The sequence below is a fragment of the Nocardia sp. NPDC058519 genome (assembly GCF_042719755.1).
Lineage (GTDB): Bacteria > Actinomycetota > Actinomycetes > Mycobacteriales > Mycobacteriaceae > Nocardia.
In genome coordinates, this window is the sequence record NZ_JBHXNK010000012.1 from 1 (window position 1) to 54,616 (window position 54,616).

At 67.3% G+C, this 54,616-nt stretch carries 47 protein-coding genes and 1 pseudogene; 27 read left to right on the forward strand and 21 right to left on the reverse strand.

Annotation, left to right across the window (positions count from 1 at the left end; genetic code table 11):
* Window positions 1-91: 91 nt before the first annotated feature.
* The 5 genes from ACFWPK_RS15525 to ACFWPK_RS15545 form a co-directional block, all read right to left on the reverse strand.
* On the reverse strand, window positions 92-565 hold the full coding sequence (locus tag ACFWPK_RS15525) for an SRPBCC family protein (protein WP_378915919.1): 474 nt from the start codon (window positions 563-565) through the stop codon (window positions 92-94).
* Between the two features lie 70 nt (window positions 566-635).
* On the reverse strand, window positions 636-1,853 hold the full coding sequence (lhgO, locus tag ACFWPK_RS15530) for an L-2-hydroxyglutarate oxidase (protein WP_378915921.1): 1,218 nt from the start codon (window positions 1,851-1,853) through the stop codon (window positions 636-638).
* Window positions 1,850-2,524: a hypothetical protein gene (locus ACFWPK_RS15535; RefSeq protein WP_378915923.1), complete on the reverse strand. Its 675-nt coding sequence runs from the start codon at window positions 2,522-2,524 to the stop codon at window positions 1,850-1,852. Before ACFWPK_RS15535 ends, lhgO begins: the two co-directional genes overlap by 4 nt.
* A 334-nt stretch (window positions 2,525-2,858) precedes the next feature.
* Window positions 2,859-3,650: a TIGR03084 family metal-binding protein gene (locus ACFWPK_RS15540; protein WP_378915926.1), complete on the reverse strand. Its 792-nt coding sequence runs from the start codon at window positions 3,648-3,650 to the stop codon at window positions 2,859-2,861.
* A gap of 107 nt (window positions 3,651-3,757) precedes the next feature.
* Window positions 3,758-5,113: a hypothetical protein gene (locus tag ACFWPK_RS15545; protein WP_378915928.1), complete on the reverse strand. Its 1,356-nt coding sequence runs from the start codon at window positions 5,111-5,113 to the stop codon at window positions 3,758-3,760.
* A 199-nt stretch (window positions 5,114-5,312) separates the two neighbouring features.
* Between ACFWPK_RS15545 and ACFWPK_RS15550 the strand changes: the two genes are divergently transcribed.
* The 5 genes from ACFWPK_RS15550 (at window position 5,313) to ACFWPK_RS15570 (ending at window position 13,686) form a co-directional block, all read left to right on the forward strand.
* Window positions 5,313-6,188, forward strand: a complete 876-nt coding sequence (locus tag ACFWPK_RS15550) for a 3-hydroxyacyl-CoA dehydrogenase family protein (protein ID WP_378915931.1) — start codon at window positions 5,313-5,315, stop codon at window positions 6,186-6,188.
* A gap of 4 nt (window positions 6,189-6,192) precedes the next feature.
* Window positions 6,193-7,167 (forward strand): hypothetical protein, encoded by a 975-nt coding sequence (locus ACFWPK_RS15555; protein WP_378915933.1) that lies wholly within the window; start codon window positions 6,193-6,195, stop codon window positions 7,165-7,167.
* A gap of 88 nt (window positions 7,168-7,255) precedes the next feature.
* Window positions 7,256-9,052 (forward strand): HSP90 family protein, encoded by a 1,797-nt coding sequence (locus tag ACFWPK_RS15560; protein WP_378915935.1) that lies wholly within the window; start codon window positions 7,256-7,258, stop codon window positions 9,050-9,052.
* Window positions 9,052-11,886, forward strand: a complete 2,835-nt coding sequence (locus ACFWPK_RS15565; protein ID WP_378915937.1) for a hypothetical protein — start codon at window positions 9,052-9,054, stop codon at window positions 11,884-11,886. Before ACFWPK_RS15560 ends, ACFWPK_RS15565 begins: the two co-directional genes overlap by 1 nt.
* A 30-nt stretch (window positions 11,887-11,916) precedes the next feature.
* Window positions 11,917-13,686, forward strand: a complete 1,770-nt coding sequence (locus ACFWPK_RS15570; RefSeq protein ID WP_378915939.1) for a protein kinase — start codon at window positions 11,917-11,919, stop codon at window positions 13,684-13,686.
* Between the two features lie 316 nt (window positions 13,687-14,002).
* Here the strand turns inward: ACFWPK_RS15570 and ACFWPK_RS15575 are convergent, their stop codons facing one another.
* Window positions 14,003-14,620, reverse strand: a complete 618-nt coding sequence (locus ACFWPK_RS15575; protein WP_378915942.1) for a TetR/AcrR family transcriptional regulator — start codon at window positions 14,618-14,620, stop codon at window positions 14,003-14,005.
* Window positions 14,621-14,703: 83 nt separating this feature from the next.
* Here ACFWPK_RS15575 and ACFWPK_RS15580 point away from each other — a divergent pair, with 83 nt between their 5' ends.
* Genes ACFWPK_RS15580 through ACFWPK_RS15590 form a run of 3 tightly spaced genes read left to right on the forward strand, consistent with a single transcriptional unit; the run spans window position 14,704 to window position 16,754 of the window.
* Complete coding sequence (locus ACFWPK_RS15580) at window positions 14,704-15,483, forward strand: hypothetical protein (protein WP_378915943.1); 780 nt, start codon at window positions 14,704-14,706, stop codon at window positions 15,481-15,483.
* 30 nt (window positions 15,484-15,513) lie between these two features.
* Window positions 15,514-15,684 (forward strand): DUF2613 domain-containing protein, encoded by a 171-nt coding sequence (locus ACFWPK_RS15585; RefSeq protein WP_082844323.1) that lies wholly within the window; start codon window positions 15,514-15,516, stop codon window positions 15,682-15,684.
* The gene (locus tag ACFWPK_RS15590) at window positions 15,681-16,754 is read left to right on the forward strand and encodes a DUF3068 domain-containing protein (RefSeq protein ID WP_378915945.1); all 1,074 of its coding nucleotides are present in this window, start codon (window positions 15,681-15,683) and stop codon (window positions 16,752-16,754) included. Before ACFWPK_RS15585 ends, ACFWPK_RS15590 begins: the two co-directional genes overlap by 4 nt.
* A gap of 59 nt (window positions 16,755-16,813) precedes the next feature.
* Here ACFWPK_RS15590 and ACFWPK_RS15595 read toward each other — a convergent pair whose 3' ends face one another.
* Complete coding sequence (locus ACFWPK_RS15595; protein ID WP_378915949.1) at window positions 16,814-17,956, reverse strand: RNA polymerase sigma factor; 1,143 nt, start codon at window positions 17,954-17,956, stop codon at window positions 16,814-16,816.
* Window positions 17,953-18,360, reverse strand: a complete 408-nt coding sequence (locus ACFWPK_RS15600) for a YciI family protein (protein WP_378915951.1) — start codon at window positions 18,358-18,360, stop codon at window positions 17,953-17,955. Before ACFWPK_RS15600 ends, ACFWPK_RS15595 begins: the two co-directional genes overlap by 4 nt.
* Before the next feature lie 186 nt (window positions 18,361-18,546).
* Between ACFWPK_RS15600 and lon the strand changes: the two genes are divergently transcribed.
* Window positions 18,547-21,042: an endopeptidase La gene (gene lon, locus ACFWPK_RS15605; RefSeq protein ID WP_378915953.1), complete on the forward strand. Its 2,496-nt coding sequence runs from the start codon at window positions 18,547-18,549 to the stop codon at window positions 21,040-21,042.
* 296 nt (window positions 21,043-21,338) lie between these two features.
* Here lon and ACFWPK_RS15610 read toward each other — a convergent pair.
* Window positions 21,339-21,746, reverse strand: a pseudogene (locus ACFWPK_RS15610) (PaaI family thioesterase); the annotation flags it as partial.
* Window positions 21,747-21,850: 104 nt separating this feature from the next.
* On the opposite strand from ACFWPK_RS15610, the gene ACFWPK_RS15615 reads away from it, so the two are divergent.
* The 4 genes from ACFWPK_RS15615 to ACFWPK_RS15630 all read left to right on the forward strand — a co-directional run bounded on the left by ACFWPK_RS15615 (window position 21,851) and on the right by ACFWPK_RS15630 (window position 25,448).
* Complete coding sequence (locus tag ACFWPK_RS15615) at window positions 21,851-22,918, forward strand: DNA polymerase IV (protein WP_378915955.1); 1,068 nt, start codon at window positions 21,851-21,853, stop codon at window positions 22,916-22,918.
* Window positions 22,919-23,021: 103 nt separating this feature from the next.
* Window positions 23,022-23,660: a TetR/AcrR family transcriptional regulator gene (locus ACFWPK_RS15620; protein WP_378915957.1), complete on the forward strand. Its 639-nt coding sequence runs from the start codon at window positions 23,022-23,024 to the stop codon at window positions 23,658-23,660.
* A 71-nt stretch (window positions 23,661-23,731) separates the two neighbouring features.
* Entirely contained in the window at window positions 23,732-24,727 is a 996-nt protein-coding gene (locus ACFWPK_RS15625) for an acryloyl-CoA reductase (RefSeq protein ID WP_378915960.1), read from the forward strand.
* Window positions 24,728-24,752: 25 nt separating this feature from the next.
* Window positions 24,753-25,448, forward strand: a complete 696-nt coding sequence (locus tag ACFWPK_RS15630) for a GntR family transcriptional regulator (protein ID WP_378915963.1) — start codon at window positions 24,753-24,755, stop codon at window positions 25,446-25,448.
* On the opposite strand, the gene ACFWPK_RS15635 is transcribed toward ACFWPK_RS15630, so the two are convergent.
* Entirely contained in the window at window positions 25,445-26,470 is a 1,026-nt protein-coding gene (locus tag ACFWPK_RS15635) for an Lrp/AsnC family transcriptional regulator (protein WP_378915966.1), read from the reverse strand. The genes ACFWPK_RS15630 and ACFWPK_RS15635 overlap by 4 nt on opposite strands.
* A gap of 104 nt (window positions 26,471-26,574) precedes the next feature.
* Between ACFWPK_RS15635 and ACFWPK_RS15640 the strand changes: the two genes are divergently transcribed.
* Complete coding sequence (locus ACFWPK_RS15640) at window positions 26,575-28,107, forward strand: MFS transporter (protein ID WP_378915968.1); 1,533 nt, start codon at window positions 26,575-26,577, stop codon at window positions 28,105-28,107.
* A 69-nt stretch (window positions 28,108-28,176) separates the two neighbouring features.
* Here the strand turns inward: ACFWPK_RS15640 and ACFWPK_RS15645 are convergent, their stop codons facing one another.
* Window positions 28,177-30,060, reverse strand: a complete 1,884-nt coding sequence (locus ACFWPK_RS15645; RefSeq protein WP_378915970.1) for an ABC transporter ATP-binding protein — start codon at window positions 30,058-30,060, stop codon at window positions 28,177-28,179.
* Between the two features lie 195 nt (window positions 30,061-30,255).
* Here ACFWPK_RS15645 and ACFWPK_RS15650 point away from each other — a divergent pair, with 195 nt between their 5' ends.
* Together ACFWPK_RS15650 and ACFWPK_RS15655 are read left to right on the forward strand one after the other, a co-directional pair.
* On the forward strand, window positions 30,256-33,066 hold the full coding sequence (locus ACFWPK_RS15650) for an FAD-binding and (Fe-S)-binding domain-containing protein (protein WP_378915973.1): 2,811 nt from the start codon (window positions 30,256-30,258) through the stop codon (window positions 33,064-33,066).
* 27 nt (window positions 33,067-33,093) lie between these two features.
* Window positions 33,094-34,041: a DNA-3-methyladenine glycosylase family protein gene (locus ACFWPK_RS15655; RefSeq protein ID WP_378915976.1), complete on the forward strand. Its 948-nt coding sequence runs from the start codon at window positions 33,094-33,096 to the stop codon at window positions 34,039-34,041.
* Between the two features lie 12 nt (window positions 34,042-34,053).
* Here ACFWPK_RS15655 and ACFWPK_RS15660 read toward each other — a convergent pair whose 3' ends face one another.
* Window positions 34,054-34,260 carry a hypothetical protein gene (locus tag ACFWPK_RS15660; protein ID WP_056824023.1) on the reverse strand — a complete coding sequence of 69 codons (207 nt, stop codon included), beginning with the start codon at window positions 34,258-34,260 and terminating at the stop codon, window positions 34,054-34,056.
* A gap of 183 nt (window positions 34,261-34,443) precedes the next feature.
* Between ACFWPK_RS15660 and ACFWPK_RS15665 the strand changes: the two genes are divergently transcribed.
* The 4 genes from ACFWPK_RS15665 (at window position 34,444) to ACFWPK_RS15680 (ending at window position 36,028) form a co-directional block, all read left to right on the forward strand.
* On the forward strand, window positions 34,444-35,349 hold the full coding sequence (locus tag ACFWPK_RS15665; RefSeq protein WP_378915979.1) for a helix-turn-helix domain-containing protein: 906 nt from the start codon (window positions 34,444-34,446) through the stop codon (window positions 35,347-35,349).
* Window positions 35,346-35,546, forward strand: coding sequence for a DUF397 domain-containing protein (locus tag ACFWPK_RS15670; RefSeq protein WP_056824017.1), 201 nt, complete (start codon window positions 35,346-35,348; stop codon window positions 35,544-35,546). Before ACFWPK_RS15665 ends, ACFWPK_RS15670 begins: the two co-directional genes overlap by 4 nt.
* Window positions 35,543-35,752 carry a DUF397 domain-containing protein gene (locus ACFWPK_RS15675; RefSeq protein WP_378915981.1) on the forward strand — a complete coding sequence of 70 codons (210 nt, stop codon included), beginning with the start codon at window positions 35,543-35,545 and terminating at the stop codon, window positions 35,750-35,752. The genes ACFWPK_RS15670 and ACFWPK_RS15675 overlap by 4 nt, the downstream gene beginning before the upstream one ends.
* A gap of 138 nt (window positions 35,753-35,890) precedes the next feature.
* The gene (locus tag ACFWPK_RS15680; RefSeq protein WP_240505140.1) at window positions 35,891-36,028 is read left to right on the forward strand and encodes a hypothetical protein; all 138 of its coding nucleotides are present in this window, start codon (window positions 35,891-35,893) and stop codon (window positions 36,026-36,028) included.
* A 45-nt stretch (window positions 36,029-36,073) separates the two neighbouring features.
* Here the strand turns inward: ACFWPK_RS15680 and ACFWPK_RS15685 are convergent, their stop codons facing one another.
* From ACFWPK_RS15685 to ACFWPK_RS15695, 3 genes are read right to left on the reverse strand one after another with little or no spacing between them, the layout of a single operon-like run.
* Window positions 36,074-36,820, reverse strand: a complete 747-nt coding sequence (locus tag ACFWPK_RS15685; protein WP_378915983.1) for a succinate dehydrogenase/fumarate reductase iron-sulfur subunit — start codon at window positions 36,818-36,820, stop codon at window positions 36,074-36,076.
* 2 nt (window positions 36,821-36,822) lie between these two features.
* Complete coding sequence (locus ACFWPK_RS15690; protein ID WP_378915986.1) at window positions 36,823-38,745, reverse strand: fumarate reductase/succinate dehydrogenase flavoprotein subunit; 1,923 nt, start codon at window positions 38,743-38,745, stop codon at window positions 36,823-36,825.
* A 30-nt stretch (window positions 38,746-38,775) separates the two neighbouring features.
* Window positions 38,776-39,615, reverse strand: a complete 840-nt coding sequence (locus tag ACFWPK_RS15695) for a hypothetical protein (protein ID WP_378916260.1) — start codon at window positions 39,613-39,615, stop codon at window positions 38,776-38,778.
* A 247-nt stretch (window positions 39,616-39,862) separates the two neighbouring features.
* On the opposite strand from ACFWPK_RS15695, the gene ACFWPK_RS15700 reads away from it, so the two are divergent.
* Window positions 39,863-41,038 carry an acetyl-CoA acetyltransferase gene (locus ACFWPK_RS15700; protein WP_378915989.1) on the forward strand — a complete coding sequence of 392 codons (1,176 nt, stop codon included), beginning with the start codon at window positions 39,863-39,865 and terminating at the stop codon, window positions 41,036-41,038.
* A gap of 276 nt (window positions 41,039-41,314) precedes the next feature.
* Here the strand turns inward: ACFWPK_RS15700 and ACFWPK_RS15705 are convergent, their stop codons facing one another.
* From ACFWPK_RS15705 to ACFWPK_RS15715, 3 genes are all read right to left on the reverse strand, one after another.
* Window positions 41,315-41,605, reverse strand: a complete 291-nt coding sequence (locus ACFWPK_RS15705; protein WP_378915991.1) for a hypothetical protein — start codon at window positions 41,603-41,605, stop codon at window positions 41,315-41,317.
* A gap of 192 nt (window positions 41,606-41,797) precedes the next feature.
* The gene (locus tag ACFWPK_RS15710) at window positions 41,798-42,748 is read right to left on the reverse strand and encodes an alpha/beta fold hydrolase (RefSeq protein ID WP_378915993.1); all 951 of its coding nucleotides are present in this window, start codon (window positions 42,746-42,748) and stop codon (window positions 41,798-41,800) included.
* Between the two features lie 258 nt (window positions 42,749-43,006).
* Window positions 43,007-44,188 carry an AAA family ATPase gene (locus tag ACFWPK_RS15715; protein ID WP_378915994.1) on the reverse strand — a complete coding sequence of 394 codons (1,182 nt, stop codon included), beginning with the start codon at window positions 44,186-44,188 and terminating at the stop codon, window positions 43,007-43,009.
* A gap of 110 nt (window positions 44,189-44,298) precedes the next feature.
* On the opposite strand from ACFWPK_RS15715, the gene ACFWPK_RS15720 reads away from it, so the two are divergent.
* From ACFWPK_RS15720 to ACFWPK_RS15735, 4 genes are all read left to right on the forward strand, one after another.
* On the forward strand, window positions 44,299-44,550 hold the full coding sequence (locus tag ACFWPK_RS15720) for a hypothetical protein (protein WP_378915996.1): 252 nt from the start codon (window positions 44,299-44,301) through the stop codon (window positions 44,548-44,550).
* Between the two features lie 330 nt (window positions 44,551-44,880).
* Entirely contained in the window at window positions 44,881-45,441 is a 561-nt protein-coding gene (locus ACFWPK_RS15725) for a C40 family peptidase (RefSeq protein ID WP_378916263.1), read from the forward strand.
* 3 nt (window positions 45,442-45,444) lie between these two features.
* Complete coding sequence (locus ACFWPK_RS15730; protein ID WP_378915998.1) at window positions 45,445-45,855, forward strand: RNA-binding S4 domain-containing protein; 411 nt, start codon at window positions 45,445-45,447, stop codon at window positions 45,853-45,855.
* A 67-nt stretch (window positions 45,856-45,922) separates the two neighbouring features.
* A complete protein-coding gene (locus ACFWPK_RS15735; protein ID WP_378916000.1) occupies window positions 45,923-46,864 on the forward strand; it encodes an MBL fold metallo-hydrolase in 942 nt (313 codons plus the stop codon).
* A gap of 25 nt (window positions 46,865-46,889) precedes the next feature.
* Here the strand turns inward: ACFWPK_RS15735 and ACFWPK_RS15740 are convergent, their stop codons facing one another.
* Complete coding sequence (locus ACFWPK_RS15740; RefSeq protein WP_378916003.1) at window positions 46,890-47,816, reverse strand: NAD-dependent epimerase/dehydratase family protein; 927 nt, start codon at window positions 47,814-47,816, stop codon at window positions 46,890-46,892.
* 162 nt (window positions 47,817-47,978) lie between these two features.
* On the opposite strand from ACFWPK_RS15740, the gene ACFWPK_RS15745 reads away from it, so the two are divergent.
* Together ACFWPK_RS15745 and ACFWPK_RS15750 are read left to right on the forward strand one after the other, a co-directional pair.
* Window positions 47,979-50,351, forward strand: a complete 2,373-nt coding sequence (locus tag ACFWPK_RS15745; protein ID WP_378916005.1) for a flippase-like domain-containing protein — start codon at window positions 47,979-47,981, stop codon at window positions 50,349-50,351.
* Between the two features lie 392 nt (window positions 50,352-50,743).
* Entirely contained in the window at window positions 50,744-51,517 is a 774-nt protein-coding gene (locus ACFWPK_RS15750; RefSeq protein WP_378916007.1) for a GntR family transcriptional regulator, read from the forward strand.
* 247 nt (window positions 51,518-51,764) lie between these two features.
* Here the strand turns inward: ACFWPK_RS15750 and ACFWPK_RS15755 are convergent, their stop codons facing one another.
* Window positions 51,765-52,883, reverse strand: a complete 1,119-nt coding sequence (locus tag ACFWPK_RS15755) for an NAD(P)H-dependent flavin oxidoreductase (RefSeq protein ID WP_378916009.1) — start codon at window positions 52,881-52,883, stop codon at window positions 51,765-51,767.
* Between the two features lie 44 nt (window positions 52,884-52,927).
* Window positions 52,928-54,280: a wax ester/triacylglycerol synthase family O-acyltransferase gene (locus ACFWPK_RS15760; protein ID WP_378916012.1), complete on the reverse strand. Its 1,353-nt coding sequence runs from the start codon at window positions 54,278-54,280 to the stop codon at window positions 52,928-52,930.
* Between the last annotated feature and the right edge of the window lie 336 nt (window positions 54,281-54,616).

Consider the following 54,616-nt stretch of genomic DNA (forward strand, 5'->3'; position numbering starts at 1 on the left):
AGCAGTCTCACATCGGCGCGATCACTCACGCACCGCTGCGGCAACCAACGCGGCACTGCCATCGGTGCCGCATCCCCTTGGAATCAATCATCTAGGCGATGCGGCCGACAAGATCGGTACCGTGGAATGCCTCTATCTCCCTTCGCAACCGCGATTCCGTTCGGCGCAGTGCCGATTTCGCGGCCGCGTCGACGAGGCCGTGGCACAGGCGGCCGAACATGCCGCGTGGTGGTGGATAGTCGGCTTCGGAGGTCAGGACAGACCGTTCGTAGCCGAGTGGATCGAAGCGCAGGGTAACGGTTCCGTATACCCGCCCACGCAGGGTATACCCGATCACGGCATTGCGCCGGTATTCGGTGATCTCCACCGATGATCGCAGCGGAATCACCCCGAACAACCGGACTTTTACCGCGAACGCGGCGCCCAACCCCTGATCCGGTTCGCCGAGCGACTCGACGCCGGTGACGCCGAACATCCACTGCGGCCCGTGACGGAAATCCTCGGCGTAGGCGAAGGCAGCGTCGACCGGTGCGCCGACGTCACACGCAAATCTGATGTGGCCCATCGGCCCTCCCTGATCCGGATGGGTTCTCACCCAACGCGTACAGGAGCTAAAAGTACTACAAATCTCCTATTTATTTGGCGGAATTGAGTTGTTCGACCAGGTATTTCGCGATCGGCATCGCCGACGTGGCGGCCGGGGAAGGCGCGTTGAGCACGTGGATCGAGCGCGGCGTGCGTTCGATGAGAAAATCGTGCACCAGCGTCCCGTCGCGCAGCACCGCCTGTGCCCTGATCCCCGCGCGGTGCCCGAGCAGATCGCCGGTGGTGAGTTCGGGGCAATATTTGCGGCATTCGGCGAGGTAGCCGCGCTTGAACACCGAATTGCGGAGCTCGCGCACTCCGGTGGCGAGGTGGTCGCGGGCCACCCGGCGCACGCCGGCGAAGCTCAGCACGTCGATGGCGTCGCGCCGGTTCACGCTGCCCTTGCGGTAGCCCTCCCTCGACAGTCCGAGCACCGCGTTCGGGCCAACGGTGAGTTCGCCGTCGATGGTGGGACTGAGGTGAACGCCGAGGAACGGCAGCGCGGGGTCGGGCACCGGATAGATCAGCGTGCGCACCAGATCCGATCGCTCGGCGGGGAGCCGGTAGTACTCGCCACGGAACGGCACGATGCGAAAGTCGGTGTCTATCCCTGCCTTTCGTGCCATCCGGTCGGCTTGCAAACCCGCGCAGACGATCAGCGTGCCCGCGGTGACCGAGCCGCTCTGGCCCGAAACCGTGACAGCTGAGACGTTCTCGGTGATCGCGTCGACGGCGGTGCCGAGCAGGATCTCTCCGCCCATCGCCTCGACCTGAGCCGCGAGCGCGGCGGTGATCTTCGTGTAGTCGATGATGCCGGTGGCGGGCACGAACAGCGCTCCGACGCCGGCGATCCGGGGTTCGCGGCGCCGCAGCTCGGCCGCGTCGATAGCCTCGACCTCCACGCCGTTGGCGATCGAGCGCTCGTAGAGCGCGAGCATCCGCTCGTGTTCGGCGGAATCGGTGGCTACCAGCAACTTTCCGCATTCGCGGAACGGAATGTCATGGGCCGCGGCGAATTCCTTCGTCCACTGCGCACCGGCCCGGCACAGCCGTGCCTTCAGGCTGTCCGGGGGGTAATAGATCCCGGAGTGGATGACGCCGCTGTTGTGCCCGGTCTGATGCGCGCCGAGCGAAGCTTCCTTCTCGATGAGAACCAGGCTCGCCCCGGGATGCTCGGTCAGCAGCCGATGCGCGGTGGCCACGCCGACGATGCCGCCGCCGACCACACAGAAGTCGTACGCACCGCTCGAGGTGCCGCGAGGAGTCACACGTAGACGGTAGTCGCCGGTTCCTCGGTGGACGCCCGCGGTTCCTCGGCTGCACCGTCGCCCTCGACTGGTGTCGCGGCCTCGGTGTCCGACGGTGTTCCCTCGACCCGCAGCGTGTGGCTGCCGAGGCCGGGGTCGGACAGCACGAACACCAATTCGCCACGGCGCGCGTCGAATTCGGTGTGCAGTGCGGTCACCGCGGCCGGATCCACGGTCAGGCCGAGGTATTTCGCCGCCACCGTCACCAGGTTCGTGTCGACGGTGAACGCCAAGCCTTCGTTGCGCGGCGGTGCCACCTGCGCGCCGACATAGGTGCCGCCGATTCCCACCCGCCCGGTCAGCGGCGAATTGTTCGGTCGCGCACCGACTCCGGATTGCAGCGCGGTGACCGGCGTGCGCGTGGCGGCGGGTACCGAGCGCTCGGTGGCCAGCGTCGGCCCGACGGACATGGCCAGCTCGACGCCGTATTCGCGTGGTGCGGAGTCCTCGACCGAGAAGGGCCGGTGGTGGTTGGGGTTCGGCGTCGGGACCGGGGCCGCGTACTCCCGCGCGGGCGGCGGCATGTGATTGACGATGTAGGCGCCCGCGCCCACGGTGAGGCAGAGGCTGGCGGCGCCGGAGAAGACGATCGCGGACAGGCGCACGATCTGAGCAGGTCGATGTGGCGTCACGATGCGGTTCCCTCCTGTGGCTGTGGGTATACCCGAGTTGAACGGGCCCGCATCGTTGAAAGCCACGTGCTGTTTCCACGTTACGTGGTGGGCCGCACAGTAACCGCCCCACTGCTGTGAGATCAGAGCCACATCCGAAACGAAGCCGTATCACTCCTAGTCGGGGCGGGTTTTCGCATGGGCAAGTGTTTCTCACACCGCCCAACGGGTAACTGAAGAGAGCAGGCGAGCGTCATTCACGACTGCCACGGCGGTCAACCCCGGCCAACGAAGTCCGGGGCAGTCGGCACGAATGGCGCTCTGAGACTGACGCTCGCCTGTTCGTATCCCGACTTCAGGCGAACTGGCCTGCGGTGCGGCCTGATCCGGGGGGACCTGCGAAGGCTTGGGCGATGCCGAGCCAGTGGTCGGCGTCGGGGCCCGTGGTTGTCAGGGCGGTGTCTTCGCGGTGGCGGCGTTGGGTGGCTACCAGGCAGAAGTCGATGGCGGGGCCGGTGACGCGCTGGGGGGCGTCTTCGGGGCCCCAGGTCCAGAGGGTGCCGTCGGGGGCGGTCAGTTCGACGCGGAATTCTTCGGCGGGGCCGGATTCGCCGTTGACCAGGTAGGCGTAGTTGCGCGCGCGGACGCTGATGTGGGCGACGGTGCGCAGGCGGGCCGTGGGGACGCGGGTAGCGCCGAGTGCGTCGGCGACGTCCTGGCCGTGGGCCCAGGTTTCCATGATGCGGGCCGAGATCATCGACGCGGCGCTCATCGGCGGGCCGAACCACGGCAGTTTGGTGCCTGCGGGGACGGCGGCCAGTGCGGCGATGAGCTGATCGCGGCCGGTGCGCCAGCGGACCAGCAGGTCGGCGGGCGGGGTCTGCGCGAGTTCCTCGGCGCCTTCGTCGACGAGGGTGAATGCCCGCGACGCGGCCTCGGCGAGGAACGCGGCGAAGGCCTCGCCGTCGGTCGCGGCGATCACCGATACCTCGTCGGTCCAGGTCAGGTGGGCGATCTGGGTGGCGATATCCCAGCGTGGCGCGGGTGTCGGTGTCTTCCACTGCTCGGGGGCCAGCGGTGCGACCAGGTTTTCCAGATCCGCGCATTCGGCGGCGTAATCGTCGAGCAGCGCTGCGAGGTCAGCCATGGAGTTCCCTTGCCGATCATGGCGCGACCCGGTGCCGGTGCGCCGTCGTCACCAAGAGTCGCAGCGACCGTGAAAAAATGCAAGCACGCGTGCTTGTTATTCGAAAACTACCAGCCGAAGGTCAGGAGGTGGAGTGCGCCGACACCGATACCCAGCGCCCCACCGTGCAGATACAGCAGCCACGCGTCCTGTTCGACCGACGCGTAGAACATCTCCATGAACTCGCCGGGCGTCAGCGTCCGCAGCTTGCGCGCGGCGAAGTCGTCGATCTTCTTCGCCTGTTCCAGCACGAACTGCTGGTCTTCGATCATCGTGCGCGCCGAAACCAGCCCGGCGCCTGCGCCCGAGACCGCCAGATTCTCGAACTGCTTCTTGCCCATCGCGGCTCGCACCATGAACGCGGTCGCACCGAGCTGCTTGTGGATCTCCTCCGACACCACCCGTTCGATGAGCTGGCGGGTCTTGTCTCCGTTCGGCCCTTCCAGGAGCTCGTTGGACAGGTTCTCCACGGTCAGCACCTGGTAGGCCAGGATGTGGGCGAGGTCGGTGGCGGCCTGGGGCTGGCGCTTGGCCAGCAGTGCCTGACGCCACAGGTACTTGTAGCGCGGCTGCGGGTCGCCGGGTTCGAACACCATCTTGATCGCGATGACGTTCACCGTCACACCGATCATCGCCGAGGAGAACAGCACGATCACCCACGCCGGAATCGCGCCGAAGTAGGGAATCTGCGAGTGCACGTGCAGGTACAGCGCCAGGATCAGGCCGAACGGCGCACCGAGCAGACCGATCCGCGCCATGAACTTGAGCTCGGGTGCGGCGATGGTGGTGGTCAGGTCCTTGAGGATGGCCGGGTTCTTCTCCAGGTACCTGATCACGAAGTTCTTCACATCGAGCAGCTGGTCGATATTGTCGCCCAGGCTCTCGAACGCGCGCCGGCACAGCGCGGGCAGGTTCCGGTCCACCCGCTGGTAGATGGCCTGTTTCACCTGTCGGGGCAGCGAGCGCCACAGGTCGGGGTTTTCCCGGTACATGATCTCGTCGACGATCGGCTGCACCTGATCGCGCGCCCGTTCGGCGAGGTAGTCGCCGATCCCGTCGAGGTCGAGTTCGTGGATGAAATCGCGCGGGCTGCCGATCCGCATCAGTGCCTTGTCCACGCAGATGCTGGCCATCTTCTCCGCGCGGGCCGGGATGAAGCCCTGGAAGCCGAGCATGCGCCCGTCGCCGGAGAACGTCGGCAGCACCTGGACGCGCCGCGGTAGATAGGGATACAGCACATGCAGCAGCGGGACCCGGAAGCCCTTGAAGTACAGCGGCCAGAACAGCATCAGCACGCCGGTCCAGTTGGTGAGCCAGCCTGCGAGCGCGCTGAAGATCGGAAAACTGACCAGCTCGACGACGAATTTCGACTGCCCCGTCAGATCTTCCCAGTCGATGAACAGTCCGGAGGCCAGTGTGGTCATCGAGGAGCCCCCTAGTGCTGACGCGCGAAAAATGTGCAGAACGTGAGGATAAGGCAACCATATTCTGCCCGGTCGTGATGGGGTGTCAACGCAAGTCGGGGCGTCCGAGGGCCTGGTGATCGGCCGTCGGCGCTACGCTGGCAAGGCTGTCGTATGCGTCACCGAATTCTTCCCCGTCGCCTGTGCAAAGGGAGTCGCTGTGAGCATTGTTCCGAAGAATCATTTCGAGCGTCCGGTCGCTGTGATCGGCGGTGGCACGTTGGGCAGACGGATCGCGCTGATGTTCGCCACCCGTGGTGGCGAGGTCCGCATCATCGATCCCAACGGTGAGGTCGGCAACGCGGCCGTGGCCTTCGTGGAGAATCAGCTACCCGATGTGGCGGCCACGGTGCCGAACGGCAAATCGGGCACCGCCGAGTACGTGCCCGACCAGGCCATCGGCGTGAAGGGCGCGTGGCTGGTGGTCGAGGCGGTACCGGAGGTCCTCGATCTGAAGAAGAAGGTCTTCGCCCAGCTCGACGACGACACCGATGCCGATGCGATCGTCGCCTCGAACTCGTCGTCGTACGCGAGCCGGTTGTTCACCGAGGGCCTGAAAACCAGCGACCGGATGCTCAACACCCACTTCTACATGCCGCCGCAGTCGACGGTGCTCGACGTGATGTCGGACGGCAACACGTCCCAGGAAACCCTCGACTTCGTCCTGAAGACCTTCCCGGAGTACGGCCTGCACCCGTTCCTGGTGCGCAAGGAGTCGACCGGATTCATCTTCAACCGCATCTGGGCCGCCATCAAGCGCGAGTCGCTCGAGGTGGTCTACGAAGGTGTGTCGACACCGTCGGACGTCGATGAGATGTTCTCGCGGAATTTCGGCACCGCGGCGGGTCCGTTCCGGATGATGGACCAGGTGGGTCTGGACGTGGTGCTCGATATCGAGCAGCACTACGACCAGGAGAACCCGAACCTGCCGAAGGGCCCGGTCGAGCTGCTGAAGAAATATGTCGACGCGGGCAAGCTCGGGGTGAAGACCGGCGCGGGATTCTATGACGACTACCCGAAGCCGAATCAGGGCTGAGCCCATGACCGAAATAGTGGCATTGGATCTCGAAGCCGGTGTGATGCACGCTGTTTCGCTCGACGGCAAGCAGGTGCGCACCGTTGTCGGCGGTCTCGATCGGTGTCCCGCCGGTGTCGTCGTCGACAAGCTGCGTGGCCATATCTATTGGACCAATATGGGCACACCCGACGCGCGTCCCCAGCGTGGCGCCGAGCCGGAGTTCTTCTCCCGCAACGGTTCCATCGAACGGGTCGACCTCGACGGCGGCAACCGCACCACGATCGTCCCGATCGGCGCCTTCACCACCGGCAAGCAGCTCACCGCCGATTGCGAAGGGGGAAGGCTGTATTGGTGTGATCGCGAGGGCATGCAGATCCTCACCTGTGACCTGAACGGTGACGACCTGCACGCCCTCGTGGTGACCGGCCACGGCGATATCGATGCCGATGTCGAACGCAACTGGTGCGTCGGCATCTGCCTCGACCTCGACCGCCGCCTGCTCTACTGGACCCAGAAGGGCGCGGCCAAAGCCGGCGACGGCCGGATCTTCCGCGTTCCCATGGATCTGCCACCCGGCGCGGATCCCGCCGCCCGCACCGATATCGAACTGCTCTGGGAGAATCTGCCGGAGCCGATCGATGTCGAACTCCACGGTGTCGGCGTTCTCGTCTGGACCGACCGTGGCGCCGCGCCCCACGGCAACGCGCTGTACGAAGCTCAGGTCCAGCCGGAGGTCGGAACCCCGACGATCATCTCCACCGGCTACCACGAGGCGATCGGGGTCACCGGGTTTCGCTTCCCGCTTCTATGTGAGCGATCTCGGCGGCACGATCCGCCTGGTAGATGTCGGCACCGGTACCGATACCGACCTGGTCCGGATCGGCAGCCCGCTCACCGGCCTCGCGCTGGCCGACCTGTAGCGCCGCGGTTCCGTCATGAACCGCACCGAAATCACCCGCCGCCTCTACTGACTGCGAACCGCTCGTTCGGTCTCTGAGTCAAGCGTCCGAGAACTGCGGCGCCCGCCGCCGGAGATCCAGTTACAGTGACCGAGCAGATGGTCAGCGTTATTGGGAGGGAACCCGGTGGAGCAGGTATTCCAGGTCGACTTACGCGGCATCGTCGATCTGTTGAGCCATCACCTGTACGGCAGTCCACGGGTCTACGTTCGCGAGTTGCTGCAGAACGCGGTCGACGCCATCACCGCGCGCCGCGCCATCGACCCGCAGGCTCGTGCGCAGGTGCGGATCGAGACGCCCGCGAGCACCGGTGACGGCACCATCCGCGTCCACGACAGCGGTGTCGGCCTGACCGAGGCCGAGGTGCACACCTTCCTCGCCACGATCGGCCGCAGCGGCAAGCGCGACGACCTCGGTTTCGCCCGGCACGAGTTCCTCGGCCAGTTCGGTATCGGCCTGCTGTCGTGCTTCCTGGTCGCCGACGAGGCCCAGGTTCTCACCCGATCGGCGCGCGGCGGTCCGACGGTGCGCTGGACCGGTTTCGCCGACGGCCGCTACCGCGTGGAGCCTGCCGCACAGGAACGCGACGAACCAGGCACCACCGTGATCCTCGCGCCCCGCCGCGGCGCCGAGCAGTGGCTCACCCCGACGACCGTGGTCGAGCTGGCCCGGCTGTTCGGCAGCCTGCTGCCTTTCGAGGTCACCGTCGACGGCCAGTCGATCACCGAGCCCGAAGTACCGTGGCGCGCGACCCATCCCACTCCTTCGGACCGCACGAACGCGCTTGCCGCGTACGCGGAGGACACCTTCGGCTTCACCCCGTTCGCGACCTTCGACCTCGCCTGCGCCGAATCCGGCGTCACCGGTGTGGCTTTCGTGCTCCCGCAACCGGTCAACCCCGCGGCCAAGGCCGGGCACCGCGTCTACCTCAAGCGAATGCTGCTGGCGGAGAGCGTCACCGGGCTGCTGCCCGACTGGGCATTCTTCGTCCGCTGCGTGGTCGACACCACCGAGCTGCGCCCCACCGCGAGCCGCGAAGCCCTCTACGAAGACGACCTGCTGGAGAGCACAAGGGAAGCGCTCGGCAACCGGATCAGGGACTGGCTGGTGGAACTTTCCACCTCCGATCCCGCCGCGCTGCACCGCTTCCTGCGCATCCACGACCTCGGCGTGAAGGCACTCGCCCTGCACGACGACGACATGCTGCGCCTGGTCGACCGCTGGCTGCCGGTGGAGACCAACGCGGGCCAGATCCCGCTCGCCGAATTCCGCCGCCGCTTCGGTGCCGTCCGCTACACCCCGTCGGTGGAGGAGTTCCGCCAGCTCGCCGCGGTGGCGAGCGCCGCGGGCATCGGCCTGGTGAACGGCGGCTACTCCTACATCACCGACATTCTCGAGCGCCTGCCCGCGATCGATCCCGAAATCCGCGTGCTCCGTCTGGATCCCGCCGAACTCGCCACCCATTTCGACCTCGTCGATCCGGCCACCGAGCTCGCGCTCCGCCCCTTCCTGACCACCGCCCAGCGCGTGCTCGACCGCCTGGAATGCGAGGTCGTGCTGCGCACTTTCGATCCGCCGTCGCTGGCCGCGCTGTATCTGCTCGACCGCGACGCCCAGCACCGCGCCGAACTGCGCGCCACCCGCGAGGTCGCCGACGAACTGTGGGCTGATGTACTCGGCGCCTTCGACACCGACCAGGCGGGCGACCGTCCGCAGCTGGTGCTCAACTACCGGAATCCGCTGGTACGCCGCATCACCGGGCTCGCCGATGCCCGCTTGGTGACGACGGCGGTCGAGGCTCTCTACAGCCAGGCGCTGCTGCTCGGTCAGCATCCGATGCGGCCGGTCGATACCGCGCTGCTGAACAAATCATTCGTCGGGTTGCTCGACTGGGCGGTTCACGATCCACGGGGAGAGCTCTGATGTCGGAAGCCGCCAACACCCCCGACGACCTACAAAGGCTGCTGTTCCAGGCATACGACATGCCCTACGGCGACGCCAAAGACGCACTGCTGGAACAGGTTCTGCGCCATGCCGAGGCAGGCGCCCACAGCACGCTCGCGTTCCACGTTCGCATGGCGATGGTCGACGCGTACGGCCACGGGATGAGCCCGGCCAAGTTGTTCGTCCCGTTCGCTCGCTGCCTGGCCGAATACGATCGCGACCCCGGCGCTCATGAATCGTGGGTGGCGCCGTCGCTGCGGTGGAAGTTCAAGACCGCGGTGGGCGCGATGACGAAATTCCCCGAGGTGCCGAAGGATCGGGCGCTGGCCGCCCTCGATCAGATGGAACGGCGCTACCGGGTCGAGGGCCAGAGCCTGAACGCGGTCTACGGCCGCAGGCACCGCGTGGCCGAACACGTCGGCGATCTCGCCGCGGCGGCCGAGTGGTACGAAAGATGGTGCACCACACCGCGCGACGAGAATTCCGACTGCGAGGGCTGCGACCCGACCAACCGCGTCTCCTGGCTCGCGAGCCAGGGCCGCGACGCCGAAGCCGTCGAGCTGGCCGCACCGGTCCTCGCCGGTGAACTCGGCTGTTCCGAGCAACCGCAGCTCATCCTGACCGAACTGCTGCTGCCCTACCTGCGCACCGGACAACTCGACCAGGCGCGCACCGCGCATCGCCGCTCCTACCGTCTGCTGCGCACCAAACCCCAGGACCTCGCCGCGATCGGCGATCACCTCGAGTTCTGCGCGCTGTCCGGCAATCAGGTGCGCGGCCTCGAACTGCTCGATCGCCACTTCTCCTGGCTCGATCGCGCGCCGAGCCCGAAAGACGCGCTCACCTTCCTCGCCTCCGCGGCCCTGCTGCTGCGCACCCTCGTCGACACAGGCCACGGCGACACCACGCTGCGCCGCCCGGCCAACGCCGACCGCCCCGCCGTCGAATCGACCGCGCGCGCGATGCAACTCGAACTGACCGACGAAGCACTCGCCATCGCCGCCCGCTTCGACCGTCGCAACGGCACCGATCACCAGACCGCGCTGGTCAACGCGAAGCTGGCGAGCACGCCGATCGTCGACTACCTGCCGTTGTCCGCGGCCACCGCGCACCGGATGCCGGTCGAGCCGAGCCCGGCGGCGGCGACCGTCGAGATCCCCGAGCTCACCACCATCGAACTGATCGAACGCGCCGAGCACGCGAACAAGCACCACGCCCTCGCCGAGCTGCGTGCCCTGGCACAGCGGCTGGCGGCCGAGCCGGAGCCGACCGATCCGAGTCTGGCGGGTCGACGCGCCTCCGTCATGGCAGGCGGCGCCTTACAGACAACCGATCGGGCCCGCGCCGAAGCGCTATTGCGTCAAGCCGCAGAGTATTTCGCCACGGCGGGCGAGGAAGATCGCCGCCAGTCCGATCTGGGTCGTCTCGGCCTGCTGTTCAGCAGGCACGGTGACGCGACGGAAGCTGTTGGACTGCTACGAGATTCCCTGTCGCACCTGGCGAGTTCGCCCGAACCGCACACCAGAGCCGTGGCGACGCTGCGCCTTTCCGGCGGCCTGCTCGCACTGTTCGATCGGGGCGAGTTGTCGGACGAGGACGCCGTCGAACTGCCGACGTTGCTCGACCGGGTAGCGGTCGACGCCGCCGAAGCGGGCGACGACAGCCTGCTCGGGGATGTCGCCCGGCACCGAATGTATCTGCACCAGAACAACGCTGATCTCGCCGAGGCGGCGGCGGCCGGACAGGCGGCGGTCGCGGCGTATCGCCGGGCCGGTCGCGGGTGGCGGGTAGCCGACGCGGCCCAGTACCTCTCCGGAATTCACAGCGACGCGGGCGATTCAGACGCGGCACTGGCGATGATCGACGAGGCGGTGCGACTGGTCGACGCCGACCTTCCCGACAGCTTGCGGCTGGTCGTGCACGCGCGGCGCGGCGCCCTCCTGATCCACCTGTCCAGGCATGAGGAGGCGGTCAGCGAGCTGCTGACCGCGATCGCGATCGGCACCGCGGCGGACAGTGGGCAGGTGCCGTACGTGCAGTGGGATCTGGCGCTCGCCTACCACGCCATCGGACAATTCCTCGACGCCGCCGACCAGGCCGAAGAGGCCATCGCCGGGCTGGAGCGCGCCGGGGCCCACGAGCAGGCCCGCAACTGCCGCTTCCTGCTGGTCGGCCTGCATCGCGAGCTCGACGAGGACGAAGCCGCACTCACCGTCCTCGACGAGATCATCGAAGCCGACCGCGCCACCGGCAATCTCGTCGGCGAGTCCTACGTGCTCGTCGAGACCGCCGATCTGCTCGACACACTCGATCGCGATGCGGAGGCCGCCGAGCGCTACGTGCTGGCCGCCGAGGCCGCCGAGAAACACGGCGACCCGATCCGCGTCGCCTACTGCCGCTACAGCGCCGCGCTGTCGCTGCACTGGACCGGCGACTCCGCCGCCGCGGTCGCGGCCATCTCGGTCTCCGACGAAGCGATCACGCAGCTCGCGACCACGGAACCGGATCCAGAACTGCTCACCTGGCACACCGCCAGGCACAACCACAACGCCGCCCGAATCCTGCGTCGTGCGCAACGCCCCGCCGACGCCCTCCCGCGCGCCGACGCCGCTGCCCGCGGCTTCCGCGCCATCGAGGCCACCGACCAAGCCATCCGCGCCGACTACGAGCGCGCCGTACTCCTGATCGAGCTGAGCCGCCCCACCGAAGCCGAGAAGATCCTCGCCGAGGCCGTCGCCGAACTGGCCGACGATCACGCGGCCAGACCGATGCTGTCGGAACTACTGGCCGAAACCCGAGCTCAGCTCACCTGATGCTCACCTGATCCGAAGGAACCACCCGCGATGCAACCGCTGCACCCGAACGATCCTCGGCGGATCGGCGACTACCGACTGCTGGGTGTCCTCGGTGCCGGGGGCATGGGCAAGGTGTATCTGGGCCGGAATCCGGGTGGGCGCACCGTCGCGGTGAAGGTGATCCGCCCTGATCTGATCGATCCCGAGTTTCGCGCGAGGTTCCGCCGGGAGGTCGCGGCCGCCCAGCGCGTCGGCGGTGCTTTCACCGCACCGGTTCTCGACGCCGATGTCGATGCCGAGGCGCCGTGGCTGGCCACCGGTTACGTCGCCGGGATCTCGTTGACGGACGCGGTGACCCAGTTCGGGCCGTTCGGTGAGCCCGCGCTGTCGGCGTTGGCGCACGGGCTGGCCGAAGCGCTCGTCGCGGTGCACGCGGCAGGCATCGTGCACCGCGACCTGAAACCGTCGAACGTGATGCTCGCGATCGACGGACCCAAGGTGATCGATTTCGGCATCGCCCGGGTGATCGCGGATTCCGCGCTCACCACCACCGGAAAGTTCCTCGGCTCACCGGGTTTCATGTGCCCCGAGCAGGTGAGCGGCGAAACCCTCAGTCCCGCCTGCGATGTCTTCGCCCTCGGCGGCGTCCTCACCTTCGCCGCCGCGGGCCACGGCCCCTTCGGCACCGCCGAGGTCATGCAGATGCTCTGGCGCATCGTCTACGAGGAACCCCGCATCGAGGCCCTCCCCGCGGCCCTGCGACCGCTCGTCTCCTCCTGCCTGGACAAGGACCCCGCCGCCAGACCGACACCACAACAGGTCCTCTCGGAACTGACGAGCATCGGTGCCCCCGAACGCGCCGGTTGGCTACCACCACAAGTAGTTGCACACATCAGTACCGCCGCCGTCCGCCTACTCGATCTGGATTCCGGTCCCGCCGACCCGCCCGGTGCGTCGTATCCAGACGCCGCCGCGACCTCCGCACCAGGCCGGTCGACAGCCATCTCGGCACCGAACCTGCCTACCTCGAGTCCGACGCGTACCTCTCAGACCGGCTCCTCGAGACCGAACTGGCCCACCGCGACCGGTATATCGGCGCCGACTCCCTATAGACAGTCCGGTGGATTCACCTCCGGCCCCACCGAGGCAGCCCGGCAATTCGCCACCAACGCGGGACAGAATTCAGCCGCGGTGGGTAACACATTCACCCCGCCGCCCTTTGTGGTCGCGCACAACGCCACCGACGCGTTCACCGGTCGCCCGCAGCCCGCGCCACCGCATGCCACCGCATCGCGGCGCACCCGCACCCTCCTGATCACCGCATCCGCAACGGTCGCGGTAGCGGTGGCCGGCGGTGCCTACCTCATCGGCACCCAACTGGGTACGGAATCCACTGCGACAAGCACTCTCGTCGGAACCGGCACGACCACCGGCTACGCCGCGACCACGGCCGCGACCACCGTCGCTCCGTCCAGCGCGACCGTCCCGTCGGAGTTCGTCGGCACGTGGAAGGGCCGCGCCAACGACGGCCCCGTCCAGTTCGACATCGAGCTCACCATCTCCCCCGGTGCCGTCGGTCAGGAACTCGCCACCTCCGCCAACACCGGCACGTTCTCCCGCGACCGCTGCGACCGTGCGGAGACCCTCACCGAGGCCACCAGCAACCAGCTCACCTTCCGCGCCAGGCTCACCGCGGGGACCGGATGCATCGACCAAGGCGCCACCTCGACGGTGACCATGCGATCCGACGGCACGCTCGCCTATCGAACTCCCGGCTACCTCGGTGGCACCATCGCCGGCTCCCTGCGCAAAGGCTGACATGCACTTCGATCGAACTGGAACAGGTTGCCGCCGGATTGCCGGCGGTTGCCTCGACGCGCGCGCAGCCGGTCATTTGTCCAGGAGCAATCACCCGCACCGGCCCGTTCGCGGGGTGCCGAGCAACGACCGCCACCACCGCATCCCCCCAGGTGACACCGGTCTCAGAAATTCTCGCATTGCGATCTGGGTCACTAATATGTCAAACTCTCGCCCACACTGTGAAGCCGATCGGTCTCACAATGTCCGGAAAGGGAGTCGATTGAGCAGGCGGCAGGTGAGCGTGGTTGCCACCCTCATGAGGGCTGCCCTGAAGTCAGTCGAAAGTGACCAGCGCCAGGGCCGCGCCGGTGAGCAGATCGACCAGCTCGTCGACGGGCGGGCGCGCCTCGCGCAGCAGCCATTCGTGCGCCACGCCGTTGACCGCGCCCGTGATCAACCCGGTGGTCAGCTCGGCATCGCCGCGCAACCGCACGCCGACCCGCTCCAAGCCCCCCTCGATCAGTGCCGACCAGGCGTGCCTGCGGGTCCGGCGATGGTTCTCCAGCCGATCGCTCACCCCGACCACCTCGATCAGCGCCACCTGCGCGCGATAGGGGTCGGAGCCGAGCGACTCCAGGTACGCACCGAAACCGGCCCGCAGCGCGAGCTGCGGATCGGTCGAGCCGAGCGCGATCAGCGCGGTGCCCACCGCGGCCGCCGCGTCGTCCTGGATCCGGTCGTAGGCCGCGAGCAGCACGTCTTCGCGGGTCTCGAACTCCTCGTAGAACTGCCGCTTGGACAGTCCCGCCGCCGCGCACACCTCGGCGAGCGAGCACGTGGCGTACCCGCGTTCCGCGAAAATTCGCGTCGCTGCTTCCAGGAATCGCAGTCTGCGCTCGGCTTTTCGCGCGATGACCGTACGACCCCCATACCGCCTGTCCGCTGTAGTCACCTCTCCAAAGTATCTGAAACCCGGGATAACACTGACCTTTCCGGGTCGCTTCATCTATCCACCGAACAAAGGACGGCCGACCAGTGCTGAGCACCCGAGCATCGCGGACCGCATTGTCCGCCCTCGTACTAGCGGCGGGTGCGGCACTCGTGGCACCCACGCAGTCGATGGCTGCCCCGCAGTCCGCCGCGACGCAACCGAGTGTCCCCGCCATCGCGGAGAACGTCCCCTCCGGGACGCTGGCCGCGCTGGCACCGACGATCGTAGGCGCCATCTCCGCCCCCGGCCCCATCGCCGACGGCGGACAGGCCGCGATCCTGGCTCAGGCTCGCGTGCTGCTGGCCACGCCGGGCATCCCCGCGCAGGTCAAGTCCACCCTCGAAAGGGTCATCACCTTCCTCGACGGCAGTGGCGGCGGCGGTCCCGAACTGCCGCCCTCGGACGGTCCGCGCATCGCGCAGTTCCTGTACCCGACCATCGGCAAGGGCTGCATCGGCCCGACGTCGGATTCCGTCGGCACCGCGCTGGCCGTACCCGGCCCCGCCGAGCTGCCGCCGCCCGGACCGGCCGCGGGCCAGACCGGCTTCGTTTTCACCGCGCTCGGCACGAAAACCGCTACGGTCGTGCAGAATCCGCCGATGACGGTGCAGTGGGTCAATCTCGACAACCGCCGCACCGGCACCCAGCCGCTCACCACGGAGGCAGGTATCAACGCCGACGGCCCGGCCACCCTCACCGCTATCGCCGACACCGGTCCCGGCCGGGTCGCTGCCGTGATCACCGGTTCGCTCACCACGGCCACCGCCGATGGTGACCGCACCTGCTCGTTCGCCCCGACCCTCGGTTTCTTCTCCGTCGGCTGAGTCTCGCACCACGCAATTGGAGTTCGATCTATGAAGTTTGTCGTCCCCGGCCTGGTCAGCGGCCTGGCCGGCGCGGTCATCGGGGTGATTGCCGTACTCGGCATCACCGCGGGCGCGCAACAGAATTCGATCCCGGCGCCCGAGGAGTCCGGTGACCCGGGCTCGTCGCTGCTCGGCAACGTGCAGTACGGCTCGCGATGAGCAACGTACGCAGGCTCATCGCCTGCATCCTCGTCGGTCTCGGCGCGCTGCTGCTCGTGGCCGCTGTCATGATCCCCACCTACACGGTCGGCAAGGTCGGCAAGACCCCGCTCGATCTGCGCGTCACCACCATCGCCAAGAGCGTGCCCGGCGAGGAAAGCCTTGTGCTGGACGCGAAGTCGCTCACCTCGACTGAGGGCGCGGCCACGGTGAAAACCAATGTGCCGCTCGTTTCGCAGCGCTTCCTGACGGTCGAAGAGCCCTCGGACGCCGATGAGATGACCATCCAGGCCGGCCAGACCCTGCTTCGCGACGATCTGGATCCCAAGGAAGGCCTGCTCACCGCCTCGGTCGACCGCGTCACCATCGACCGCATCACCGGCGAGCCGATCGACGCCTCGCCCAACGGTTCGATCGCCGTGGCTCAGGACCCCAAGACGGGCGCCTCGATCGCCACCGAGCAGCAGCGCCGCGGCCTGCAGTACCGCTTCCCGATCGGCACCGAGAAGAAGTCGTACCCGTACTTCGACCTCAACGCCCGCGCCACCTACGACATCGATTTCATCGAGGAGTCGGAGATCAACGGCGTTCCGGTCTACCACTTCCGCCAGGACATCCCGGTGACGAACATGTGGGATGTCGTCAAGCACCCCTCGTATCAGCTCGCCCTGCCCGCCGCCAAGTGGGGCCTCGAGGGCACCGAACCGGTCACCATGACCCGCTTCTACACCAACACCCGCGACGTGTGGGTGGAGCCGAGGACCGGCGCGGTCCTCAAGGGTGGCGAGAAGATCCACATGTATTACGGCCGTAGCGCCGGCCAGGTCGATGTCTCCGTGCTGAAGTCGAACCTCGTCTTCGACGAGGAGACCATCAATGCCCAGCTCGCCATCACCCAGGAGAGCCTCGACAAGCTCGACCTGTTCGGCAAGACCCTGCCGATCATCCTTGGCATCCTCGCCGCACTGTTCCTCATCGGCGGCGCGGTCCTCGGATTCCTGAGCTCGGGCTCCACCTCGGGCCGCCCGTTCGATCCCCCGACCGAGCGGATTCGTTCCTCGAACCTGTAAGCCACCTGTCCACAACTCGGCCTCCCCCGGTCCTCAACCCGGGGGAGGCCGAGCTGTTTTCAGGATCGCGACAACTGCCGAACTCGGGCGGCCTCGCGGGTGAGGTGGTCGCGCTCGAGAACGGTGGTGGCTGTGCGGGCCGCTTCGGCGTACAGGGTCGCGGCCTGTTCGAGATCGCCCGCCCGTTCGAGTAGGTAGGCACGGGACGCACTGTGGCGCGGTAGTTCCGGGTCGAGATCTGCCAAGGCGGCCAGGCCTGCTCGGGGGCCGTCGGCCTCGCCGACCGCGACCGCGCGATTCAGGCGCACTACCGGGTTGTCGGTGAGAAGCAGAAGTTCGTCGTACCACTCCACGATCTGTATCCAGTCCGTGTCGGTGGTACTCGGGGCATCCGCGTGCAGGGCGGCGATCGCGGCTTGGGCCTGGTACTCGCCCAGGCGGTCACGGGCCAGCGCGGCTTGCAGGATCGTCACGCCTTCGGCGATGAGGTGTGTGTCCCAACGGGATCGGTCCTGTTCGGCGAGCGGAACCAAGCGCCCGCCCTCGGTGCGCGACGCACGGCGGGCGTGGTGCAGCAGCATCAGCGCGAGCAGCCCCGCGACCTCGGGTTCGCCGGTCGAGGCGGCGAGCTGGCGGGTGAGGCGGATGGCTTCGGCCGCCAGGTCGATGTCGCCGCTGTAGCCCTCGTTGAAGACGAGGTAGAGCACGCGCAGCACGGTCGTCGGATCGCTGGGACGGTCGAGCGGTAGGCCGGTGATCCGCTTCTTGGCCCGGCTGATCCGTTGCGCCATAGTCGATTCCGGCACCAGGTAGGCCGTCGCGATCTGCCGGGTCGTCAGGCCGCCGACCGCGCGCAAGGTCAGTGCGACGGCCGAGCCGGGAGACAGCGAAGGGTGCGCGCACAGGAAATACAGCCACAGCGTGTCGTCCGTGGCGGGCACCGGCCCGGCTTCCGGCTCGGTATCGACTGCGAATTCCCTCCCCCGCCTCGATGTTTCGGCCCGCGTCGCATCGATGAACTTTCGCCAGGCGGCGGAGACGAGCCAGCCCTTCGCATCGCGCGGTGGATCCTCGGGCCAGGTCTCCAGCGCCCGGATCAGCGCCTCCTGCACCGCGTCCTCGGCCGCCGCGAACTCGGCCCCGCGGCGGACGAGGATCCCGATCACCGCGGGGACGAGTTCGCGTAGTAGCGCGTCGTTCACTCGGTCACCGTGGGCAACTCCGTGTAGAACGGCCGCAGTTCGAGCCATTCCTGCACCGGCTTCCCGCCCGCGCCCGGTGCCGCCGACAGCTCCCCGGCCAGCTCGAGCGCCCGGTCATAGGTCTCGACGTCGATGACCATCCACCCGGCGATCAGGTCCTTGGTCTCCGCGAACGGCCCGTCGGTGACCGGCGGGCGCCCCTCGCCGTCCGAGCGCACCCACGTGCCCTGCGTGGACAGCGCCTGACCGTCGACGAACTCGCCGGTCGATCGCAGCCGATCGGCGAAATCCACCATGTACCGCACATGCGCGGACACCTCGTCCGGCGTCCACTGATCCATCGGCGCGTCGTTGACCGATGCGGGCGCGCCACGGTAGTGCTTGAGCAGCAGGTACTTGGCCATGATGTTCTCCTCGGTTCGTGTTCTTCGTGGGTTGTACCCCTGGGACGGAGCCGTTCGCGCGTTCTCGACATCCACGGCGAAAGAATTTCGGAGAATTTTTCGCCAGGAGTGAACGGCGCCACCTGCAGGAACAAACAGTCGGGGGTCCATGTTGAGTCAGCAAAGCTCAACTTTGGAAGGGTCGACATGACTTCAGCTCAGAACCTGCCGGTGCTGTTCCTGACCGATCCGATCGTGCTGCCGGGCATGGTCGTGCCCATCGAACTGGACGAATCCGCGCAGGCCGCCATCGACGCCGCGCAGGCAGCCAAAACCGGCTCGGTGCTGGTCGCGCCGCGCCTCGACGAGGGATACGCGTCCTACGGCGTGGTCGCCACCATCGAACAGGTCGGCCGGATGCGCGGTGGCGCGCCCGCGGCCGTGTTGAAGGCCGAGCGCAGGGCGCGGATCGGGCACGGGGTCACCGGGCCGGGGGCCGCGCTGTGGGTGGAGGCCGAGCTCGTCGAGTCGGTCGAACCCGACGAACACACCACCGCACTCGCCGCCGAGTACAAGAAGCTGGTCGTCGCCGTCCTGCAGCGGCGTGAGGCCTGGCAGATCATCGATATCGTCAACCAGCTCGACGACGTGGAGGCCATCGCCGACACCGCGGGCTACGCGCCGTACCTGTCCGATGAGCAGAAGCGCGAGCTGCTCGAGACCCCCGATGTCGTCGTGCGGCTGACCCGTCAGCTCGAGTGGATCAAGGACCACATCGCCGAGGTGGAGGTCACCGACAAGATCTCCGAAGACGTCCGCGACGGCATGGAGAAGAGCCAGCGCGAGTTCCTGCTGCGCCAGCAGCTCAACGCCATCCGCAAGGAACTCGGCGAGGACGAACCCGACGGCGCCGACGACTACCGCACCCGCGTGGAGAACGCGGACCTGCCCGAGAACGTGCGGGCCGAGGCGCTGCGCGAGGTCGGCCGGCTGGAGCGCGCCAGTGATCAGAGCCCGGAATCGGGCTGGATCCGCACCTGGCTCGACACCGTGCTCGATCTGCCGTGGACGGTGAAAACCGAAGACAGCACCGATGTTTCGGCCGCTCGCGCGGTGCTCGACGCCGATCACCACGGTCTCGACGAGGTGAAGGACCGCATGGTCGAGTACCTGGCCGTGCGATCGCGGCGGGCCGCGCGTGGCCTCGAGGTCGTCGGCGGACGCGGTTCCGGCGCGGTGCTCGTGCTGGTCGGTCCGCCCGGTGTCGGTAAGACCTCGCTGGGCGAGTCGGTCGCAAAAGCACTGGGCCGCAAGTTCGTTCGCGTTGCCCTTGGCGGCGTGCGCGACGAGGCCGAGATCCGTGGCCACCGCCGCACCTACGTCGGCGCGTTGCCGGGCCGGATCGTGCGCGCGGTGAAGGAGGCGGGTTCGATGAATCCCGTTGTCCTGCTGGACGAGATCGACAAGGTCGGCTCCGACTTCCGTGGTGATCCGGCGGCGGCGCTGCTCGAGGTCCTCGACCCCGCGCAGAACCACACCTTCCGCGACCACTACCTCGACCTGGACCTCGACCTGTCGAACGTCCTGTTCATCGCGACCGCCAATGTCATGGACACCATCCCCGGTCCCCTGCTCGACCGCATGGAGCTCATCACCGTCGACGGCTACACCGAGGCCGACAAGGTGGCCATCGCCCGCGACTTCCTGGTCCCCCGCCAGCTGGAGCGCAATGCCCTGACCACGGAAGAGGTTTCGATCACCGACGCGGCGTTGCGCGAGATCGCGGCGAACTACACCCGCGAGGCGGGCGTGCGTCAAATGGAGCGTCTGGTGGCAAAAGCCTTGCGCAAGGCGGCGACTCGCCTCGTCACGGGCGACCCCGCGAGCGTCGGTGAGAAGGCCGGGCCCGACAACGCCGCACTCGTCGACAAGGGCGAGCTGGGCGGAGGCGCGGTGCTCGGTTACGACCCCGAACTCGGCTACGACAACAACGTCATCGACATCGCCGCCGGTCCGCAGCCGGTCGGTCAGGTGACGAGCCTGGTGGTCGACCTCGACAACCTCACCGACTACCTCGGCCGCCCCCGCTTCACCCCGGATTCGATGGAACGCACCTCGGTGCCCGGTGTGGCGACGGGCCTCGCGGTGACCGGTGCGGGCGGCGATGTGCTCTACATCGAGGCCAACGGCGCCGAGGGCGAGCGTTCCCTCACCCTCACCGGCCAGCTCGGCGATGTCATGAAGGAGTCCGCCCAGATCGCCCTCACCTACGTGCGCTCGCACCTGGAGGAAATCGGCATCGAACCCAAGGTCCTCGATCGCAATATCCACATCCACTTCCCCGCGGGCGCGGTCCCCAAGGACGGCCCATCGGCGGGTGTCACCATGGTCACCGCCCTGGTGTCACTGGCACTGGGCCGCCCGGTCCGCGGCGATGTCGGCATGACCGGCGAGGTCACGCTGAACGGCAGCGTCCTGCCGATCGGCGGCGTGAAACAGAAACTCCTCGCCGCCCAGCGCGCGGGCCTGAAGACCGTCTTCATCCCCGCCCGCAACGAACCCGACCTCGACGAGGTCCCGGCAGAGGTCCTTGCCGCACTGAACGTCCGCCCCGTCGCCGACGTGGCAGACATCCTGGCCTACGCCATCGAACCGATCGCCGAACCCGCCGCCGACGGCAAAACCTTCGCCGTCAGCGCCTGATCCGAACTATCGACGGGCCGTGCACAGCTCACTGTGTGCGGCCCGTTGCCTTGTCCGGAGCAACCATCCTCGGCCGCATCGCTCACGATCGCGCGGATCTGATCCGTGCCGCGATTCCCGGCCTACCGGCTGACGGTCGGCGGCAGTACCGGGCCGTCCACGGTGACTACCGCCAGTTGATCGGTGTCGTAGTTGTCCTGGTCGTCGTCGAGGTCGAGGTCGTCGAGGTCGTCGTCGTCGAATTCTTCCGTGTCTTCCTCGGTGGAGGGTGCGAGGTCCTTTTCGACGCGGCGGGTGGTGCCCTGGGCGACCGCGCAGAGGATGGGTTCCTCGCCCTCGGTTTCGGCGTAGACGTCGCAGTGGGTGACGGCCTGGCGGCGGGTGGCGCCGAGGACGGTGGCGTGCACGCGCAGGCGTTCGCCCTGGGCGGGGCGCAGGTAGGTGATGGTGAAGCCGCCGGTGAGGACGTTGGGGCCGAGGACGGTGCCCGCGGCGAAGGTGAGGGCGTTGTCGGCGGCGTAGGCGAGCACCCCGCCGTGCACGAAGCCGAACTGCTGGCCGTGTTCTGGCTGGATATCGATGACGAGCGTGGCTGCGCCATCACCGAATTCGGTGAGCTCGGTGCCGACCAGACGGGCGAACGGCTGCGCGGCGAGCACCTGGCGCGCCAGGTCGAGGTCGAGGGTGGTGGCTTCGGTCGGCATCGGGTGTTCCGTTCTTCGAGCTCAGTCGTGATCGGTTGGCGCGCTACGGATATTGCCACGCCCGGTTACGCCGGATTCTCGGTGCCATGGGGTATGACGGAACTGTGCCCCGGTGGCTCCTGCATGTCGATCTCGACCAATTCCAGGCGGCGGTGGAATTCCGGCGTCGCCCTGAGCTGCGCGGTCAGCCGGTCATCGTCGGCGGCGAAGGTGATCCCGAACAGCCTCGCAAGGTCGTGACCTGCGCGTCTTATCCCGCGAGGGCCTATGGCGTGCATGCGGGCATGGCGTTGAAAATGGCCAAGCGCAAGTGTCCGGAGGGCGTTTTCCTGCCGGTCGACATGGCCGCGTACGAGGTGGCCTCCGAGGAGATCATGGCGACACTCGGCCGGGTGGCGGGTGCGGTCGAGGTCTGGGGGATGGACGAAGCCTTCGTCGCAACCGATGCCGATCCGTGGCATCTCGCCGCCGAAATCCGCACTGCCATCATCGAACTCGGCCTCACCTGTGCGGTCGGCATCGGCGACAACAAACTCACCGCGAAACTCGCCACCGGCTTCGCCAAGTCCGCGGGCAAGACCTCCGCCGAACCCGAACACGACGAGGGCGCGGCCGCCGGGATCTTCGAACTGACCGCCGCCAACTGGACCGAGCTCATGGGCCACCGCCCCACCGACGCGCTCTGGGGCGTCGGCGCCCGCATCGCCAAACGCATGGCCGACCTCGACATCACCACGGTCGCCGAACTGATGGCCGCCGACCGTCAGCGCCTGGCCGCCGAATTCGGCCCGAACACCGGCCCCTACCTGTGGGTCCTCGGCCACGGCAAAGGCGACACCGAACTCTCGACCACCCCGCGAGTCCCCGTGGGCCGCAGCAAATCCGAAACCTTCCCGCACGACCTCACCGACCCCGGCGACATCCGCCGCGAGGTCGCTCGCATCGCCACCGAAGTCGCCGAGGAAATGCGCGAACACCACCGCATCAGCACCCGGGTCTCGGTCACCGTCCGCACGAAAACCTTCTACACCCGCAGCAAACAGCAAAAACTCCCCACCCCCACCGACGACATCGCCGCCATCGTCGACACCGCCCTCGCGATCATCGCCCGCTTCGACCTCGACCGCCCGGTCCGCCTCCTCGGCGTCCGCCTCGAACTACTCCCCCACTGACCTGCCGGCTCAGGCAGGGGGAATTGACCGATTCCGGTGTATTCGTGATCATGATGTGTGAGTTCTCGCTCACTTTGTTCGGCTTTCTCTCGAGGTCCACCTGATGCCAGCCCATGCCGATCCCCAGCGCAAACGCCCCAAGCAGGATCGCGCGAAGGAGACACGAGCACGGATTCTCGAGGTGGCCGCTCAGCTGTTCGGTGATCGCGGTATCGCCAACACCTCGACCAACCGGATCGCCGCGGAAGCCGGCATGAGTATCGGCACCCTGTACCGGTATTTCACCGACCGCGAAGAGATCGTCAAGGAGCTCACCGGCAGCCTGTTCGCGCAGGCTGAGGAAAAATACAGTCAGCTGCTCACCATCTCGGTCGTCGACCGACCCCGGCGCGACGCGGTTGCCGAGATCATCCGCATCGGGGTCGAAATCCTGGTAGCCAACGGCCCGCTCGTGCGCGCCCTGTTGGCGGATCTGCAGTTCTACGGCAGTGGTATCCCCGAATTCGAACCCCGCCTGCGAATGGTCATCAAGCTCTACCTCATCCAGTCGCTCGGCCCGACCCATGGCCTCGACGTCGACACCATGGCCTACATCGTGCTCAACGCGGGCTTCTCCACCGCGCTGCGCTCGGTCAAGATGGAAGAAGAGGGCATGGACCGCGATACGGTGATCGACCAGACCGCCGACATGATCGCGCTCTGGATCACCACGCTGGCGCCGGCTGACGCACCCGGACACTGACAGTTGCCGGTGGTCAACCGTCCAAGTACAGGTACCTCCAAATCGGGGCTCCGAACTCGTATGCTCGGGCGATGGAGTTCTCAGCGATGGTTGCCCGTGAATCCGACGGTGGGATCGTGCTCGCCCGCGAAACGGTGGGGGATGACTTCCTCGGCACCGGGGACGTGACGATCAAGGTCCATTACTCGAGCGCGAATTACAAAGACCTGCTGGCGATTACACCGCGTGGTGGGGTGGTGCGCAACTACCCGATCGTGCCCGGTATCGACCTCACCGGTGAGGTGGTCTCCTCGGATACCGATGACTTCGCCCCTGGTGATCAGGTGATCGCGCACGGCTACGACCTGGGTGTTTCCCGCAACGGCGGCTTCGCCGAATACACCAGGGTGCCTGCCGAGTGGGTGGTGAAGCTCGATGGGCTCGACACCCGCGACGCCGCCACCATCGGCACCGCCGGCTTCACCGCCGCCATGAGCGTGCGGGCCCTGCTCGATCACGGCCTGACCCCCGACGACGGCGCCGTCCTGGTCACCGGCGCGACCGGCGGTGTCGGCACCGTCGCCATCGACATCCTCTCCGGCCTCGGCTTCGAGGTCATCGCCTCCACCGGCAAGACCGACGCCAGCGACCTGCTCGCCGACATCGGCGCCAACGAGGTCATCGGCCGACTCCCCCTCGACCCCGACGCCAAGCCGCGCCCGCTCAACAAGGCCAACTGGGCGTCCGCGGTGGACAGCGTCGGCGGCGCCTCGCTGGCTCACGTCCTCAGCGCCATCGGTTACGGCGGCGCGGTGGCGGCCAGCGGCCTCACCGGTGGCGCCGAACTCCCCACCACCGTGCTGCCGTTCATTCTGCGCGGTGTCAGCCTGCTCGGCATCGACTCGGTCCAGCTCCCGATCGAGAAGCGCCGCGCCCTGTGGACCGCGCTGGGCAAAGAGCTTCGCCCGCAACACCTTTCGACGATCGAGTCCTTCACCCCGATCACCGAGGTCGGTACCGTCCTGCAGTCGATCAAGGACGGCACCCACTCCGGCCGCACCGTGATCGGCGTAGCCAACGAGTTCTGAGATTCTCGGTTCCTAGACTGTCCGGGTGGCCCGAAACCGACGTCCGCCGGCAGAAGTCGTCGACGACACTTCGCAGACGCGCCGGATCTATGACGATCTGCGCCGCGCGATCATCACCGGGGAGTACCGCGAAGGCGAGAAACTGCCGGAGGCGCGCCTGGCCGCCATGCTCGGTGCCTCCCGTCTTCCGGTGCGAGAGGCCTTGGCGTTACTCGAGTTCGACGGCATCGTCAGCGCGTTGCCGCGACGCAGCGCGGTTGTGCGTTCCTGGGATACGACCGCGGTGGAGGAACTCTTCGATGTCCGCATCGGCTTGGAACCGCTCGCCGCCCGCCTGGCCGCCGCCCGCATCAGGCAGGGCCACGACAGCTCCCCGCTGCACGCAGCCTTGCGAGAAGCGCGGGAGGCCACCGATTCTCGTGATCCGCTCCGCATCGCCGAGACGAACGCGAGGCTGCACGGCGCCATCGTGGAACTGTCCGGCAACTCGCTGCTCACCCAGCTGATGCGCACCATCCTTGCCCGCATGGCCTGGCTGTTCTTCCTCACCACCGAACGCAACACCGAGCAACAGCGCGACGAACACCAGCACCTGATCGACGCGATCACCTCGGGCGACGAACGACTGGCCGAATACGCCATGCTCAGCCACACCGAAGCGGGCCGCACCCCCACCCTGGCCATCGTCACCGCGCTACGGCACCGTGGTCCCGGCCACTAGGAGCGCCGGGGCAGGGTCGGGTCCGGTTGGGCAAGCAAGTCGCCCGCGGTGAGTGATCCGGCCTGCTTCAACCGGCGCAGGACGGGGGAGAGTTCGAAGCTGTGGACGCCGTTCAGCGCGGCCATCTCGGTGGTCATATAGCGGTACAGCCGCTCGGCGTTCGCGCAGAACACCGTCGCGAACAGGTTGAACGGACCGGTCACCGCGGCGGTATAGGTCGTCTCGTCGTGGTCGGCAATGGCCCGGCCGACCGAATCCAGCTGGGCCGGAGCGACGTTGAGCCAGAGGAAGGCGGCGAGCCCCGAACCGAGCGCGGCAGGGGCGATATCGAGGTCGAAATAGAGGATGCCGCCGTCCTGGAGTGCGGCGACGCGGCGGATGACTCGGCCGAGTGACATGCCCGTCGACCTGGCGAGGACGGCATAGCTGGTGCGTCCGTCCCGGGCGAGCAGGTCGAGCAATGCGTGGTCGCCGGCTTCGAGCTGAATATCGGATCCCGGCGCGTCCGGGGCGCCCACCGGCTGTTGTGCGGTGCAGATGTCGCGGCGGCCGCGCCAGTCGACGGCGCTGCTGCCGACGAAACGGTGGATGATCATCGACGCGGTGATGTCGAGGACCGGTGCACTGCGCTGCAACCGCTGCACCAGCAGATCGTCGCGATCGCTCTGGGTGCGCGGGTGCAGCGAGAACGCGACCTCCGCACCGCCCGCGGCAATGCTGACCCAGGCCACATCGGCGCGCCGCGCCAGCGCCTCGGCCACCTTCACCGCGCCGTCGGGCCTGCACCGCACACGGATCAACCAATCGTTCTCACCCAGCGCGTTGGCATCGATCGACCCGATCACCCGGACAAAACCCTCGCGGCGCAGCCGCCGGTATCGGCGGGCGATCGTCTGCTCTGCGACACCGAGTTCACCGGCGATCCGACTGAACGAAGCACGCGGATCCAGCTGCAGGAAACGCACGATTCGCGCATCCATCGCATCGAGAACCGAGGTTTCTTTCGGGGGAACGCCAGCCATGGTAGGAAATTTACGCCGAGCCCGGATCAGGGCGACTTCATCGCCGTTGCCGACGCAAGATCGACGCCCGACCTTCGGAGTCTTTCGAGAGAGGACAACGGCATATGCGCAAGTGGCTACCGCTGCTGACTATCTGCCTCGGCACTTTCATGCTGCTGATCGACGTCACCATCGTGAACGTCGCACTACCCGAGATAGCAGGTGATCTCGACGCTTCGTTCAGCTCACTGCAGTGGGTCGTCAACGCCTACGCGCTGGCGATGGCCGCGCTCCTGCTCGGTGCGGGTTCGATCGCCGACCTGGTCGGGCACCGGCGAATCTACGTCGGCGGTCTGATCCTGTTCGCCGTCTCATCGCTGATCTGCGGTATCTCACCGAATCCCTCGGTGCTGATCGTCGCTCGCGTCGTGCAGGGTATCGGGGCGGCCGCGATGGCCGCGACCACCTTTCCGCTGCTGAACGGCTCGTACTCGGGCCGTGATCGTGGCGTCGCCTACGGCATGTGGGGTGCGATCGCTGGCGCGTCGTCGGCCGTCGGGCCGATCCTCGGCGGCATCCTCACCGAGGCGGCGTCGTGGCGGTGGATCTTCTTCGTGAACCTGCCGCTCAGCATCATCGCGATCGTTCTGTGTGTCGTGGCGCTGCGTGACATGACCGAAACCCACAGTGCCCGTATCGATGTGGCAGGCATGGCCGCCTTCGCGGTGGCCGCCGCGTCGGCGACCTACGCGTTGATCCGGGCCAACGAGCACAGCTGGTCGGATACCGGGACCCGGTCGATGTTGCTGGTCGCGGCCGTCGCGCTCGCCGCGTTCGTGGTGATCGAGCGCCGTTCTGCGCAGCCGATGTTCGATCTCGCGCTGCTTCGGGAACGGTCGTTTGTCGGCGTGCTGGTCGCGGCGGTGACGTTGTTCCTGGCAGCGTTCGCGGCACTGATGTACACCTCGATCTGGCTGCAGTCGGTGGGCGGTATGAGCCCGATCGAGGCCGGATTGGTCGGGCTGCCGCTGTCGATCATGGCGTTTCTGGTGTCCGGCGCGTTCGGCCGCTTTCTGCACGGCGCCAATCCCGGGCGGATCATCGGGAGCGGACTGCTCATGGTGGGTATCGGCGGTTTGCTCGGCGGCGTCTTCGTCCGTGACGACGCAGGCTGGCTTGCCCTCGTTCCCGGATACATCGCGATCGGTGCCGGTGTTGGACTCTCCACGGCCACCTTGGGTTCCGCGGCGATGGGAGCCGTCGCGCCACACCGTGGCGGCATGGCGACGGGCGCGGTCAACACCGCGCAGCAACTCGGGATGGCGTTCGGAATCGCGGCGCTCGGCAGTGTGTTCACCGCACGTGCGAAGGACGTCCTCGGCGCCCGGGCCGTGCCGGATATCGACGGCGCGGCGCGCGCGATCGCGGGTGGACGATCGTCGGTGCTGACAGCCGATGCCCCCGAGCAACTGCGGCCCGCGCTCCAGGAAGCGATACACGCCGCGGCGGTATCCGGCGTCCAAGGCACGCTGATCGCCTCGGGTCTGGTCGGTCTGCTCGGTGGCGTGCTGACGTTGGTATTGATTCGGCCGACTCACCTGTCGGGTACCGAGGAAGCCCCGAATGCGGAGGTCATGAAAGAGGTGGCGGGAGCATAGCCGCAGCCGATGGCGCCGCCCTGCAACGGGCGGCACCATCGTCCGAGGTCGACGGATAGGGGACTTCTTTCAGACGGCCGCCGGGATCACCGGGTCGTCGGCGAACTGGGTTCGGTAGAGCTCGGCGTAGCGGCCGTCGGCGTTGAGGAGGGTGGAGTGGGTGCCGCGCTCGATGATGCGGCCGTCTTCGAGGACCAGGATCTGGTCGGCGGCGCGGATCGTGGAGAGGCGGTGTGCGATGACCAGGGCGGTGCGGCCGGTCAGTGCTTCGGTGAGGGCCTCCTGGACGGCGGCTTCGGAGGTGGAATCGAGCGAGGCGGTCGCCTCGTCGAGGATCACCACCCGTGGTTGCTTGAGGAGCAGGCGGGCGATGGTGAGGCGTTGGCGTTCGCCGCCGGAGAGGCGGTAACCGCGTTCGCCGACGACGGTGTCGAGACCGTCGGCGAGCGAGTCGACCAGGTCGCCGAGGCGGGCGCGGCCGAGGGCGTCCCACAGTTGTTCCTCGGTGGCTTCCGGCCGGGAGAGCAGGAGGTTCGCGCGGATGGTGTCGTGGAACAGGTGGCCGTCCTGGGTGACAAGGCCGACGGTGCGCTGGATGGATTCGGTGGTCAGGTCGCGCACATCGGAGCCGTTGAGGCGCACCGCGCCGGAGTCGACATCGTAGAGACGGGAAACCAGCTGGGCGATCGTGGATTTGCCCGCGCCGGAGGAGCCGACCAAGGCGATGAGCTGGCCGGGTTCCGCGCGCAGCGACACCTCGTGCAGCACCTCGACGCCGCCACGGCTGTCCAGGGTCGCGACGTCTTCCAGCGAAGCGAGCGAGACCTTGTCGGCCGACGGGTAACCGAAGTTCACCGCGTCCAGCTCCACCGCGACCGGGCCGTCGGGCACCGGGGTGGCGTCCGGAGCGTCCTCGATCAGCGGCTTCAAGTCGAGCACCTCGAAGACGCGCTCGAAACTCACCAGCGCCGACATGATCTCCAGGCGGGCGCTGGCCAGCGCGGTGAGCGGGGTGTAGAGGCGGGTGAGCAGCAGCGAGAGCGCGACGACCGAGCCCGCGTCGAGACTGCCCTTCAGCGCGTACCAGCCGCCGAGGCCGTAGACCAGGGCGAGCGCGAGCGCGGAGACCAGGGTCAGCGAGGTGACGAAGGTGGTCTGCAGCATGGCGGTACGCACGCCGATGTCACGCACGCGGGTGGCGCGCACCGCGAACTCCGACGACTCCTGCTTCGGCCTGCCGAACAGCTTCACCAGGGTGGCGCCCGGCGCGGAGAAACGCTCGGTCATCTGGGTGCTCATGGCGGCGTTGAGCTGGGCGGCTTCGCGCTGCATGGCGGCGAGTTTGTTGCCCGCGCGCCGGGCCGGGATGACGAACACGGGCAGCAGCACGAGGGCGAGCAGGGTGATCTGCCAGGAGATGCTGAGCATCACCGCGAGCGTGAGCAGCAGGGTGACGAGATTGGTGATCACGCCGGAGAGGGTGTCGCTGAACGCGCGCTGCGCACCGATCACATCGCTGTTGAGCCTGCTCACCAGCGCGCCGGTCCTGGTGCGGGTGAAGAACGCCACCGGCATCTTCTGCACGTGATCGAACACCGCGGTGCGCAGATCGAGGATCAGACCCTCGCCGATGCGCGCCGACAGCCAGCGGATGGCGATGCCGAGGGCGGCGTCGAGCACCGCGAGACCGGCGATGGCGAGTGCGAGCAGCACCACGGTCCGCGGCGCCGAACCATCGACGATCCCGTTGACAACGCGCCCCGCCAGCACCGGGGTAGCCACACCGAGCACCGCGGCCACCACGCTGAGCAGCAGGAACCCGCCGATCCGCCGCCGATGGTGCTCAGCGAACCGCAGAATCCGGCGTGCCGTCACCATGCTGAACGGGCGCTGCTCCTCCGGCGCGTTCACGCGCCGGTACATCTGGCTGTAGGCCACGGATTCGATACTCACTGCACTCTCCTCAAGGCTTCGGAGCCCATTGAACTCCTGCCCACCGACACTAAAACCTCAACAAAGGTTGATCGCAAATGCTTTCCGCTGACTCCCGGTTCCGCGCACAGCGAAACCGACCGCCGAATCACACCCGACGGCGGTCGCGCGGACGGCTGACCGGATCTGCCCGGCCACGCGAATAGGCTGGTTTCCGTGGACGACGACCGGAGCGCTGAACTGCTGGCGGACGCACTGCGCAGGCGGGTCGGCTGCCCGGTCGACGCGTCGGTGCGCAGGCGCGTCGAGTACTCCGCCGACGCGTCCAACTACCGCGTCCGGCCCGCCATGGTGGTGTTCGCGCGCGCCGAGGACGACGTCGCAGCCACGGTGACCTTCGCACGTGAGAACGGGCTCTCGATCACCGCTCGCGGGGCGGGTACCTCGGTCGCGGGCAATGCCATCGGACCCGGCATCGTGCTGGATTTCAGCAGGCACATGAACGCGGTGCGCGCGGTCGACGCCGAGGCGCGAACGGCGACCGTGCAGCCGGGGGTGGTGCTCTCGGATCTGCAACGGCGACTGCGCCCGCACGGGTTGCGGTTCGGGCCGGATCCGTCGACGCAGGACCGCTGCACGCTGGGTGGGATGATCGGCAACAATGCGTGCGGACCGCACGCGCTGGCCTGGGGGCGTACCTCCGATACCGTGCGTGAGCTGCGCATTCTCGATGGCACAGGGGAGCGGCGAACACTGGGTGCCGACCTGACGGCGGTGCCCGGCCTGGCGAAGTTCACCACCACGAACCTGGCTGTGCTGCGCACCGAACTGGGACGATTCGATCGTCAGGCATCCGGCTACGGCCTCGAACACCTGCTGCCGGAACGTGGTTCGTCGGCGGCGAAGGCGTTCGTCGGTTCCGAAGGCACCTGTGGACTACTCCTGGAAGCCGAGGTCGCGCTCACGCCCGTGCCTGCCGCGACCGTGCTCACGGTGCTCGCATACCCCGATATCGCCTCGGCCGCCGACGATATCGCCGCGGTGACCGCATGCGCGCCGATCGCGGTGGAGGGTATCGATGCCGGACTGGTCGACGTGGTCCGCGCGCATCGGGGGACGGTGCCCGAGTTGCCGCGAGGCCGCGGATGGTTGTTCGTCGAGACCGCGGGAGCGACCCCGGCCGAGGCGCTGGCGGTGGCCCGGCGTCTGTGCTCGGAGAGCAACGCCGATGACCACCGGATCGTCACCGATCCCGTTGCCACCGCGGCACTCTGGCGCATTCGTGCCGACGGTGCCGGTCTGGCCGGGAGAACCCCCGACGGGAAACCGGCGTGGCCCGGATGGGAGGACGCCGCTGTTCCGCCGGCGAACCTAGGGGCGTATCTCCGCGAATTCGCCGCGCTCACCGGCGAATACGACGTGAGCGGCCTGCTGTACGGACACATCGGCGACGGCTGTATCCACGTCCGCCTCGACTTCCCGATCACCGACGCGCCGCGGCGATTCCGCACCTTCCTCTTCGACGCCGCCGAACTCGTTGTGCGTCATGGCGGATCGCTGTCGGGCGAACACGGTGACGGCCGCGCCAGATCCGAACTGCTCGAAATCATGTACTCACCGGCCGCGCGGGCGGCCTTCGCGGGCTTCAAGTCCCTGTTCGATCCCGGCAATATCCTCAACCCGGGCGTCCTCGTCGCTCCGAACCCCGTCGACGCCGACCTGCGGGTAGCCGCTCTCACGCCGGTCCCATCGCGAGGTTTCGCCCTGTCCACAGACTCCGGCGATTTATCCACAGCTGTGCACAGATGTGTAGGAATCGGCAAGTGCCGTGCGGACACTCGTGGTTCCGGCGGCTTCATGTGCCCCTCGTATCTGGCCACCGCCGACGAGAAGGACACCACGCGCGCCCGCGCCAGAGTGCTCCAGGAGGTGGTGCGCGGCGAACTCGACTGGCGCGCACCAGCAGTCGAGGAGTCCCTCGACCTCTGCCTGTCCTGCAAGGCCTGCGCCTCCGACTGCCCCGCGGGCGTCGACATGGCCACCTACAAATCCGAGGCGCTGTACCGCCGCTACCGAGGACGCCGACGCCCCCTCGATCACTATGTCCTCGGCCGACTCCCACGCTGGCTCGCCATCGCCCAGCACTTCCCGCGCCTCGCCAACGCCGTCGCCGCCCGCCCCCACCTGCGCCGAGTGGGCATGCGTCTGGCCGGAATAGACCCGAGACGAGAAGCGCCGCGACTCGCCCCGAAATCGTTCCGCCGCCGATGGTCTGACGACAGAGCGGGTACCAGCGCGTCATCGGCTCCCGAAGTCATGCTGTGGATCGACAGCTTCACCGACAGTTTCGACCCCGAAAACGCGATAGCCGCGATACAACTGATCGAACAACTCGGCTACCGCGTCCGCACCCCGAAAGATCGTGTGTGCTGCGGTCTCACCTGGATCAGCACCGGCCAGCTCGACGGCGCCCGCGCCCGACTGCGCGCCACCCTCGACGCACTGTCCGAGCACGTGGCAGCGGGTGGCCTGATCGTCGGCCTCGAGCCCTCCTGCACCGCCACGCTGCGCGCCGACCTGCCCGAACTACTCCCCGGCGATCCACGAGCGAAACAGGTCGCGGCCTCGGTGCGCACCCTCGCCGAGTTCCTGCTGGAGCACCCCACGTGGCAACCACCCCAGCGCCCGCACGACACCGTTGTCGTCCAACCGCACTGCCACCAGCACGCCGTGGGCGGCTTCGACGCCGAACGCCGAATCCTGGCCGCGATGGGCGTCACCGTCCAGGAACTGGCAGGGTGCTGCGGCCTGGCAGGCAACTTCGGCATGCAACGAGGCCACTACGACGTCTCGGTCGCGGTAGCCGAGAACGCGCTACTCCCAGCGCTGAGAAATGCCCCACCGAACGCGATCTTCCTGGCCGACGGCTTCTCCTGCCGCACCCAAGCCGACCAACTCGCAGGCACCCCCGGCCTGCATCTGGCCAGGTACCTACTCGATCGCCAGATCGGACCGGCTGTCAGTTGACGCCGATCACAGGCGCACAATGGTCGGGTGCGTGATCAGACCCTGGACCCGGACCTGGTCTCGGCCGGTCTGTCCAGGACCGTCCGGTCGAGCAGGCCCTTCGACGTCGGCATCACCGTCTCACCGCTGCGCCGCGGCGGCGGCGACCCCTGCCACCACATCGGCCCCGACGGCGCCCACTGGCACGCCTCGCGCATGTCGACCGGCGTGGTCACCTATCGCCTGACCCAGGACGGCCGCGACGGCGCGAGCGCCCGGGCCTGGGGACCGGGAGCCGAGGAATTCCTGGCCGGCCTCGACCGCATGCTCTGCCTCGAGGAGAACCTCGACGACTTCGCCCCGGAGCATCCCAAGCTCGTCGAAGCCCATCGCACGGTCCCCGGCCTGCGCATGCTGAAGACGGGGCTGGTGATGGAGTCGCTGATCCCGGCCATCCTGGAACAGAAGGTGCACACGAAGTCCTCGTTCGCGGCCTGGCGCACCCTGGTCCGCGAGTTCGGGACGAAGGCCCCTGGCCCGGCACCGGCCGGCCTGATGGTGGCACCGGACGCCGACGCCTGGCGGCTGATCCCGTCGTGGAAATACCACCGGGCCAATGTCGGCCCGCAGCGCGCGCAGACCATCGTGCGCGCAGCCAGAGTCGCCGACTCGATCGAACGCACCGCCACCCTCGACCCGGCCGAGGCCGCGCGACGTTTGCGCAGCCTGCCCGGCATCGGGGTATGGACGGTGGCCGAGACCGCGCAACGCGCCTTCGGCGACGCCGATGCCCTCTCGGTCGGCGACTACCACCTCGCCGCCGTTGTCGGCTGGAGCCTGCTCGGCCACCCGATCGACGACGACGCGATGATCGAATACCTGCGGCCGCTACAACCCCACCGCTACCGCGCGGTGCGACTGCTCGGACTGAGCGGGCAGGCGCGCAAACCGAAATTCGGCCCGCGCGACCCGATCACCGATCATCGCCACCACTGAGGCGCGCTACGGCTAACGCGTCGCGCGCGCGTCGAGTACGCAGCGGCCCGCTTCGACGAGAGTGTTGCGCGCCCGCCTGCGCACCCGGCACTCTTCGACGGTGCAGTCGAGGTGTAGTTGCATTGCGGCATGGGCTTGTTCGGGCTCCATCGGGCCCGGGTCGGTGGAGCAACTCAGCAGTGCTGTGGCGACGCGCATGTTCACTTCGCTCAATTGCATGAACCAAGCACAGCACGCAAACACCCGGCTAACGGTGAGTACACGCGCGATCGGATAGATTTACCTCGAATTCCCAGCACGACATCCAAGGGGGAGTGCAGGATTCCCCACAGTGGACGAATTCCACCGTCGCCGCGGGGCTCGGAGCGGATGGCGGGTGTGCGACACAGAAGGAGCGGGGCTGTGGCATCGAACGGAACGTACGGGCACGCGGGTGCCTCCTCGACTCTGCCGCGCCGCCAGCTCGGCCGCTACCTGCGTGACTGGCGCACCCAGGCCGGGCTCACCATCGCCGAGGCGGCCCGGCTGATGGAGTGGGGCGCCAGCACCCTCCAGCGACTGGAGAAGGGGCAGGCCGACCGCATCCGGACCATCGACATCCACGAACTGTGCCGGATCTACGGCATTCCCGAGGATCTCGCCGACGGTCTCGCCGGGCTCGCGCAGCAGGCCGCGGTCAAGAGCTGGTGGCACGCCTACGGCGACCTGATTCCCGAAAACTTCGATATCTATGTGGGTTTGGAGGCATCGGCGCATCGGTTGCGCGCCTATCAGTCCGAGCTGGTTCCCGGACTGCTCCAGACCGCGGAATACGCACGGGCACTGAATCATCTGGGTTTTCCCAAGGATTCGGTCGACGAGCTCGATCGCCGCGTCGCGCTGCGGCTGCAACGCCAGGCATTGATCACCCGCAAGCATTCGCCCGCCGAGATGGATGTGGTTCTGCACGAATCGGTATTGCGTAGCGTCGTCGGTGATGCAAAGGTGATGGCTGCGCAGTTGCGACACCTTGCCGACGCGAGTACTCGAAGTAACGTGTCACTGCGCATCCTGTCGTTTGCCGCCGGTGTTCCACTCGGAGTCTCTACCGGACCTTTCACGGTTCTCGAGTTCGGCACCGACAGCAAGGGGAAACCGGTCGAACCGCCGGTGGTGTACGCCGAAGGCTTTACCGGCGACCTCTACCTGGAACGACACGCAGATGTTCGAAGGTACGACCAGGCTCACGAATGCCTCCAGCGTCATGCGCTGGATATCCCACCGAGTAGAGACCTGTTGCGGCAGGTCGCGAAGGAGTATGTGGCATGAGTTTCGATCTCGTCGACGCACACTGGTTCAAGAGCACTCGTAGTGGTGCGGGCAAGGATTGCGTCGAAGTCGCTTTCCTGTTCGGCGGGCACGTCGGGGTGCGCGACAGCAAGAATCCCGCAGGCCCCGCCCTGGTCTTCGACGGCGCGAGCTGGGACGACTTCACCCGGGGCATCGACACCGGCGCGTTCGCGTGAACACCAAGCGCGACATCGACACCACCGGAGCCACCTGGCTGCGGGCGGGCTCCACCGACGGCAGCGTGGAGGTCGCCATGCTGGCCGAGGGGTACGTAGCCCTGCGCGACAGCAAGAATCCCGAGGGTCCGGTGCTGATCTTCACCCCGAGTGAATGGACCGCGTTCACCGCGGGCGTGCACGACGGCGAGTTCGATCGTCCTTGATCACGCTAGATCACAGAACGATAGATATTCGGCATACACCGAGGTTTGATGCGGAGCCGGGTCGGGTAGCCCAGGTATATGGACCGAGGGTTGAAGAAAATGCCGCCCCGGTACCGGAGGCTAGCGCCTGAGGACGGGGTGGAACGCCTGATCGTGATCCTGCTGTTCGCGGTATCGGCGATCGGAATCTACGTACTCACCAGCTCTTTGCTGTCGGCGCTGTTCATCGGATTACTGGTCGGATTAGTCGCTGTGGGGACTGTAGCTGTCTTGTAGGCAGCAGACGCTGCGGGGCTTCCTGCCCCGCAGCGTCAACAGTTCCTACCGCCGGAACAATTTATTGCCGAGCCAGACAATCGGGTCATATCGACGATCCACAACACGTTCCTTCAGTGGAATCAACGCGTTGTCGGTGATCTTGATGTGCTCGGGGCACACGTCGGTGCAGCATTTGGTGATATTGCAATAGCCCAAACCTGCTTCCTCCTGGGCCATTTCGCGTCTGTCGCGGGTGTCGAGCGGGTGCATCTCCAACTCCGTGATCCGCATCAGATAGCGCGGACCCGCGAAGGCGGGCTTGTTCTCCTCGTGATCGCGCACCACATGGCAGGTGTCCTGGCACAGGAAGCACTCGATGCACTTGCGGAACTCCTGCGAGCGCTCCACGTCGACCTGTTTCATCCTGTAGTCGCCCGGCGCGAGACCCGCCGGCGGCGCGAATGACGGGATCTCCCTGGCCTTCTCGTAGTTGAACGAGACGTCGGTGACCAGGTCCTTGATGATCGGGAACGTCCGCATCGGGGTGACGGTGATGACCTCCTCCGGCGTGAACGTCGACATGCGCGTCATGCACAGCAGGCGCGGGCGGCCGTTCACCTCGGCCGAGCACGAACCGCACTTGCCCGCTTTGCAATTCCAGCGCACGGCGAGGTCGGGGGTCTGGGTGGCTTGGAGACGATGGATGATGTCGAGCACCACTTCGCCCTCGTTCACCGCCACCGTGTAGTCGGAGAGGCTGCCGCCGTCGATGTCTCCGCGCCAGACCCGGAACCGGGCGTCGTATCCCATGGTTACGCCTTTCCCTCGGCTGCCGGGTGCGCAGCCAGTTCTTGCTCGGTGTAGTACTTTTCGAGCTCGCTCAGTTCGAACAGGGCGAGTAGGTCGTCGCGCATCGGCGTCTGATCGGCCGGGGTGACGGTCACGTCGGGGATCTGGGCTTCGGAGGCCGGATCGACGGCGCAGACCAGCAGCGTGTTGCGCCAGTCCGGGTTCATGCCGGGGTGATCGTCGCGGGTGTGGCCGCCGCGACTCTCGGTGCGCAACAGCGCTGCCTTGGCGACACATTCGCTGACGATCAGCATGTTGGCCAGGTCGAGGGCCAGGTGCCAGCCGGGGTTGAACGGCCGTTTGCCCTGCACTGCCACGTTGGCGTAGCGGGCGCGCAGCTCGGTGAGTTTGTCGATCGCCGCGCGTACTTCGTGTTCCTTGCGGATGATGCCGACCAGGTCGTTCATCGTCTGCTGGAGTTCGGAGTGCAGCGTGTACGGATTCTCGCCGGGGCCGTCCGCGGGTGAATCGAACGGGGCCAGTGCGATTTTCGCCGCCGCCTCGATATCGGTCTCGGACGGTGTCGGTTTGTCGGTCAGCTGCTGGACATACGCCGATGCCCCGAGCCCGGCCCTGCGGCCGAACACCAGCAGATCGGACAGCGAGTTGCCGCCGAGCCGGTTCGAGCCGTGCATGCCACCGGAACACTCACCGGCAGCGAACAATCCGGGTACGAGCGCGGCACCGGAATCGGGGTCCACCTCGATGCCGCCCATCACGTAGTGGCAGGTGGGGCCGACTTCCATCGGTTCGGCCGTGATGTCGACATCGGCCAGTTCCTTGAACTGATGGTGCATCGACGGCAGCCTGCGCACGATCTCGTCGGCGGGCATGCGGGAGGCGATGTCGAGATAGACGCCGCCGTGCTCGGTGCCGCGGCCCGCCTTCACCTCCTCGTTGATCGCCCTGGCGACCTCGTCGCGGGGGAGCAGGTCAGGGGTGCGGCGCGCGGAATCGTTGTCGCGCAACCACTGATCGGCCTCTTCCTCGGTTTCGGCATACTGACCCTTGAACACCGGCGGGATGTAGTCGAACATGAACCGCTTGCCCTCGGAGTTCTTCAGCACGCCGCCGTCGCCGCGCACACCCTCGGTGACGAGGATGCCCTTCACACTCGGCGGCCAGACCATACCGGTGGGGTGGAACTGGAGGAACTCCATATTGATCAGCGTCGCGCCGGAGCGAAGGGCCAGCGCGTGGCCGTCGCCGGTGTACTCCCACGAGTTCGAGGTCACCGTGTAGGACTTGCCGATTCCGCCGGTGGCCAACACGATCGCGGGCGCCTTGAACAGCACCAAGCCACCGGATTCACGCCAGTAGCCGAACGCACCGGCGATCGCCCCCGCGTCGGTGAGCAGTTCGGTGATCGTGCATTCGGCGAAGACCTTGATCCTGGCCTCGTAGTCGCCGGTCGCCGCGTAGTCCTCCTGCTGCAACGAGACGATCTTCTGCTGCATCGTGCGGATCAGTTCGAGGCCGGTCCGGTCGCCGACGTGCGCGAGGCGGGGGTAGGTGTGGCCGCCGAAGTTGCGCTGGCTGATTCGCCCATCGGCGGTTCGATCGAACAGCGCCCCATAGGTTTCCAGCTCCCACACCCGGTCGGGCGCCTCCTGGGCATGCAGTTCGGCCATGCGCCAGTTGTTGAGGAACTTGCCGCCACGCATGGTGTCTTTGAAATGCGTCTGCCAGTTGTCCTTCTCGTTGGCGTTGCCCATCGACGCCGCGCAACCACCCTCGGCCATCACGGTGTGGGCCTTGCCGAACAACGACTTACACACCACCGCCACCGAAAGCCCTTGTTCGCGTGCCTCGATCACGGCTCGCAGACCCGCGCCGCCCGCTCCGATCACCACGACGTCGTAGTCGTGCCGTTCCACGTCTGGCATTGAAATACAAGCTCCTCGCGTTGTCGCGGCTCAGTTGACGAACCGCAGGTCCGAAATGGTTTGGCTCGCAACCAACATCACGTAGAAGTCGGTGAGCACGAGGGTGCCGAGGGTGGTCCAGGCCAGCGCCATGTGGCGGGTGTTGAGCTTGGAGATCTGGGTCCAGTACCAGTACCGCACCGGGTGGGCGGAGAAGTTCTTGAGCCGCCCGCCCGCGATGTGCCTGCACGAATGACACGACAGGGTGTAGGCCCACAGCAGGATCACGTTGACCAGCAAGACGATATTGCCGAGGCCGAAGCCGAACCCACCACTGCTGCCGTGGAAGGCGGTGATCGCGTCGTAGGTGTTGACCAGCGAGACCACCAGCGCCACATAGAAGAAGTAGCGGTGCGCGTTCTGGATGATCAACGGCAGCCGCGACTCACCGCTGTAGCGCGCGTGCGGCTCGGCCACCGCACAGGCGGGCGGGGAGAACCACACCGAGCGGTAGTAGGCCTTGCGGTAGTAGTAGCAGGTCAGCCGGAAGCCGAGCAGGAACGGCAGCACCACGAAGCCAAGTGGGATCCACATCGGCAGCTCGGGGAACGGGGTGCCGAAATGCGCCGATCCCGGTGCGCACGAGTCGCTCAGACACGGCGAGTAGAACGGGGTCAGATAGTGGAACTCGGGCACCCAATAGGCCGTCCGGACAAAGGATCTGATCGTCGCGTAGGCGACGAACGCGAATAGTCCGAGCGCGGTGAACAGCGGCGGCAGCCACCAGCGGTCGGTGCGAAGGGTGCGCGCCGAAATACGGGCACGCGTTCTGCTGAAGACGCCGGTGCCCGCGGAGTGTGAAGCGGGGGAGGCGGTCGGTGCGGCACTCACGGTGGATGCCTCGCTGATCTTCGGGTCTGCGGCAGTGATCATTACCCACCGCGATGGATTGTGATGTGGAGCACCATACGCCTGTGTTCGCGCCGCTCGCCGTGGGTCTCACGCACTCGGTCCCCGTGCATGCCGGTGATCTCGATCACAGCCATGACGTTCGTGACGACCCGTCATGCCCGTGCAACAAACCTGTGGTGCCCTGTGACAGGTATTCCCCGCATCGGGGAGAGGAGCGTGACGCGCAATGAGAAGAGCCGCGATCGTGGCACCCGTCCGCACGCCCAGTGGCGTCGAAGGTGGTGCGCTGTCGGGTATGCCGGCCGAATGGCTGGCTACCACGGTGTTGTCGGCCGTGATCGAACGCTCGGGCATCGACCCTTTGCGCATCGACGATGTGGCCATGGCCTGTATCGACGGTGGCCTCTCCGACATACCCGCGGTGGGTGCGCTCGCCGCTCGCGGTGCCGGATTACCTTTCGCGGTACCCGGTTTCGTGACCGACAAACACGGCGGTAGCGGTCTGCAGGCGGTGATCACCGCGGCGATGATGGTGCAGACCGGCGCCGCCGATGTGGTGGTCGCGGGCGGCGTGGAATGCGCGTCGACCCAGTCGGGCCTGCCCGGTGGGACCGCGGGATTACACAACGCCGAGCGGCTGGCGCACTACTACGGGATCGACCGCGGTGCCGCCGACGAGTTCGCGGTCGCCAGCCATCGCAAGGCGGCTCGCGCCTGGCGGCAGGGTGCGTTCGCGGCCGAGGTGGTCGGGGTGGCCGCCGGGTACGGCGATCACCAGATCACCCGGGACGAGGGTGTGCGCGACGACCTGTCGACCCACACGCTGGCCGGGTTGCGCCCGCTGCTCGCCGATGGGGTGGTGACGGTCGGGAACATGAGTTCCCATCGGCTCGGGGCATCCGCGTGCCTGGTCGTGGCCGAGGATCGGCTCGGCGAGCTGGGGTTGACGCCGATGGCGTTTCTCGCGGGGTGGGCCGCGGCCGGTTGTGACAACGAGGGGCCCGGCCTCGGGGCGGCGCCCGCGGTGTCGAAGCTGCTCGGGCGTACCGGGTGCGCGCTGGACGAGATCGATTTGCTCGAGATCAACGAGGGCTACGCGGTGGAGGTGCTCGCGTTGGCGACCGAATGGGAACTCGACCCGCTCGACCGGCTCAATGTGAACGGTTCCGATATCGCGCTCGGGCATCCGGTCGGCGCCACCGGCCTGCGGATCATGACCACGATGCTGCACGAACTCGGTCGCACCGGCGGTCGCTACGGACTGGAGGCCATCGCACTCGGCCACGATCACGGGATCGCGGCCCTGTTCGAATCGGCGGAGGTCGACGAACCGGTCGAGGTGCCTCGGGGAGCTCGCTTCCACGGCTCCCGTACGCGCAGGCTTGGTCGACACCGAGCGTGAGTTCGGTTCGGTAGGGCATCAGGTAAAACCGGGCCCGGGGTGGTTTAGCTTGCTGTGTTTGTTGGAGCGCTGACGCGCTCGAGTCGGGGCCCTTCGGGCCCCCGATCTTCCCTCCCTGCGGGTACTCCTTCGTCGCACCCTCCGGTCAGTCCAGATCGGGGCGGGCCCCTTCGGGTAGGGACATATCAGGGATACCCGGCCCAGGCTGTGCACTGGTGGGTGCATGGGTCGGCGCGGCGACCCTGTTGGCAGGGCCGCCGCGCCGGTGATCAGGTTCTACTTTGTTCTCGGGCGGGAGTGGAAGCCGAGGCCTTCGTCCTGGGCGCCCATCCATGCTGCTTCGTCGGACTTGCTGTCGGGGACGTAGATCGGCTCCGACCTGCGGGGGATGGCGAGTTCCGGCGGTGGTGCCTGCTCGAAATCCTCGGCGTCGATGACGAGCCGCTCGAGGTCGTTCTCCAGACGACGGATGGTGGCCGCGTCGCCGTAGTTGGAGCGCAGTGCACCGATCGATTGCCGGAGTTGGCCGACCGCGTAGCGCAGTTCCGCGATATCGCTGCGTGTCATCGTTACCTCCTGTGTATATGGCGGGCATACCGACTCGCCGGACCACGGGTACGCCCGAAAAGTCCCCGGGCCGCACTGCACCGAGCCGTGTGACTCACCACACAACGTGATCTCCACCACAATAACGGATCTTTTCGGTTTACGCCCGAAGTTGCGGGAGACCGCGGGATTGCCATCGGATAACTGCCACGCTCACCCCGCGACGGCGTAGCGAGCGCGGACGCCGACCCTCGCCCGTTCGACCAGTGCGGTGATCGCGTGGGCGACCTCCTCCGAGCGCTCGAGGATGACGCTGTGACCCGCGCCCTCGATCCGCACCAGCTCGGCACCGGCCAGCTGTGAAGCCAGCACCACCGAGTGCGCGAACGGCACCATGAGATCGGCCGAGCCCGCCAGTACGAGAGCGGGCAGATCGCCGAAGCGGGCGAGGGTGTTCGCCTCGTCGAAGTCCAGCAGCGAGCTCAGGAAGCCGGACATGGTCAGCAGCGCGGTCTCGTTGAGAACCGCGGTGGCGATGGCCGTCACGCGCGGATTCACGCGCCGGGTGCCCGCGCTCGCCTCGCGGATCAGCGGCCCGAAGATCCAGCGGGAGAAGCGCTTCGACGCCTGCATCACCCGGGGTGCGTGCACGACGGCGCGCTGCAGCGAGGCCACCGCGTGCCGGTTGAGGAGTCGGCCGAGGCCGACCTGGGTGATACCGCCCGCGGCGCCCGCGATCAGGCCGATCCCGGCGACCCGGTGGCCGATGGCCGCCGGATGGAGGCGGGCGTAGGCCAGCACCACCATCGCGCCCATCGAATGACCGATCAGCACCACGGGCCCGGTCGGTGCGACCGCGCGCAGCACCGCGTCGAGATCGGTGGCGAGCTGGTCGATCGTGTAGGTGGCGTGGTGGGCGTGCCCGGATTCGCCGTGGCCGCGGTGGTCGTAGAAGACCATGCGGGTGTCGGCATCCCAGTCGCGCAGCAGGTGTTCGCGCAGGAACGACCAGGATTCGGTGTGCAGGCAGTGGCCGTGGACGAAAACAACGGTCAGGGCCGCGTCCGTGGCGCCGAAGCTCCGGACCGCGATCGGCACACCGTCATCGGCGACGACGGTGTAGCGGTAACCGTCGGTGTCGGTGAAAGGGAAGGTCTTCGACATTGCGGCCTCCTCCGGTCCGGCGGGGCGCACCTGATGCGTCCTGCTGGGCTTTTCGGAGAAGGTTTCCAGCGTGTTAACCGGTCAACCCTCGCGTTATCCACCCGATGCGCAAACGATCCCGGGCGGGCCCGCACCGTTACTCAGGACAATCTTCGGGTATCTAGCGCTCGTACTAGAAATTTGTAGATTGCTATCGAGCGATGACTCGGCATGACTTTCTTCGGCTCTCTAGATAAAGACCTAGAAAACCGAAGATGCTCATACGGTCCGGAGATAGCGGCCGAAGTGGGGGACGGTGAAGCCGATCGTGCCGCGTTCGGCCGAGTAGATCAGGCCCTTCTTGATCAGGCCGTCGCGCGCCGGGGAGACCGAGGCGGGTTTGCGCCCGAGCTCGGCGGCCACCGCCGACGTGGCGACCGGGGCGTCGTCGCCCGCCAGGTCGGCCATGGCGCGCATGTACTCGCGTTCGGCGGGAGTCGCGCGTTCATAGCGGGAGCCGAAGAAGCCGACCGCCAGCTCCTCTTCCGCCGCGGGAGAGGCCACCGCGACGTCTTCGGCGGTGATCGGGCTGTCGGGTGCCTGATCCCAGGCGGCCTTGCCGTAGGCCTGGACGAAATACGGGTAGCCGTCGGCTCTTCGGTAGAGCGAATCGAGCGCGGTTTCGGTGAACTTCACGTCCTCGCGTTCGGCGGGGGCGATCAGTGCCAGGTCGGCCGCCGCGCGGTCGAGGCGGTCGATGCGGTGATAACTGAAAAGACGCTCCGAGTAGCTTTTCGAGGCAGACAGCACCGCGGGCAGGTGGGGCAAGCCCGCGCCGACGACGATCAGCGGGGCGCCGTCCTGGCTCAGCTCGTGACAGGCGCCGCAGATCGCGGACACATCGGCGGGGCCGAGGTCTTGCATTTCGTCGATGAAGATGGCAATGCCGATACCGATGTCGGCGGCGAGGGCAGCGGCCTCTTTGAACAGTTCGATCAGATCGATCTCGATATCGCCCGAGTCGGCGCGGCCGGTCACCGCGGGCACGTCGATGCCGGGCTGCCACCGTTCGCGCATGCCCTTGTCCGCGGTGGCGCGCAGGGCGAAGGCCTTGAGGATGCCGAGGAAATCGTCGACCTGTTCGGAATTGCGGGCCGACATCGCGATCGCGCGCACCGCCATGTGCAGTGCCGACGACAGCGGCCTGCGCAGATCCTGGTCGGGCCTCGCCTCGATCTTGCCGGTGCCCCAGCCGCGCGAGATGGCGGCGGAGCGAAGCTGATTGAGCAGCACGGTCTTTCCGACCCCGCGCAGGCCCGTGAGCATCACGCTGCGTTCCGGCCTGCCGCGGGCGATGCGCTCGAGCACGATGTCGAACGCCGCGAGTTGTTTGTCGCGCCCGGCCAATTCGGGCGGACGCTGGCCGGCGCCGGGTGCATACGGATTGCGCACGGGGTCCATGCCGGATAACCGTAGCGCGTGTGCACGGGAGAATCTCGGTAACTCTCGGCTGTGTCCTAGATACTGCTAGCGAAACCGAGAATTGCTTGTCGAAACTGGAATGGAGCCCGATGTTCGAGCAACCCCAGACCACTGCGGGGATCGTCGCGAGCTGGCCGCTGCCGCAGGGCGCGCACCTGGCCGACACGATCCGCCGTGACCTGCTGGCAACGCTCGACGGGGGCCTCGGCGACCTGGACCCGCAGACGGTCGCCGCCCTGGCGATCGGGCCGCTGCTGATCATGCTCGGCAGGCTCGAGATCGACCTGGCCGACGCTCGAACGCGCATCGACCAACTCGAGCGCGAGCTGCGCGATCGGTAACGCGCCGCCCGGCGGTGACGATGAAATCGTTACCCGCGCCGACACGCCGGTGCCGTGGCCCCTGTTCTGGGCTTTTCCGGTCGGAAGAAAACAACTTGCGTGCTTCGCTGGACAGCGCTCATCACAGGCCGTAATCTTCTCGTGACTTAGTGGAGTCTGTCGGTTCGTCAGAGAAGCGGCGCCATTGGGTCACCGCCGAATAGCCGTGATCGCCAAGCGATTCGCGACGAAGCGGCGGGAGAGTAGCAAGATCGGAGACTCGTCTCGGTGGGTAAACACAGCTTGCAGCGGGATTCTCGACTGCCGAATTCCGTCAAGGGTGCCCTCGTCATGGGCGCGGTGGCCGCTACAACCGGTGCTATGCCCGCGATTTCGCAGGCCGCCACGATCAACATCCCCGGTCTGGGTAACTTCGATCTGCCGCCAGAGCTCGAGCAGCCGGCGCAGCAGGTCGAGAAGCAGCTGCAGGCGATGGTCGCCCCTCAGAGCCAGGCCGCACCGCAGCTCCCGAGCGTGAACTTCGAAAACCCGTTCCAGCAGCAGCAGACCGCAGGCAACGTCGCTCTCGACGCCGCCCGTGGCAAGCTGGGCGCCCAGTACAACTGGGGTGCCGCGGGGCCGCAGAGCTTCGACTGCTCCGGGCTCGTGCAGTGGGCGTACCGCCAGGCCGGTGTCGAACTGCCGCGCACCAGCTTCGAGCAGTCCCATGTCGGCGCTCCCGTCTCGTTCGACAACCTGCAGGCCGGTGACATCGTCATCACCAACGGTGGCGGCCACGTCGGTATCTACGCGGGCAACGGTCAGCTCCTCAACGCCGTGCAGTCGGGCACCCCGGTGTCCTACACCCACCTCAGCGCCGACGACGTCGTCACGGCTCGCCGTATCGTCTAAGGGGTGACCCCCCAGCACTCCGACACCCAGGCCCGCGTCGACGCGTGGATCTGGGCGGTGCGCCTGTTCAAAACACGCTCGGCCGCGGCAGTTGCCTGTCGCGCCGGGCATGTCCGCGTTAATGGGGTCACCGCGAAACCGGCGCTGACCGTCCGCCCCGGTGACGAGATCAGGGTGCGCCACGCCGGTGTCGAGCGCATCGTCATCGTCGAGCGGATCATCCACAAGCGAGTCGGCCCGCCGGTCGCCGCCCAGTGCCTGATCGATCGCAGCCCGCCGCCGCCACCGAAGGAAGTTCTCGCCACGCTGCCGCAGCGCGAGCGCGGTGCGGGTCGGCCCACCAAACGTGAACGGCGTGAAACGGATCGGCTGATGGGCCGCACCGACCAGCCGCCGGATGTTGTCGGGCGTTAGCCGCGAACGGCGGCGGCTCGACCTGGTTCGGTGGTCGGGGTGTGGGCGATCGCCTACGGTGGCACGTATGGGTGAGCGCACGACGATGTTATCGAATGTTCTCGCCTGCTGTATTGCTGTCGTCGCCACGGGGCCGCGGCTGCTCTGGCCGCGCGGTGCCGATACCGCGTTTCTGGACGGGCTCGAGGTCGCTCCCGTTCCACCCGCGCACAACACCGTTGGTCTCACCGCGCTGGTGCAGGCGCAGCTGTCCGCGCCGACGACGATCGTCGCCGAGGGTGTGCGGACGCTGCGGTCCACGCAGCTCACCATGTCGACGTTCCTCATCCGGCACCCGGACGCCACCTTCCTGGTCGACCCCGCGATCTGCGCGGGCGTGCACCAGCGGGTACTGCCGGAGCTGCCGTTTCCGGTGCCGCTGCTGGTGGGCCCCGACAGTCCGGTGCGGGGTCTGAGCGAGGTGCTGGCCGCGCACGACCTCACCGGCAACGACATCGACTTCGTGCTGCCCACACATCTGCACTGGGATCACGTCGCCGGGCTGTACGAACTGCCCGGCCTGGTCCCGATCCGGGTGCCCGCGGTCGAATACAGCTGGGCGATGGCCGGATCGCGCGTCCCACTCGGCGTCGCCCGTGGACCACTGCGCGGCCGCGCCTTCGACCTCTACGAACTCGACGGCCCGCCCGTGCTCACCTTCGCCCGCAGTCACGACCTGTTCGGCGACGGCTCCGTCCTGATCGTCGACCTGGCAGGCCATACCCCCGGCAGCGTCGGCATCCTCCTCGCCGTCGATGACGGCTCCCGCGTCCTGCTCGCAGGCGACGCGGTCTGGAGCACCCTGCAGATCGACCTGCTCCGGGAGAAGGCGCCGCTGCTCGGCGAACTACTCGACGCCGATCGCGACCGGGCCTTCGAAACCATCCACCGCCTGCATGCCCTCCCGGCCGATATCGAAGTGATCCCCGGCCACGACCACGCCGCCGTCACCGCCCGAACCGCACCATGATCAGGCGGGGTTCCCGACCGTGATGTCAGCCGGCGAGCCCGGCGGCGACAGTGGAATACCTTGGACGCCAACCCAATTCATCATGGGCGAGCTGACTCGAGATTCGCATCGACGTGTCGGACATCAGGGCGCCGATATAGGGGACGGCCAGTCGGATCATCCACGCGGGCAAACGGATGGGCCGTGGGGTCTGCAGGCTACGGGAAACCTCCGCGAAGAACTCCCGCCAGGTGATCGGGTTGTCGTCGGCGATGTTGTAGGCGCGGCCTGGTGTGCCGCGTTCGAGCGCGGCGACGGTCGCGGCGGCCGCGTCATCGACATGGACCCAGGTATTGACTCCGCCGGAGCCCAGCGGCCCGACCGGGCTGTGCTTGCGCATCATGTCCGCGAACAGATCACTGAACGCGCCGGGACCGTAGAAGAGCCCGTACCGCAACGCGATCGCGTCGACACCGGGTGCGCCGAAGGCCTGACTCTCGCCGGAAACGCACGCGCGAACCACCTCGTCGGCCACCCCACCGTCGTACACCCCGAACCGATCGCGCTCGCTGACGAGCCGGTCGCCGTGATCGTGGTAGCCGTAGCCGAGGATCAGCGACTGGGTGACGAACCGCCCGGCGCCGACCACCGCCGCGGCGTCGAGCAGGTTGGCCGTGCCGGCCGTCCGCAGCAGCCCGGTCGGATCGTCGGCCGGAATCCGGCGCTGCACCTTCGCATTGCGCAAGGCGGTGGCCTGATGGATCACGGCATCGGCGCGCAGGCCGTCGACAGCGCGCAGTAGTCCCTCGCGGTCGAGCACATCGGCGGTGACCGGGGTGGCGCCGAGCTCGCGCACGAGCGGGAACGCGCTCGGATTGCGGACGAGCGCCGACACCGTATGTCCGTTCGCGGTCAACGCGCGGATCAGAGGGCGGCCGATGGCACCGGTGGCACCTGCGAGCAGAACCTGCATGATCGTTCCTTCCGGCTGAGTGGGTGTTTGCCTATCCTCTGGACGGGGTAACGCAGGTATTTGTGACGGCCTGTGATCGGCTTCACGCCACGCGGGTACGACCGTGCTGGTTGCGCGATGTCACGGCGGGTCTGCGGCGTGTCGGTGTGTATCGTGCGGCTCATGCGAGTCGACGGTCGGGAGATCCCGGTCACGGGGAAACTCCTGCAACCGCTGATCCGGCGGACCAGTGACATCGTCCGGGTGGTGCTGGCGGGGATAGGCGTTGCCGTCGTGATCGCGGGCTCGCTGATCACCCGGCCGGAATGGCTGGCACTGGAACGCTCGGTCGCCAATATCGTCGGGTTCCTCAGCCAGGACCAGGCGACCATGGTCTACCTGATCTACGGAATGCTCATCCTGGCACTGCCGTTCGCCATCCTCATCGAACTCGTGCTGCGCAGGCAGTGGAAGCTGCTCGCCGGGTACGCGGCGGCGGGCCTGCTCGCCGCGCTCGCCCTGTCGATCACCGGTGCCGGCATCTCGACGCCGAAATGGCACCTGCCGGTCCCGGACCGCTTCGACACCTTCCTGTCGCAATTCCTCGACGATCCACGCTGGATCGCGATGCTCGCGGCCATGCTCACCGTGTCGAGCCCGTGGCTGCCGGTGCGGCCGCGGCGCTGGATGTGGTTTCTGCTCTTGATGTTCGCGCCGATCCACCTGTTCGTCAGCTCGGTGGTGCCCGCGCGGGCGATGCTCGGCTTGGTGGTCGGCTGGCTGGTCGGCGCGGTGATCGTCTGGCTGGTCGGTACGCCCGCGCTCGAGGTGCCACTCGACGCCGCGGTCAGGGTGCTGGCCGGGCGCGGATACATCGTGAAAGCCTTCCGGGTCGACCGGCCCGCCGGGCGCGGACCGCTGCTGCTCGCCACCGAGGTCGACGGGCCCGAAGACGAGATCGTCGTCGAGCTGTACGGCAAGAACCAGCGCAGCTTCGGCGCGATCCGGCAGGTGTGGCGCTGGATCACGTTCCGCTCCAGCGAGACCGCACCGCTGCACGGATCGATGCACCGGGCGGTGGAACATCGGGCGCTGCTCGGTATCGCGATCGGTGACCTCGGGATGGCCGACTCTCATCAGGTCGCGGTGGCGGGCCTGAGCCGCGGCTGGATGCTGTACGCGCACACCATGCCGCGCGGTACGCAGATCGCGACGTTGTCCGCGCAGGTGCTGCCAGGGGTATGGCGTTCGCTGCTTCGCCTGCACGAGAACCAGATCAGCCTCGGCGATCTGCAACCCGACTTCGTGCGCGTCAGCCAGGGCGACACCCTGTTCGGCGGGTTCGCCGCCGCCGAATTCGGTTCGGCGCAGGCGCAACGCCAGACCGATATCGCCCAGCTGCTGGTGACCACCACCTCGCTCTACGGCAAACACGAGGCGGTCTCGGCGGCGATCGAGGCGCTCGGCGAGGACAAGGTCGCCTTCGCGGCCAGGCGCCTGACGAAATCGGCCATGTCGATCGGCATCCGGAAGTCGGTGCCGCAGTGGACCAAGGTGATGGCCACCGCCCGCGAGGAGGTGCGCAGGCAAACCGGCCACGACCGCATCCAGTCCGAGCAGATCACCCGCTTCTCCCGCAACCAGATCATCCAGCTCGTTCTGCTGGTGGCGCTGGTCTATGTGGCGTATCCGTTCTTCAGCCAGGTGCCGACGTTCTTCAGCCAGTTGCGCACGCTCAACTGGTGGTGGGCGCTCGCGGGTCTCGCCGTCTCGGGGTTGACCTACGTCGGCGCCGCCGCCGCGCTGGGTGCTTGCGCGGACGGGCTGGTCAAAATGCGCTACCTGCTCGTGGAGCAGCTGGCCAACACCTTCGTCGCGACGACCACCCCCGCCGGCGTCGGCGGGTTGGCGCTGAGCGTGCGGTTCCTGCAGAAGGCGGGCATGTCGACGCTGCGCGCGACGGCCGCGGTGGCGATGCAGCAGTCGATGCAGGTGCTCACCCACCTGGTGCTGCTCGTGGTGTTCAGTGTGGTGGCCGGAACATCGAGCAACCTGGCCCACATCGTGCCCGACGCGACGGTGCTGTACCTGATCGCGGGTGTCGGTGTCGGGTTGATCGGCGCGTTCATGTTCGTGCCGACGCTGCGTCGCTGGGTGAATCACTCGGTGCGCCCGCAGGTCAAGGAGGTGCTGGGCGAACTCGCCGACCTCGCGAAGGATCCGAGGCGCTTCGTGGTCATCGTCGTCGGCTGCGGCGCCATCACCCTCGGGAAGGCGCTGGCGCTGTGGACGGCCGTCGAAGCCTTCGGCGGTGGCACGGATTTCGTGGCCGTCACCATCGTCGCCATGATCGGTGGCTCGCTGGCCTCGGCCGCGCCGACACCCGGTGGCGTCGGCGCGGTCGAGGCGGCGCTGATCGGTGGTCTCGCGGCCTTCGGCGTCCCGGCCGAGATCGCGGTCCCCGCGGTACTGCTCTACCGCGTGATGACCTGCTGGATCCCGGTCGGTCTGGGCTGGCCCGTGATGCGCTGGCTGGACAAGAAGGACATGATCTGAATTTCTGGAGCGCTGGCGCGCTCGTATCGCGGCCCTTCGGGCCCCGATTCTTCCCTCCCTACGGGCACTCCTTCGTCGCACCCTTCGGTCAGTCCAGAATCGGGCGGGCCGCGACTTCAAGACATCCAACCGGGGAGCCGAGTGGTCGTCACGATTCCTCCCAAAATGTTTAGCTGTCCAGTTGCCTGCGTATTCAATCGTGTTGTCGCACACTGCTGTCTGATCCAGCTGTGCCGCACGCCGGGAGGAAAGTCTGCTGATGAGAGCCGTAGCGGCGTCGGTAGCGATGCGATCGCCAGGAAGGACCGCGACTCGCGCGCGCCAGCGCTCCAGGGAATCAGAGCCTAAACTGTCTGGGACGTAGCCGGATGATGACCGAAAGGTGTTTTTCGATGGGATCCCGGACGGTGGTCGCCGACGTTGCCGATGAGTTGGCACGCCGGGTAGCTACCGGCGAGTACCGGCCCGGCGAGCTGATGCCGTCGGTGCGCCAGGTCGCCGACGAGTTCGGGATGAACCGTGCCACCGCTCAGCTCATCCTCGGCAGGCTCGAGTCGTACGGATTCGTCGAGGCCAGGCGCGGCAAGGGGTTCACCATCCGTGATGTGCGGGTGGAGGGCGGCATGGACGTCTACCGGCACCTGTTCCGGTTCTCGATCACCGCGCCCGCGGTCGCCGCCGAGATGTTCGCAGACATCGTCGAGGTGGAGCGCGGCATCGTGGGCGAGGCGCTGCTCGCCTACACCGCGGGGGAGAAGGTGCTCGATCCGGCCGAGCTCGCCGCCGCCGTCGACGAGCTGGAGACGATGGCGCGCCACGCCGTGCCCGACCACGCGCACATCATCGCCGCCGAGATCGCGCTGGTGCGCAAGCTCCTCGGCGTGCTCGACATGAGTATGCAGCGCGCGGTACTGAATTCGATCGCCGATATGGTCGTCGAGGTGCCGGAGGCGATCGCCGCCTACTTCGCCGTCGCCCCCGATCTGCACGTGCTGGTCTGGCGGGCGCTGCTCGCGGTCTGGGACGCCGAATCCGCGCCGACCGACGCGCAACTCGCACTGTTCGGTGACCTGTTCGCGCTGTATCACGAGAAGGTGATCGCCCGCTTCGGCCAACTGGTCGGCGAGACACCGGTCCACACCGTGCCACTGAGCTCAGCGGTCTGAACTGATCAGCCGTCTGACCTGATCAGCCGTCTGAACTGGAACTTCTAGCTGTCTGAGTCGGGCTCTCAGTCGTCGCGCCCGCGGTGTGATGCCACCGCAGACGGTGTGGCACCACCGTCTCGCCCATGTCACCGCCGTCCACAACCGCTGGGCAACGCGAACGGGGCGGTGTCCTGGACACCGCCCCGCAGGTCGGATACGCCGAATGTGGTGGTTCGCCCGCACGGTGAGCGGACCCAGCAACAGCTCAGCGGTTGAGTTCGGTGAGGCGGTCGTAGGCCGTCACATACTCCTCGACGAGGCGGTTGATCACGTCGGCGCTGCGTTCGACCTTGTTCATCATGCCGACCACCTGGCCGACCGGGTTGAAGTTCACGTCCTTGGCGGCCTCGGGGTAGCGGTGCCCGCGCTTGACGCCGTCGAGGGCGACCATCATCTGCAGCGGCATCGGCAGCGGGTCGGGGGTTTCGGTGGATTCCCAGGCGTCGGTCCAGTCGTTGCGCAGCATGCGGCACGGCTTGCCGGTCCAGGAACGCGAGCGGACGGTGTCGTGGCTGCTGGCCTCGAGGTAGGTCTCCATCTGCGCGGGCGGCACATTGGCCTCCTCGACGGTGAGCCACAGCGACCCGGTCCACGCGCCCGCCGCGCCCATCGCCAGCGCCGCCGCGACCTGTGCGCCGTTGCCGATACCACCGGCGGCCAGCACCGGCACATCGCCGATCGCGTCGATCACCTGCGGCCACAGCACCAGCGAGGACACCTCGCCGCAGTGCCCGCCGCCCTCGGTGCCCTGGCACACCACGAAGTCGAGGCCTGCCGCCTTGTGGTTCATCGCGTGCTTGACCGAGCCGCACAGCGCGCCGATCACCCGGCCGGAATCCTGAATGCGCTTGACGACGTCGTCGGGCGGGGTGCCGAGCGCGTTGGCCACCAGCTTGGCCTTGGGGTGGTTCAGGATGACGTCGACCTGCGGGCCCGCGGTGGTCGCCGTCCAGCCGAGCAACTCGTTGTGGTGCTCGCCGTCGGGCAGCGCGGGCACGTTGTGATCGGTGAGGATCTGCTGGGCGAAGTCGCGATGGCCCTGCGGAACCATCTGCGCCAGCTGCTTTTCCAGCTGTTCGGGGGTGAGCCCGTCGACGCCCTTGCCCTCGTATTTCGACGGGATCACCAGGTCGACGCCGTAGATCCCGGTGACGTGCTCGTCGAGCCAGGCCAGCTCCACCTCGAGCTGTTCGGCGGTGAAGCCGACCGCGCCGAGTACCCCCAACCCGCCCGCGTTGCTCACCGCCGCCACGACGTCGCGGCAGTGGGTGAAGGCGAAGATGGGGAACTCGATGCCGAGCTGTTCGCAGAATTCGGTACGCATACCGAACTGTAACACGTTCTAGTTTGGTCGAGAATGCCTAATTTCTACAGCGCGGCATCCTCCAGCGCGGCCAGTGAGTCCTCGAGGTGATCGAGCAGTCGATGCAGGTCGGGCAGCGTGCGGCGGCAGCCGACCAGGCCGAAATCGAGGTTGTCGCCGCTCGAGGTGAGGGTGATGTTCACGGCCTGCCCGTCGAGCGGGATCGACAGCGGATAGGTGGCGTCCAGGCGCGAGCCGTTCCAGTACAGCGACTCGCGCGCACCGGGCACATTCGAGATGACGATATTGAACGGCGGCGTCGCTACCGAGGCGAACCCGGGCAGCAGCATCGCCGCGAGCGGACTCAACATCACCCCGGCCATCGCCAGCGTCTGCGTCGGTGTGAGCGAGCGGTACACCTCCTTGTTGCGGCGCGTCGAATCACTCACCACCCGAAGCCGTTCCAGCGGATCCGCGATATCGGTGCCCAGATTGCACAGCAGCGCCGCGACCTTCACGCCCTGACTGTCGATATCGTCTTCCTCGCGCAACGACATCGGCACCAGCGCGATCATCGGCTTGTCCGGCAGCGCGTCGCGCTCCAGCAGATATGCCCGCAACGCACCCGCAGACATCGCCAGCACCACATCGTTGACGGTGGCGCCCGTCGCCTTCTTCACCTGCTTGACCCGATCCATCGACCAGCTGCGCACCGCGCACTTGCGGGCACCGCCGATCGGCACATTGAACAGCGTGCGCGGTGCCTCGAACGGCAGGGTGAGCTGCTGCTGCAGCAGGCCGGTGCGGGTCGCCTTGATCAACGCGGTGGTCGACGAGCGTGCCGAGGTGACCGAGTCGATCAGCCCACCCAGCCGGGATTTGCCGGGGCGGACGGGGCCGATCTTGCGCGGCAGGTTCCACGGCCGCATGAGCTCGGTCGCGAACGGATCGGTGGTGAGCGTGCGGCGCATGAGGCGCTGGGCCGAAACACCGTCCACCAGTGCGTGATGCATCTTCGAATAGAGCGCGAAGCGTCCGTCGGCCAAGCCCTCGACGAAGTGCAGCTCCCACATCGGGCGGTGCCGGTCGAGCAGCGAGCTGTGCAAGGTCGACGCGTGGTCGAGCAGCTGGTCGAATTGGCCCGGTCCGGGCAGGGCGCTGCGCTGCACGTGATAGTCCAGGTCGACATCGTCGTCCTGGGTCCACGCCATCTGCGGTGCGCCCAGCCAGGTGGCGGGCCGCTTACTGAAAGTGGGCCGAACGGTCTTGTCGGCCAACAAGGTGTCGCGGAACTCGCGCAGATATTCGGGCCCCGCGTCCTCCGGCGGTTCGAACAACTGCAGTGAGCCGACGTGCATCGGGTGCTCACGAGATTCCGCGAGCAAGAACAGCGCATCCAACGGCGCGATGAGATCCATGAGAGATCGCCCCCTGACGAGAGTGGATCGGTTGAGTCTTCAGACGATCGACCACGCTGTCGGGTACGGCACCCCTGCGTGCCGTACACCCAAGTTACCCGGCCGTTCGGTGTCGCGTCAGCTGAACGCCCAGACCATGACGAACTCCATGGTGTTCACCGAATGTTCAATTCGCGGAACAGTACTGGATGCTATAGCTGAATAGAACACAGCGGGCCCCCGCCCACAGGTGTTCGGGGGCCCCATGGGGGAGCAGGGGCAGTACGAGTGGGGGTGGGGTTCTGGCGGGTGGTAGGCGTCGCGCGGGACGTGTATGTGGGGGGCGTCGGGGTGAGG

Coding starts and splice junctions, on each gene's coding strand:
- ACFWPK_RS15640 (WP_378915968.1), top strand. CDS start 26,575: ATGCGCAAGTGGCTACCGCTGCTGACTATCTGCCTCGGCACTTTCATG.
- ACFWPK_RS15635 (WP_378915966.1), bottom strand. CDS start 26,470: ATGGCTGGCGTTCCCCCGAAAGAAACCTCGGTTCTCGATGCGATGGAT.
- ACFWPK_RS15745 (WP_378916005.1), top strand. CDS start 47,979: ATGCGAGTCGACGGTCGGGAGATCCCGGTCACGGGGAAACTCCTGCAA.
- ACFWPK_RS15600 (WP_378915951.1), bottom strand. CDS start 18,360: ATGGCCAAGTACCTGCTGCTCAAGCACTACCGTGGCGCGCCCGCATCG.
- ACFWPK_RS15715 (WP_378915994.1), bottom strand. CDS start 44,188: ATGGACCCCGTGCGCAATCCGTATGCACCCGGCGCCGGCCAGCGTCCG.
- ACFWPK_RS15570 (WP_378915939.1), top strand. CDS start 11,917: ATGCAACCGCTGCACCCGAACGATCCTCGGCGGATCGGCGACTACCGA.
- ACFWPK_RS15545 (WP_378915928.1), bottom strand. CDS start 5,113: ATGACCACACTGGCCTCCGGACTGTTCATCGACTGGGAAGATCTGACG.
- ACFWPK_RS15705 (WP_378915991.1), bottom strand. CDS start 41,605: ATGACACGCAGCGATATCGCGGAACTGCGCTACGCGGTCGGCCAACTC.
- ACFWPK_RS15710 (WP_378915993.1), bottom strand. CDS start 42,748: ATGTCGAAGACCTTCCCTTTCACCGACACCGACGGTTACCGCTACACC.
- ACFWPK_RS15725 (WP_378916263.1), top strand. CDS start 44,881: ATGGGCGCGGTGGCCGCTACAACCGGTGCTATGCCCGCGATTTCGCAG.
- ACFWPK_RS15525 (WP_378915919.1), bottom strand. CDS start 565: ATGGGCCACATCAGATTTGCGTGTGACGTCGGCGCACCGGTCGACGCT.
- ACFWPK_RS15625 (WP_378915960.1), top strand. CDS start 23,732: ATGGAGTTCTCAGCGATGGTTGCCCGTGAATCCGACGGTGGGATCGTG.
- ACFWPK_RS15620 (WP_378915957.1), top strand. CDS start 23,022: ATGCCAGCCCATGCCGATCCCCAGCGCAAACGCCCCAAGCAGGATCGC.
- ACFWPK_RS15760 (WP_378916012.1), bottom strand. CDS start 54,280: ATGGATCTCATCGCGCCGTTGGATGCGCTGTTCTTGCTCGCGGAATCT.
- ACFWPK_RS15755 (WP_378916009.1), bottom strand. CDS start 52,883: ATGCGTACCGAATTCTGCGAACAGCTCGGCATCGAGTTCCCCATCTTC.
- ACFWPK_RS15750 (WP_378916007.1), top strand. CDS start 50,744: ATGGGATCCCGGACGGTGGTCGCCGACGTTGCCGATGAGTTGGCACGC.
- ACFWPK_RS15590 (WP_378915945.1), top strand. CDS start 15,681: ATGAGCAACGTACGCAGGCTCATCGCCTGCATCCTCGTCGGTCTCGGC.
- ACFWPK_RS15585 (WP_082844323.1), top strand. CDS start 15,514: ATGAAGTTTGTCGTCCCCGGCCTGGTCAGCGGCCTGGCCGGCGCGGTC.
- ACFWPK_RS15540 (WP_378915926.1), bottom strand. CDS start 3,650: ATGGCTGACCTCGCAGCGCTGCTCGACGATTACGCCGCCGAATGCGCG.
- ACFWPK_RS15690 (WP_378915986.1), bottom strand. CDS start 38,745: ATGCCAGACGTGGAACGGCACGACTACGACGTCGTGGTGATCGGAGCG.
- ACFWPK_RS15685 (WP_378915983.1), bottom strand. CDS start 36,820: ATGGGATACGACGCCCGGTTCCGGGTCTGGCGCGGAGACATCGACGGC.
- ACFWPK_RS15660 (WP_056824023.1), bottom strand. CDS start 34,260: ATGCAATTGAGCGAAGTGAACATGCGCGTCGCCACAGCACTGCTGAGT.
- ACFWPK_RS15555 (WP_378915933.1), top strand. CDS start 6,193: ATGACCGAAATAGTGGCATTGGATCTCGAAGCCGGTGTGATGCACGCT.
- ACFWPK_RS15670 (WP_056824017.1), top strand. CDS start 35,346: ATGAGTTTCGATCTCGTCGACGCACACTGGTTCAAGAGCACTCGTAGT.
- ACFWPK_RS15720 (WP_378915996.1), top strand. CDS start 44,299: ATGTTCGAGCAACCCCAGACCACTGCGGGGATCGTCGCGAGCTGGCCG.
- ACFWPK_RS15565 (WP_378915937.1), top strand. CDS start 9,052: ATGTCGGAAGCCGCCAACACCCCCGACGACCTACAAAGGCTGCTGTTC.
- lon (WP_378915953.1), top strand. CDS start 18,547: ATGACTTCAGCTCAGAACCTGCCGGTGCTGTTCCTGACCGATCCGATC.
- ACFWPK_RS15740 (WP_378916003.1), bottom strand. CDS start 47,816: ATGCAGGTTCTGCTCGCAGGTGCCACCGGTGCCATCGGCCGCCCTCTG.
- ACFWPK_RS15735 (WP_378916000.1), top strand. CDS start 45,923: ATGGGTGAGCGCACGACGATGTTATCGAATGTTCTCGCCTGCTGTATT.
- ACFWPK_RS15700 (WP_378915989.1), top strand. CDS start 39,863: ATGAGAAGAGCCGCGATCGTGGCACCCGTCCGCACGCCCAGTGGCGTC.